Below are 43,444 nucleotides of genomic sequence, written 5' to 3'. Positions count from 1 at the left end.
GCTGCCAATTTGGTTTACTTTGATGAGGATGGAGTTGCCCACTCTTTTTTTGATACCCTGGGAGAGTCGCTCGGTGTTGGTGACAAAAAGGTCGTCCCCCACCAGTTGGATTTTTTTGCCTAGGGTTTCTGTTAGTTTGGCCCAGCCTTCCCAGTCGTCTTCGGAGAGGCCGTCTTCGATGGTGATGATGGGGTATTTGTCTACCAGTTTTTGATAGAATTGGATCATTTCTTCGGAGGTGTAGGTGACTCCTTCTCCGGTCAGTTCGTATTTGCCGTCTTTGTACATTTCGGTGGCCGCTACGTCCAGGCCCAGGAGGACGTCTTGGCCCGGCTGGTAGCCAGCTTTTTCGATGGCTTCGATAATGACTGCCAGGGCTTCTTCGTTGCTTTTAAGGTTAGGCGCAAAGCCTCCTTCATCGCCTACGGCGGTGTTCAGGCCTCTGGCTTTGAGGACTGTTTTGAGGTTGTGGAAGATTTCTGCTCCCATCCGTAGGCCTTCGGAGAAGCTGTCTGCCCCTACCGGCAGCACCATGAATTCTTGGATGTCCACGTTGTTGTCGGCATGGGCTCCGCCGTTGAGGATGTTCATCATCGGTACCGGCAGTTCTTTGGCGTTGACTCCGCCGATGTATTGGTAGAGGGGCAGTCCAAGGTAGTTGGCAGCCGCTTTGGCTACGGCCAGGGAGACTCCCAGGATGGCATTAGCGCCCAGTTTTCCTTTGTTCGGAGTGCCGTCTAGTTCTATCATGAGTTGGTCAATGCCAATTTGGTCGGTAGCGTCCATGCCAATGAGTTCCGGGCTGATGATTTCGTTAACGTTTTCCACGGCTTGGATAACGCCTTTACCCAGGTAGCGGCCTTTGTCGCCATCCCGCAGTTCTACGGCTTCGTAGGCACCGGTGGAGGCTCCGGAGGGTACAGCGGCTCTGCCGACGGTACCGTCTTCCAGCCAAACTTCGGCTTCCAGGGTAGGATTGCCACGTGAGTCCAGTATTTCCCGGGCAAAAATATCGCTAATGATGGTCACTTTCATTCCTCCTATAAGCCCTTTGCAACTAGCATCTGAGCCAGATCTACTACCCGGTTGGAATAACCCCATTCATTGTCGTACCAGGAAACCACTTTGACCATATTCCCCTCAATCACCATCGTGGACAAGCCGTCAACGATGGAGGAGTTAGGATTGCCATTGAAGTCTTTGGACACCAGGGGTAACATACTAAAGGCCATAACACCCTTGAGGGAGCCTTCTGCTGCTTCCTGTAAGGCAGTATTAACTTCTTCCGCCGTGGTAGGTTTGGCTACCTCAACAACCAAATCCACGACAGAAACGTTAGGGGTCGGAACCCGCATAGCAAAGCCATTCAGTTTACCCTTTAACTCCGGTAGCACCAGAGCTACCGCCTTAGCAGCACCGGTGGTGGTAGGAATAATGGATTGTCCGGCAGCCCGGGCCCGACGCAGATCCTTGTGGGGTAAATCTAAGATCCTTTGATCATTGGTATAGGAGTGAACGGTAGTCATCAGACCTTTGACAATACCGAATTTTTCATGTAACACCTTAGCAAAGGGAGCTAGGCAGTTGGTCGTGCAAGATGCATTGGAAATAACCTGATGACTAGTTGGATCGTAAGTATGATCGTTAACACCCATCACGATGGTGGCATCAACTTCTTTCGCCGGAGCAGAAATAATTACTTTTTTAGCACCGGCCTCGATATGCTTAGCAGCATCCGGTCCTTTGTTAAACCGCCCGGTGGATTCAATAACAATATCCACTCCCAGTTGACCCCAGGGCAGTTTAGCAGGATCTGTTTCTGCGAACACTTTGACTTCTACATCATTAACCAGAATGGTATTTTCGGTGCAAGCAATCTCCGCTGCTACCTCACCATGTACAGAATCGTATTTCAGCAAATGCGCCAGAGTCTGGGGATCTGTTAAGTCATTTACCGCAACAATTTCTATGGGAGAACCGACTGTAAGCAAACCCTTTTTAAGCATAGCCCGCAATACATTTCTACCAATACGCCCAAAACCATTGATCGCAATTCTTGTCATCCGATATTCCTCCTTAATTAATTGATTAAATACTCTATGTTATAAAGGGGTCTTTACTGACAACAGTATTATATAGAGGCGATTAGTACTTTGACCCCTAATTTCTCAAGCTCTCGGCGTTCCTCCTCCGGCAAACCAGCATCCGTAACCACGGTATGCACTTTATCCCAGTGAGCAAAGGTATGATAATACACTTGGTGAAACTTTTCACTGTGGGCCACCAGAATCACCTGCCGGGCAGCCAATAACATAGCCTGCTTTACTTCTGACTCCAGCATGTTGTTGGTAGACAAGCCTCGTTCAAGACTAGCCCCTGTGGCAGCCAGAAATACTTTGTCAGCGTTGAAGCCTGTAAAGCTGGCTCTGGCCAGAGGACCCACGAGGGCCTGGGTGGCCCCACGAACTTCTCCCCCGGTCACCAAAACGGTCATCCCTTCTTCTCCGGTGGCCAGCACCGATGCTATGGGTAGCGAGTTGGTGATGACCACACAGGGTTTGTTGATGGCCTGAGCTACCGCTAAGGCGGTGGTTCCAGCATCCAGGATAACGGTTTCACCTTCGCCGATAAGTTCAGCCGCTACGCGGCCAATGGCTGTTTTTTCACGTTCTGCCTCCCCCAAGCGGGATAAAAAGCGCGCCTCCGAAGAAGAGGTTTGGGGGTAAAGTGCCCGCCCGTGCTCACGCTGCACCAACCCCAAAGCAGCCAAGGACTTTAAATCACGGCGAATTGTCATTTCAGATACGTCAAAACGCTGGGCCAACTCGGCAACCGTGAGATGACCGTATTCCTGTAATAATGAATGTATTTTTTCTTGACGATCAGCGCTCATGGTTATCCTCCTAGTACCCGTAAAGATATCTTAAAAAATAGTCACAGTTCCCTCATAAACGATCCCAGCATAAGCATCTACCGTGATCGTCTGTCCCTGGGGAATATTTTTAATTGCTTCCTGGGCTCCCACAATGGCTGGAATGCCGTAATGCAAGGCGGCTATGGCGGCAGATGAGGTTAACCCACCCTCTTCCACAATCAATGCCCCGGCCTGTGCAACCAGTGGCATAAAATCCGCATCAATGGCACTGGCTACTAAAACATCTCCCTGGTTGAAAGCATCTCTATCCGGGGAAGTAATGACCCGGGCTGTTCCAGTATAAGATTTACGACCAATTCCACTCCCTTTAGTAATGATATTGCCCACAATTTGCACCTTGACCATGTTGGTGGTACCCACCTGACCCGCCGGAACGCCAGCGGTAATGACCACGGCATCACCGGTTTTAATCAGGTTATGCTGCAACGCGGCTGTAACAGCCACCGACATCACTTGATCCGTGCCCGTGCTTTCGGACACGAGCAAAGGCTGCACCCCCCATTGCAGAGCTAGCTTACGTGCCGCCCCAACATAGGGAGTTGCTGCCACAATGGGGCAATGGGGGCGGTATTTAGAAATCATCCGGGCCGTTAAACCGGAGTGGGTGGGCGTTAAAATAGCCGCTGCAAAAAGATCCTCCGCAATGGTACAACTGGCATGGCTGATAGCCTCTGCTGCATTAAGCTGTGGATGTCGTTCTTTCGTTTTGTCTGCTACTATAGTTTCTGTACGCCTGGCGATTTTATCCATCATTTTTACCGCCTCCACCGGATACTGACCGGCGGCGGTTTCACCGGAGAGCATAATGGCATCCGCTCCATCTATGATGGCATTGGCTACATCACTTGCCTCTGCCCGGGTGGGGCGAGGCTGACGAATCATGGAGTCTAGCATTTGCGTGGCAACAATCACCGGCTTGCCCAGAAGATTACATTTGTTAATCATCTCTTTTTGGGAAATCGGTACTTCTTCGGCAGGAATCTCTACCCCAAGATCTCCCCGGGCAACCATTAGGCCATCTGTCACCTGCAGGATGGCATCAAGGTTTTCCAGACCCTCCTGGTTCTCTATTTTAGCGATAATATGGATATCGGCACCGGCTTCTTCAACGATCTTGCGCACCGCCAAAACATCCGCGGCCTTACGGGTAAAGGAGGCAGCAATAAAATCCACCCCTTGGACGATGCCAAACTTGATATCAGCAATGTCTTTTTCAGTGACAGCGGGCAGCTGGATGGACACACCGGGAACATTGACCCCTTTTTGAGATTTTAAAAGACCACCGTTACAAACTACTGTCGTGATCTTTTCTTTTTCCACTGCCGTGATTTCCAGATCCATTTGACCATCATCGATTAAGATATGTCCCCCAGGGCTAACCTCTTGCCACAGATTGGGGTAGGTGATGCCCACCCGTTCTTGGGAGCCAAGCTCGGGATTGGTATCTAACACAAAGGTGTCCCCCTGGGCCAACGCAGCGCCTTGTTCAGGAACCTTCATGGTTCGAATTTCCGGTCCCTTAGTATCCAGGACAATGGCTAAATGTCTTCCTATTTTCGCAGCTTCATCCCTTAGCACCGCAATGCGCCGTCCGTGTTCTTCATGGCTACCGTGGGAAAAATTGAGTCTTGCTACATCCATCCCGGCTTCTAGGAGTCTTCTTACTTGTTCAGGATGCTCACTGGCCGGTCCAATGGTACAGACAATTTTTGTTTTTCTCATTGTTGTTAGCCCCACTCGTATTCAAATAATTTTGTTTATTGTTCATATGAACATTATATTCTGTTGCTTTAAACAAATTCCTGCTAACATTATGTTAAATTGAACATTTTTTATATTTCTTGCCAACTATCCAAACTAAGAAGGGGAAACCCCTCATCTACGAGAAGTTTCCCCTTTTTATACAATTACTACCCTTTCTCCCCCATGCCAATATCATCATCGTTTTTATTGGTCAGTGTATTGGGAGCAGTTTTCATAGGATTGTGTCTAATCTGGTGCCCCCGGGGAGCCATTTCTTTTTGACTGGTCTCGGCTTCTGTAGAACCGTTCACCAGTTCCCCTTGATTGGTCACTGCTTGTTGGTGCATTACGCCAGATTGTAATGTATGCCTTTTATTATGAAGAGTCATAGGTACACCTCCGAGAAAAGTATGTCTTTATTGTTTCCCGAAAGGTATCCTAAATATTATCCTTTTTAGCCGGTTAAAAGCTTTTCAGTAACATGTAAAATCCTGTAATAACAAGAATACCATTAGTTATAATCTGAAACATTTTTTGATCGATTTTATCAAATAAAATATGCCCCAAATAAACGCCTGCAATCGCTGCCGGAATAAGATAGCTGGAAGCAATCACCACTGGCCAACTAATCTTCACCGTTAGAGCTTGGATAACCATACTGAGAATGTAAACAAAAATAAAAAACGCCAGGGTTGTGCTTCTTACTGTACCTTTCGGGGTATTATTCATAGCAAAATACAACGCCAGGGGTACGCCGGGCATACCAACACTGGTGGTTAGAGTACCGGCGCATAAACCAACTAAAATCTCATTCCGTTGCTCTGGCTCCTGCAACCATTTTTTAAAAGACGAACTAAAGGGTGCCGGCTCCTCTCCTACCGCAAAAGAATCTCCCTTCGCTGTGTACCACCTAGAGATCAGAAAAAAGGTGAGGGCCAGAATAACAATACTGACAGTTAATTTTAAAACACTTAAACTTACATAGGCAAAAAAGAATAAGCCCACCGGAATCCCTAGTAGGCTACCAATAATCAGCCTTTTTAGCATATCATCGTTAATCTCGTCTTTAATCTTTGGTGTCAAAATGACGGCTATCAGAAAGGACAGCATGATACTCATCTGAATGACATCTCGGGAATTGAAAACTAACAGCAAAAAAGGTGTCGCCACCACAGCAAAACCAAAACCAATGGCTGCTTGGGACATAGAAGCAACAAACACGATTAGTCCGGCAAGAATCCATTCATACATTTTGTCATCACCATCTTTAGTTTCAATGAGCGCTTGCGCGAATTGTGCACCAAAATGCGGGCGCTTTAGCGCCTACATTGCGCATTTTGTGTGCATCGCGCCGCGAGCGTTTTATCAAACGCCCCCTCAATCGGGAATTGAACCCACCACCGAGGGGGCGTTTGATAAAAATTATCCGTTATAGGACATAGGGTATCCTATAACGGATAGAAGGACTGTATTTTATTCCTATAAGATCATGCTCTAAGGTTTAATATACAAAAACCCTGCGGCTTGTTTAGCGACAATTTCTGTGATCCCCCCGGGAACCACCTTTACAAAGCCGGGTATGGAATTTTCATCTAACTGGTGGGCATTCAGGGCATTTCTACAGGCAATAAATTTCACTCCTGTTTCTGAAAGCTGCTTCATTTGATCTAGCAGGTCAGCCTTTTCTTGATTATAATAGGTGACCACTGCCGCAGCATTGGCTACCACTTCAATTTCTGCCCCATCCTTCCCCACATCCTTGAGGAAATTTTGGACGTTTAGTACGGCTTTGGGCCAGGTTTCGTTATCAGATACGTGAAATAAAACTTTGAACATTAATTATTGAGCCTCCTTAGTGTTTGTCACCTAAATGCTCTTGAACCAGTTTCTTCAAAACTGCCAGACGATCTTCCGCCATTGGTTTAACCCCACTCAGAAGATAGTCCTTGCCAAGATAAATATATTTAGGTTCTCCCAAACGGTGATATCCTAATAATTCGTAACGAACCTGCGGTATCCCTTTAATAAAATTTAGGATGGCTACTATATCCTGTTCAGTATCATTAAAACCTGGAATAACTGGAGTCCTGACTGTAATTGGCGTATTGGGGAAGCGGTTGCAAAGTCTCTGGAAATTATCCAGAATCTTCTCGTTGGGAACACCGGTGAATTCCTTGTGCTTATTAGAATTCATGCTCTTAATATCAAATAAAATATTGTCTACATACTGACATACCTGCTCAACCTTCTCCCAGTCGGCGTAACCACAGGTTTCAATAGTGGTGTTAATTCTTCTGCGCTTTGCTTCCTTGAGAAGCTCAGTGGCAAAATCCGCCTGCAAAAGGGGTTCCCCACCACTTAAGGTCATGCCGCCGCCGGATCGAGAGTAAAAGATGCTGTCTTGCTCCACCGTGTCCAAAACTTCATTGACACTCATGCTTTTGCCATACATATTCAGTGCTTTCGAGGGGCAGCTATCTGCACACAAATCACAGTTGGTGCATAACTTCCTGTCAATTCGAATTTTGTCTTGGTTTTTCTGAATAGCCCCTGCTGGACATATTGTAAGACAGTACTGGCATTCTGACGTACCGATACATTTATAATCATTATAAGCCAATTCAGGCTGCCTATGTTGGGATTCGGGATTGGCACACCACTGGCAGGTTAAAGGACAGCCCTTCAAAAAAACAATGCTTCTTATGCCTGGTCCATCGTGCACCGAGTAGCGCTGAATATTAAAGATAATCCCATTTTTTTTATTGATACCATTCGTCGCTTCAATCATATAGTGCCTCCTGATTGAAATATGGCTGTAAGTCCTGCTTAAAAAACAGGACTTACAGTTAGAATCTTGTTATTTAACTAGATGGTGTCGTGCTCGGTTCTGGCAATGATATCATCCTGGAGATCCGGAGACAGATCGCAGAAGTAGGCACTGTAACCAGCAACCCTGACAATGAGGCCACGGTACTTATCGGGATCTTTCTTGGCCTTCAACAAGGTTTCTTTATTCACAATATTAAACTGCAAATGCCATAGTTTCAAGTCACACCAAGTTCTAATAAAGGAAGCAAGTTTCTGGGTACCTTCTTCACCGGCTACGCAGGAAGGAGTGAACTTAATGTTCAACAGTCTGGAAGCCCGTTCCCGATAGTTATAGTTTTTGGAATTGAAGTTAGATAACAGAACTGCAGTGGGTCCATTAACGTCTGCACCGTGGGAGGCGGAGGAACCGTCTGCCAGAGGTGTGTAGGCCTTTCTGCCGTTGGGAGTAGCACTAACTACTTTACCAAAGGGAACGTGGGAAGTAAAGGGCACCAATCTCAGGTCAAGGTGCACGCCCAATTCCTTAGAGTACTTCCGGGTAAATTCCAAGGCCTGCTGGTCAACATCTCTGGCAATGGCATCTACATAGCAATCATTGTTACCATACTTGGGAGCGTTGATCAGCATTTGTCTGATGGCTTCTTTGCCTTCGAAGTTACACTTTAGGGCTTCAATAATTTCAGCCATGGTTAATTTCTTCTCTTCAAAGACCAGCTTTTTAATCGCCACTAACGAGTCTACTACGGTACCATAACCCATTAGCTCAAAGTAACCCATATCAATACCACCAGCAATTACAGGGGTATGCAGGTCTAAGCAATGTTCCATACACAGGTCATGCATGGAGGAACCCAGCGGTGTAGCAAAATGCTTGGGACGCAGGTTGATAATCACGTGCATTTGGATGAAAGCATGCTTTAAGAAGTTGGTGGTTTGGGCGGTGTAAGCCTGCCAAAACTCTTCCCATGTTTGGAAATTTCTAGGGTCGCCGGTTTCCAGACCAATTACTTCGTCGCCGGTGAGCAAGGTTTTGCCATTGTGCAGCACCATTTCCACTGCGGAAGCAAAGTTGACATAGGCGCAACCGCTGGTAAAGGTATCTCTGTTAGGCATTCTGGCCTCAGAGCAACCAGATACTGCATAATCATAGGCTTCTTCGAAAGCAGCACCCTTGGAAAGCAGCAAGGGAATCACTTCTTCGTCGTTGATTAATTTGGGGAAACCAGAACCTTCTTTAATGGTTAGGGCAACTTCATGCATGTAACGCTCAGGGGAACGGGCATGAATCCGAGCAGCCAGGTCAGGATAATTCAAGGGGAACTCCTGCTTGGATTTTAAGAACAAGTAGCTTAATTCATTGGTGGCGTCACGTCCATCGGGAGTCTGTCCGCCGATGGTTACAGCTTCCCAGTGGGCATACCCTTCATTAAAGGCACCACCGGTGGGAGATACATAGAGGTCGATGAACTGGGCCATGGCTACCCACATGCACTCCAGCAACTCAACAGCCTTTTCCTCGGTGAGGCGGCCTTCTTCAATATCCTTCTTATAGAAGGGATAGAAATACTGATCCATACGACCGTTGGAAATAATGGTACCGGTCTTTTGTTCTATTCTGGAGAACATTTGAGTAAACCATTGGGATTGTACGGCTTCACGGAAGTTACGAGCAGGATTTTCCGGTACCCACTGGCAAATCTCGGAAATCTCTAGTAATTCTTGCTTTCTAACAGCATCTGCTTCTGTAGCAGCCAATTCGGCAGCTAGTTTGGCATGTCTGTTGGCCCAAAGCACAATGGCATCACATACAGTAATTACCGCTTGCAGGTAGGGTGCCTTCTCCATGTTAGCTACCGGGCTATTGGAGTCAAGGGCAGCCAGTTTAGCCTGGGCCTCTTCTTTAATACCTTTAAAACCTCTTTTGAGAACTCTTTCATAATCGTGTACCCATTGGATGGAGGAACGGAAAGAGGCCGTTTCGTTAACGATAAATCTGGATTTCAAGGGATCCTTGGGATCATAGGTCATCTTCAGGGTATCTGCCGGCAGAGCTTCTGCTAGTTTTTCATGAAAGGTTTTACCCTTCCAGTAAGGGGCAATTTCATTAATGACGATATCAGCATCCGCTTGGCTGATGTTAAAGGGAGATTCCACACGGCTGGGTAGTTGTTCGATGGCAACATCCAGAAAATCGCCGTCTAATTCAGGGAACAGCATACCATATCTACCGGGCTGACCACCTCTACCTACCAGCAAATTGTTATCATCAATGTAAACAGTCATGTTTTGGGCAATGTGCAGCAGAGCCTTGGACCATCTTAATACTAAGGGCTCGCCTTCCGTTTGTTTCATGGACTCGGTGAAGTACTTGGCTCTCTCTACATCAATGATGGGGCGTTGGGTATGGAAACTTTCCAGGATCTTATAGATTCTTTCTCTACCCTTTTTAAAATCGTCTTTACCCAGCATTTCTTCCTGAATTCTTTGTTCATGGGGGCTTAGTACACAACAAGTAGTCATAAAAAGATTCCTCCTTTTTCTGATTCCTTAGAATATAATAATTTTTTATGCTATCTTAGCATTTTGCTCCGAGGTCATCTGGGCTTGCTCTGCTTGACGACGACGCAGCCAGGCAGCGGAAAGTGCACTAATGACACCGGAGAAGGCTACATAGGCGCATACCCCGACATAGCTGCCATTGCCTACTTTGAGTAAGGCAGTTGCAATAATCGGTGTCAGACCACTGGCAAAAATTCCCGAGAATTGATACACAAAAGAAATTCCTGTGTAGCGAATCCGGGCATCGAACAAATCGGCAAACAATGCAGCCTCCGGACCATATACCGAAGCGTAGAAAATCCCAAAGGGAATGATGATCGAAATCCAGATCAAAAATGTGCTACCACCGCTGTTTGTCATTAACCAAAAGGCCGGGAAAGCCGAGAAACCAGTAATTAAACTACCGTATAGATACAGCTTTGCTCTACCAACACGATCCGACAGGCGACCAAAATAAGGTATGGTAAAACACATTACTAAAGCAGCCACCATAACCCCCATCAAGGCCTCAGTACGGTCAATGTCTAAGGTTGAGGTTAGGTAGTTAATGGAAAATACACCAAAGATATTAAAGACAACACCATCAACGTACCGGGCACCCATCCCGGCCAACACATTGCCGGTATAACCACGCCACAGTTCCATAAAGGGAATTTTGACCTCTTTTTTGCTATCTTTAACCTTTTGAAATTCTGGGCTCTCCATAACATTCAAACGAATGTACATGCCCACCGCTACCATGAAGATACTGAGAACAAATGCAACACGCCAGCCCCAGGCCATAAACTGGGCCTCAGATAGGAGAAAAGACAGTAGCCCTACCACACCGGAAGCAAGGGTTAAACCAATGGCCAAGCCTATCTGCGGTAAACTAGCATAAAAACCACGCTCTTCTTTCGGTGCAGATTCAAAGGTCATGAGTATTGCACCGCCCCACTCACCGCCTAAACCGATCCCTTGGAAAATACGTAACATCAGCAGACAGATGGGGGCCCACACACCAATTTGATTGTAAGTGGGGACGAAACCAATTAATACGGTGGAGATACCCATAATCATTAACGTGGTAACCAAGACACTTTTACGTCCGATCTTGTCCCCAAAGTGTCCAAAGATAATACCGCCCAGAGGACGAGTAATAAAACCAACTGCAAAGGTTGCATAAGCCAATAGAGTAGAGATTAGGGGATCATCGGATGGAAAATACAATTTATTGAAAACGATACCCGCCACAACACCATAGAGAAAGAAATCGTACCATTCAATGGTTGCCCCAATTAAACTGGCAACAGTAATACGTCGTAACATAGTTTTGTCTCGCATATTGCCCCTCCTACTTTACTTTGAAGTTGTACATGTGCCTAGTTAATACCTAATGACCCAGAAAAATACTACAGCATAAGACCGAATAAGACCAAAATTCTTTTTTCATTTTGTTTACCTTGATTCTTGGGGTTTCGATGATATACAAGCTGCTCTATTGCCACCCCCTTGTGTTAGTTAGCATTTTCCCAAACGATTTCTTGGTGTTTTATATAGCAAGTGTCATGCCAATTGCAAAAAAATAGGTATTTAACCGACATCATTGCCCTGCTTCTTTTTACTTGTTGCAATAATGCATTGTTTTTTGCAGCATAACGTGTCGAATGTTAGCTAAAAACCTTGATTTTTAGCTTATTAAACGCCTGTGCAATTTTGCACAGGTTTATTGCAGTTTTGCATCAAATTTGTGCCTTTTGGTAATATCCCTTAGCTAAAATTAATAAATTCATCGTAATTAGTCACATTTGTGACAAAGTTTCTGTTAAAATAAATACAACATGTTTATTTTTGAGAATGTATTTAATCTATCGAAGCTGGGATGAAAACATTTTTTCATAGCGAGGGGATTATCTTGGCACAGAACATCGAGTCTTTCTTTGATAAAATATTAGATGTCTTTTACGAAGGTATTTACATTTCTGATCATACCGGGAAGACCGTTAGAGTCAATGATAGGTACGAGCAGCTAACCGGCCTGAAAAAGAAAAATTTGTTAGGACGCAATGTGAAAGAATTAAAAACTGAGGGTGCCTTTAATTACGCCATTAACCCCAGTGTTGTAAAAACCGGCAAACCACAGACCTCACTACAAAGGACCGGCACCGGACGAGAGCTAATCTTAAACGGTCACCCGGTATTTAACCAGGAGGGCCAAGTTGCCTATGTGGTAACCTACGTGAGAGATGTTACGTTACTTTCTCAATTGAAGGAGCAAATTTCTTACCAGAGTGAGCTCATTGAAAAATACCATCGTGAAGCTCATTACTTGAGAACCCGCAATTTACAAAACGCTATTGTTGAGAGTCCCAAGATGATTACACTAATGAATCTGCTGAAAAGGGTTGCCGCAACCGATAGTACCGTACTGATTCTTGGTGAAACCGGTGTAGGCAAGGATGTCTTTGCTAACCAAATACACCAGCATAGCCTCCGCCGAGACGAGCCTTTTTATAAAATCAACTGCGCTACCATTCCCGAAAGTTTAATTGAATCTGAGCTCTTTGGATATGAACCCGGAGCCTTTTCCGGTGCCAGCACCAAAGGTAAGCCGGGATATTTCGAAATGGCCGACAAAGGAACCTTATTTTTAGATGAAATCGGTGAGCTTCCACTGTCTATGCAGGCTAAACTGTTACGGGTTTTGCAGGACCAGGAAGTCATGCGACTAGGTTCCACCAAAGTAAAGAAGGTGGATGTTCGCTTTATTGCTGCCACCAATCGAAGGTTAGAACAAGCAGTAAAGGAAGGAATCTTCCGAAGTGATCTCTATTACCGGCTGCGGGTGGCCGTCTTGGACCTCCCGCCGCTTAGGGAACGTCAGGAAGAGATTATTCCCCTCTTAAATTTCTTTTTAGAGAAGTTTAACACCAAATACAAAAAGAACCTTGATCTTACACCAGAAGCTAAAAACACCCTACAGCGATATAGCTGGCCCGGAAACATCCGGGAAATGGAAAATTTGATTCAGGGGTTGGTCGTCACCCAGGAAAATTCCTCCCTTGGTGTGAGGGATCTGCCAAACTATTTGCTGCATAAAGAAGAGCTACTAGAGGTGCTACCATTTCAACACCAGGCGGAAGATCAGTCCCTGGGGGACGTCATGAGTCAGTTTGAGAAGGAATTCTTGAAAAACGCCTTAGAAAAACACGGTAGCTTAGCCAAGGTCGCCAGTGCCTTAAAGGTTGATCGCTCTACTGTCTTTAGAAAACTAAAAAAATACGAATTAATCTAAAACGTTGCAATCCCGCACATAATAGTTGCGGGATTGCAACGTTTTTTGGCACTTTCAGAAAGTATAAAAATTCTATTAACGAAAACATAAGAAAAACTAAGGCTTCCGCTGCATCAAAGACGTAACCTTTTTTCTCATGTATCTATCAATCTCCATAAAAAAGTTAGCTATCCAAAGATGTCGTCCAAGAGACACTGTTGCAAAATAGCAACAGTGTCTCTTGGACGCTTGTGGAGAACCTTGCCCTTTCCAGCATTAGCAGGCTGGCACATTCCTTGCAATATACTGGGTTATTCCATGAAACACACACATAACAGGAGAGGACGCGACATTATGAAGGTAATTGATTTTAGATTTAGACCCAATACCCCGGACGTGATGGCCATCGGAGAAAGCAAAATGTTTAAGGCCCTATGCGATTCCATTAATTTTTCTGCCAAAAAAACCCAACCTCTGGAAGAAATCGTTGAAGAATTAAATCAACACCAAGTGGAGAAGGCTGTTATTCTGGGCCGGGACGCAGAAACAACCTATCAATGGAAAGGCAGTAACGATGGTGTGGCAGCTTTTGTCAATAAGTATCCCAATAAGTTTATCGGCTTTGCCGGGCTCGATCCCCACAAAGGGATGGCCGCTGTCAGGGAACTTAACCGCTCTGTAAATGAACTGGGTTTAAAGGGTGCCTCTATTGACCCCTACCTAGCGAAAATTTATGTCAACGATGCCAAGTATTACCCCATTTACGCCAAGTGCTGTGAATTAGACATCCCCATTGTCATTACCACCGGCCCTGCTTCCCTGGTGCCTGAGGCTGTTATCGATCACGTAGCACCCCGTTATATTGATTTTGTGGCCAGGGATTTTCCTGAACTAACCATCGTTGTTAGCCACGGTGCTTATCCTTGGGTTAATGAAATGATTACCGTAGCCCAAAGAAACGCTAATGTGTATTTCGATATGTCCGAATATGAATTCTTCCCCATGGCCGAAGCTTATGTACAGGGAGCTAACACCATCATTAGCGACAAGTTACTCTTTGCCAGCGCCCATCCCTTTGTAGATTTTAAGGATGCTCTGCAGAGCTACGAGAAGCTGCCCTTTACCGATGAGGTACGGGAAAAGGTTATGTACCAGAACGCCGCACGGATTTTGAAGCTCTAGAAAATAGCCCAAAGAAACGGGAATGTCGCAAAAGGTAGTTTTGCGACATTCCCGTTTTCAATTAATCCATAGAAAAGACGCTTTTATTGATGTTATCTTCTAAACTCCTCTGATTAAAATAGGAGATTAGGATTCCCCGCAGGGTTTCCGACATATCTTTATTCTGCCTGGCCGCCTCACTTTCTAACATTTCAATCAGTATTGGCGGCAGAGTAATGGTAATGTTTTGTTGAGACAATGATGTTCCCCCTATCCCTGTCATCAAGACAGAGTCCTATTTTATTTAAGGTTTTTTAGAATCTCCCGGCAAAAGGCCGGTAGGTCATCGGGTACACGGGAGGTAATAATATTCCCGTCAACCACCACTTCTTGATCGAGATATGCTGCCCCTGCATTAACCAAATCATCTTTAATCATAATACAAGCTGTCGCCTGTTTACCCTTTAATACTCCGGCAGAAACCAATACCCAGCCAGCATGGCAGATTGATGCCACTACCTTGCCGGCCCCATTCATTTCCCTGACAATCCGCAGCATATCCTGGTCTATCCGCATTTTATCCGGTGCATAACCGCCGGGGATAATGACTGCGTCAAACTCTGCTGTGTTCACTTGGCTGGAGGAAAGATTGATTTGAGCGACTAATCCCTGTTTACTGGTAAACTTTTCTCTATTACCGGTACCAATAATTGAAACTTGATAACCCTCTTCCTTCATCCGGTAATAGGGATACCAAAACTCCAGATCGTTATAATTATCCTCGACAAAAAGTGCAATCTTCTTAGGTGCCATGATAACACTCCTTTTTACTCATATTTTACCAAAACAGTTATCATTAGTACAATTATATTATACTAGGACTCTGCCCGGTTTTTATACGCTGACAGGGTTAGTTTACCCTTTAGGCAAATCAGAAATTTATATACTTTCTGCCCTGAAAATTAAGCTGTTTTTTTATCCGTGGTATCGCTAGGCGGCATGTTGGTCTGATTTACTTAAAACAGACCAACGGTGCGTCCGTATTCATCAATATCCACCTGATGAGCCGAAGGTTTGGAACCCAGTCCAGGCATGGTGCGCATGGCACCGGCTAGGGGATACAGGAACCCTGCCCCCACCGAGGCACGAATGTCGCGGATGGGGAAAATATAATTTTCCGGAAGATTCTTACGAGCCGGATCATGGCTAATGGATAGGTGGGTTTTGGCCATACAAATGGGTAGATGGCCCAGCCCTAAATCCTCAAACTGCTTAATTTTGCGTTCAGCCAAAGGCTCGAAGACAACTCCGTCAGCATTATAAACCTTGGTGGCCAGTACCTCAATTTTTTCTTTAATGCTCAGGTTATCTGGATAGAGTAGCTTAAAATCGGCGGGTTTCTCGCAGGCAGCCACCACGGCTTCAGCCAGTTCCACAGCTCCTGCTCCACCATCGGCCCACACCGTGATGGGATAAGCCCCCAACGCGCCAGCTTCCAGTGCTTTTTCCCGCACCAATGCCACCTCAGCATCAGTATCCGGGGTGAAGCGGTTGATGGACACCACCACCGGTACACCAAAATAACTGGCCACTTTAATATGATGGGCCAGGTTGGCACAACCTCTCTCCAGAGCAGGTAGATTTTCCCTGGTTAATTCTTCAGGCAGGGGTTTTCCTGCTACGACGTTTCCTAAACCACCATGCATTTTTAATGCCCGGATGGTGCAGGTGATAACCACACAGTTAGGCCGCAGGCCGGATTGGCGGCACTTAATATCCATAAATTTCTCCATCCCCAGGTCTGAACCAAAGCCACTTTCGGTAACCACATAATCCGCCAATTTTAAGGCAATCTTGTCAGCCAGTACGGAGTTATTGCCATGGGCAATGTTGGCAAAGGGTCCAGCGTGCATAATGCAGGCTTGTCCTTCCAAGGTCTGTACCAGGTTCGGCTTTAAGGCTTCCTTCATCATCACAGTCATAGCCCCGGCAGCTTTTAAATCCTCTGCTGTCACGGGTTTGCCATCATAGGTATAGGCCACAATGATTCGCCCCAGACGCAGACGCAAGTCCGGTAAGTTTTCGGCCAAAGCTAAAATTGCCATGACCTCGGAAGCTACAGCCATATCAAAGCTGGTTTGACGGGGATAGCCATTCTCCTTCCCTCCCAAACCAACGACGATATCCCGTAAGGCCCGATCATTGGTATCTAGCACACGGTTCCACATCACCGTCATAGGATCAATATTTAAAGGATTACCCAATAAAATAGAGGTATCAATCATAGCTGCCAGTAGGTTATTGGCAGCCTCTACAGCATGAATATCCCCGGTGAAGTGAATATTAATATCCTCCATGGGTACCACCTGGGAGTAGCCACCACCAGCAGCGCCGCCCTTAATGCCAAACACCGGTCCCATAGAAGGTTGTCTTAGGGCAGTAATGACCTTCTTACCAATCTTACCTAAACCCTGGCTTAAGCCAATGGTAGTAACCGTTTTCCCTTCACCAAGGGGTGTCGGAGTAATTGCTGTAATATCAATTAGCTTGCCCTGAGGCTTATCCGCGTGCTTTCGCAGTACATCTAGGCTAATCTTTGCCTTATACTTGCCATAGAGGTCAATATCATCTTCGTCCAAGCCAATACCCTTGGCAATTTCCATAATGGGGATCATTTGATGGGCTTGGGCAATCTCCAAATCACTCGGCACTGCTTTCATTTCGTTGCCTCCTCCTTTAGGGGGTCAGCTATCCATGCTACTATGCGAAAGGGGTCTGACCCTATTTGCTTTTAGAAAAACTTGTCTTGCGCCAAGTCTTTAGACGCCGGCGGAAGCCTTAGTTTTTCTTATACTTTCAACAATAGAAATTTTATACTTTCTGAAAGTGAAAAACAAAATTCTCCAGTATGGTAACTGGAGAATAAAGTCTTTCTGCCTACTCGTAAATCCAGGTATCAATGGCACGACCGTAGTCTACCAGTTCTTCCGGGCGGAAGAAGATGCCAATTTCACGGTTGGCACTCTCTAGGGAGTCAGAACCGTGGATGATGTTACGTCCTACATCTACACCAAAGGTGGCTCGAATAGTTCCCGGAGCAGCCTTTAAAGGGTTGGTGGCACCCATCATCTCACGAGCTGTTGCCACTACGTCTTTGCCCTCCACAACCATAGCCACAACCGGACTAGAGGTAATGAAATCTACCAAACCCGCAAAAAATGGTTTGCCCGCATGTTCCCCATAGTGCTTTTCAGCTGTTTCCCGGGGTATTTGCATCATTTTGAGCCCGACAATTTTATAGCCTCTTTGCTCGAAGCGGCTAATGATTTGTCCCACTAACCCCCGTTGGACTCCATCAGGCTTGACCATTAAGTAAGTACGTTCCATGTTATTTTTCCCTCTCTCTTTATGAAAATAAATCACATCAAAAACGCTTCTTTTCTGTCTAACCTGTGATGTCCACGTTTGATTGAGTGGTCTTTGATGGCCTATACCGGCTTTTCTAAACCAGCTTCTTGCATAAGCCCGGCAAATTCATTGGCCTCAATGGTTTCTTTCTCCATCAAAACCTGAGCAATTTTGTCTAGAGTTGAACGGTGCTCGGTCAGCAGGGCTTTGGCCTTGGTATAGGATTGATCAATCATCTTGCGGACTTCCTTGTCAATGGTAAAGGCCACTTCCTCGGAGTAGTTGCGATCCCTGTTGATATCCCGTCCCAAGAAGGGAGAATCCTGCTTATGTCCCAAAGTAAGGGGACCCAGTTCATCACTCATACCATATTCCATAATCATCCGCCGGATGGTGCCAGTGGCCCGCTCCAAGTCATTTTGGGCTCCGGTGCTAATTTCCTTAAGCACCACATCTTCTGCCACGCGCCCCCCTAACAACATGACCACCTGATCAAGTAACATAGACCGGGTCATATAATAGCGGTCTTCCTTGGGTAATAGCAGCGTGTATCCGCCGGCTCTTCCCCTCGGAATGATGGAAACCTTATGCACCGGATCCGTATTCGGCAACAGGTAACCTACCAAAGCGTGTCCGGCTTCGTGATAAGAAACCAACCGTTTTTCCTTCTCGGAGATAACCTTGGATTTCTTTTCAGGACCGGCAATAACCCTCTCGATAGAGTCCTCCAGTTCCCGCATACTGATAGATTTTTTGCCAAAACGAGCGGCCAAGAGCGCTGCCTCATTCATTAAGTTAGCTAAGTCCGCTCCGGTAAAGCCGGGGGTACGGCGAGCTAACACCTCTAAATCAACATCTAGATCAAGGGGTTTCCCCTTGGCATGTACCTTTAGGATTTCTTCCCGACCCTTGACATCCGGCGAATCTACCACAATTTGCCGATCGAAACGACCTGGACGCAGTAAGGCCGGATCTAAAATATCCGGGCGGTTGGTGGCTGCCACAATGATGATCCCTTCGTTGGGATTAAAGCCATCCATCTCTACCAGCAATTGGTTCAGGGTTTGCTCACGTTCGTCGTGCCCCCCACCTAAACCGGCACCACGCTGACGTCCTACAGCATCAATCTCGTCAATAAAGACAATACAGGGAGCATTTTTCTTGGCTTGTTCAAATAAATCACGAACCCGGGAGGCACCTACCCCCACAAACATTTCCACAAAATCGGAGCCCGAAATGGAGAAAAACGGAACTCCCGCTTCACCGGCCACAGCCCGTGCTAACAAGGTTTTACCGGTACCCGGTGATCCAAAGAGGAGTACCCCCTTGGGAATTTTGGCACCGATTTCATTAAATTTTTTGGGGTTCTTGAGGAAGTCTACAATTTCTGTAAGCTCTTCTTTAACTTCATCAGCTCCGGCCACATCTTCAAAGGTTACCTTTTTCTTTTCGTCCGTATGTAGCTTGGCCTTACTCTTCCCAAAGGACATGACACGATTGCCGCCCCCCTGGCTCTGCTGCATCATAAAGAAGAACAACAGGACAAAAATCAGTATAGGCAGCATGGTCGTCAACAAGCCCGCCCACCAAGATGGCTCTGGAGGTGGTATCTGTTGGTAATTTACACTCTTTTCCTTCAATAAGGGAATCAGAGTTTCATCCATAATAGGACCGTTGGTTTGGAACTCCTTACCGTCCTTAAGCTTCCCCTTGATAATATTCGTGGCTTTATCAGTGGTCATTTCCACACTTTGAATCTTGTTTTGTTCCAACTGTGTAACAAATTCATCATAACGCAGTGGGACAATGGTTGTCTTTTTGTCTCCGGTAAACTGGATTAGAAATATAATAACCAGTACAATTAACAAGTAAATGCTAAGGTTTTTGAGAACCTTATTCAAGTATGTCACTCCTCCCTGCAAACCCCAAGATAATGAATATTTTACCACAACCGTTATTTGTTATCAATTTGTGTATTACTACTATTCCCATTTTCCAGTGTAAGTAGAATAAGTTTTTGGGTTTCCGAAGTAATTCCTACTTGATCTGCCATTCTTACGCCCGCCACCCATAAGATTCGCCCGGTTTGCTGCTCTACCACCAGAGGAATGTTGTCTCTCTGGTGCCGGGGTATCTTTCGGTCAATCAGTAATTTTTTAAGCTTTACCTCTCTGCCCAAACCAAAGGGAGTTATGGCATCCCCCTCTTGCCGAAATCTCACCACCAAAGGAAACTTCACTTTGCTAAAATCCAGGGCAGCTACCTGCAAAGGTAATTTTTCGGGGTCTTGAACCAATTCTACTCTAGGCAGGACTTCTGCCGTCAGTCTTTGACCCGCTGTCGTTATCACACTCCCGGGTACGGACAAGGGGTGGATTTGATCAGATTCCCGCTGCAAGGTATCCCCAGCCATAAAGGTAACTGCTCCTGAAGATAACCTCACCCGAATACCTTCCGGCAATTCCCAGACCCTCTCCGGTCCGCCTCCTGCCATATTGCGTACCAAATTTTCAATATGGCCAAAGGTAAGCTCCCGCCGCGTGCCTTGCATTTTTTGCCAAGACAAGCGCAGCACCCGGCGCACTAATGCGACAGCTTGTTGGGAGAGTATTTGGCGATCCAGAATAATTTCATTTGTTTTCTCTGTTTGCAGTACCTTTTCATAGGCTTCCTGGGTAAGTTGCTCCAATAGTTCGTCCTCACTGCGCGCTTGCTCCGCCAGCCGTCCTAAAATATCAATAATTCCTGGTGAGTATTCCTTTTGGAGCAAAGGGATTAATTGATGTCGCAGTTTATTACGCCGATAAATAAGTTTTAGGTTGGAACTGTCGATCCGGTAGGGAATACCCATATCCTGACAATAACTTTCTATTTCTAACCTATGGATGCCGAGTAATGGTCGAATAACACAATCGTCGCGAACAGGAGCTATCCCTCCTAACCCCCGCAGCCCAGAGCCTCGTAACAGATTCATCAAAACTGACTCGGCCTGATCATTGGCATGATGCGCCAGGGCTAGTTTCTGTCCACCCGTTTCCTGTAAAACCTCATAAAAAAACTGGTAGCGTATTTCTCTGGCAGCTACCTGGGCGGAAAGTCGCCTTTCCCGGGCATAGGCGGGAACATCACGATTAACTACACGGCAGGGAATTCCAGAGCGAAAACAAAACGCTTGAACAAGGTCTGCATCCGCTTGTGCCTCCTCACCCCGGAACATGTGATTGAGGTGAGCAACATACAGGGATATCTTCATTTCCTGTGCCAAACTCTGCAGTATGTGTAACAGCGCCATGGAGTCAGGTCCTCCTGAAACCCCCACAATTACCAACTGTCCCGGCTCTACCATTGGATACCGGGCCAATTCTTTACGAACCTTCTCCAACACCCCCATAAAACTGTATCTCCTTTAATTTGTCTTAGGAAATCATTTTCCACATAGCATAGTAAAATCCTGCAAATTAATTTAGCTTTTGGGTTTTCTATCCCTCAGCCAATGGCTGACGGCAAAAAGGAAGTGCCGCAAAAGTAGTTTGCGGCACCCCTGCATCCCCTGACTATTGCTGCGTTGTTAATAACCGGGCAGTTATGATCGTCATATCATCGGGTATCCGTCCACCGGCGGCATTTTGAGCTAATTCTAAGATTACATCGGCAGCTTCTTGGGCTCCCATTTTCCCTAGATTCTGTAACATACTGTTCATCCACTCATCTTGATCGGCATCGCTACCCCGGTGTGCATCAAACACTCCGTCACTAATCATCACCAAGAGGTCGCCCTCCTCTAACATGCGGGTTACCGAGACAAACTGCAAGTTCTCCACCACCCCCACCGGCAAAGCAGAGGTTTTAATGGTCCCCACCCGACGTCCCCGCACCAGGTAGCTGGGTACTGCACCAATTTTAAGAAAGGTTCCACTCCCCGTATACAAATCCACTACTGCCAGATCAACCGTAGAAAAACTTTCTTCAGTCGATCGTAACATCATGATAGAATTCACGGTTTTCACTGCCAATTCTTGCCCAAAACCAGATTCTAATAAGTGCTCCAGCAAAGATATAATGGTACCGCTTTCCCTGGCGGCCTTGGGTCCGGAACCCATACCATCGGAGAGCAGCAGGGCTACTCGGCCCTCTTTTAGCTGCAAAATCGCATGACTGTCACCACATACACTGTTACCATCTTTGCCGATCTTGGCTACCCCCACATCCACAGAATACCGTAAGGCCGGATATAGCTTAAAGGAGCAAATATCTTCCCCAGACTTCAGTTGACAATTGGTACTGGCTACATGGAAACTTCGGCCCACCACCTTGGAAACCACGGGTGCTATGGTAAAACGGCAGGCCATTTCACCCCGGCAGGCCTGTTTCACCACACCTACTTCCATTAAACCATCCTCTTTGTGCAGGGTATAGACGTCCTGTACCGGGATCCCTAATCGGTCAAACTGATGGCGTAAAGCCTCATCGATTTCCCCGTCCAACTCCACATCAAATTCCAATTCGCTGGACATATTGTCCATAATCTGAGAGACTCCTTTTAATTGCTCGGAAACCAACTCACGACTCTCCAGCAATCTCTGGTGCCAATAGTTATTTACTTTATAGGTTTCATAAAGGCAGGTGATGGTAATAGACATTTCCTTTAACCTGGCACAACGTTTTTTTAGATCATCGGATAAATCATCGATGGTAACCCTCCCCTGCAGTTCTACCGTTGATAGCATATCCAACATATTTTGATAGGTGCGGTGAAAATCTCTTTCCCAACAGGTGCGGTAGAGAGCACAGCCATCACAGACCTTTTTACTTACCTCGGTGAATAATTGCTGCAATCCATGTTCTTCCTGACTTTGCTGAACGGTAGAAGAAACCTGTTCAAAGCTCTTGGACAGCTCGGAAAAAATAGAGGCCCAGTTACGAATCCGATCCACGGTTAATTCTCTCAGGCGATTATCCTGCAAAGCTGTAACCATTGGGGCTTCAGCATGGGCTCTAGGCAGGTGTTCCTTAATCCGCTCCTGCCAAGTAGCCGGGAATAGTAAGAATAGAACTGTAGCAAGAGCCGTTTCTGCCAACACACTTTTTAAATCTCCGTAGTTAGATATATAAACAGCTAAAACAATGTTCCCCAGCAAAAAACCTACGGCCACTGCCAGTTTGCCAAAATTTTTAACCGATCCAGCCAGTACTCCGGCAAAGGAATAGGCCCCGATAATCACGGGTGCCACTACGAAGGACAAACCCGGTATCACACCCACCACCGCACCAGTGGCAGCAGCAATCCCTGCCCCTCCCAGCAAAGCCCCCAGTAAAATGATAAAACGACTAATAACCCCTCTTAGGGTAATAAATTGGTATTCCAGACCACCAGTACCTGCAATAACCCCTGCCAACAATATCAATAAACAAAAAATTGCTTCGCCAGATAAAGTTCGGTGGGCAGCTCCTCGAGCAAAGGGTGCCATACACTGGAGAAACAGGAATGTCAGTACGCCCGCAAAAACCGCCTCGAAACCAGCCGTGATATAGGCATAGAGATGGGGCTGCTGCACGCTGATAAAAATGGCTTTAATCGTTAAAGTGGTTACTACCGCTACCCCCGGCACCACCAGCCAAGGTCTGTTTATTTGAGGCTTAATGGACAACATGGTTAAAAAGCCCGCAGCTAGCACCGTGCCAGAGCTCCAGCAAGCAGACCCACTGGTTACTGTCAGCAGTCCTACCAGCGTAGACAGTACCACCAGGGGTAAGGCACCGAACAGCCACGTAACAGCACAAACAAAGCTCACCCCAAAGGGAGATAGTTCCCCTAACAAAATGGCTCTGCCCAAAAACAAACCCACCAGGCAGAGAATTAAGCTTTCTTTAGCCAGCGCTTGTCCCACCCAGGCCATGGAAAAACTTTTAGGCCTAACAAATTCTTTTTTCGTGGTGGGTGTGCTCTGGCGAAAACGAGATTGCTTTTTACTTTGGCAACCCTGCTTGTCCCTGTGGTAGGTATAAATATCAGCACGATCAAACAACCGCTCCACCCCTTACTATGTCGCTTTGCTCCATTATAGTATAGGGATTGGAAATTTCCTGTCATTATTGGTAGGTAATTCCAGTTTTTATTTCGACAACTTTTGATACATTGTAACTACTAAACCCTGTAGAATATCACTCTCGGAAATCGTTAAACCCTTTAATTGCAAGACCTCCAAGGCAATCTTAACCAGGGTTGCACCCGCTATAATAATATCTGCCCGTTCAGGCTGCAAGCCGACAATATTTTTTCTACCCTCATATCCTGCCGCTTCCAACACGTCTAACAAACGCACTACTTCAACATAGGGCAAATAGTGTCCGTGTACTAATTCCGGGCGGTATTTGGCTAACCCCAATGACATAGCTGCCAAGGTGGTGGCCGTTCCCCCTACGGCAACCAGAGATCGTTTTTGGCCTTGCGAACTCCTAACCCGTTGCAGTGTGGGGAGCAGCAGTTGTTTTATCTGTTCTTCCGAGTGTCCCCCCTCGGTCATGCGTACTGCGCCTGCCGGTAGACTCACAAACTCGATCCCTTGACCTACTGGCCAAATCATTTCTGTACTGCCCCCACCCACATCCAGCACCATCGTAGTGCTTGCTTCCACCGCCAGTCCGGCCAGTACCCCACGGTAACTAGCTGCTGCCTCTGCCTCCCCGGACAATACTTGCACAGTAATCCCGGTTCTTTGTTGGACGCGTTGTAAAAATTCCTCCTGGTTCACAGCATCTCTCACCGCACTGGTGGCCACAGCCAGCAGTTCCCGAGGCTGCAGGGGCTTTATTTCGGTAAGGAACTGTTCAATGGCAATAATTGTACGTTCCATGGCCTCGGGCAGTAATTCTCCACCATTAATCCCCTGCCCTAAGCGAGTCGTGATTAGGCCCGATTTAATCGTCTCTACTGTGCAATCAGTAACTTCCGCCAATAGATATCTGGTGGAATTCGTACCAATGTCGATGCTGGCGAGTAGCATATAGCTTACCTCCCTTAACTTATCTCAACCTTCATTTAATCTTTTTACTAAGCTTGTTACTTATTCTGGCCACCGGCCTAGTTAGTATAATTTCTATAAACTCACCTAAATAGCTATTTAATTCATAAAATGTGAAACTAATGGATAAAAGATTAACCCCAAAGGAATGCCCTTGAGATACAAATAAGCATTCTCTTAAACAGAGAATGCTTACTCAATTGCAACGTCTTAGAATTTCGGGCCGCCTCGGCCACCTCTTTTAGAGTCGGTATGTTTTTTAAGATCGGCCAACCGTTCATCACTTTCTTTAATAAATTTGGCTAATTTATCTTCGAAGGAAGGCTCAAATCTCGGTTTGCGAGGAGCCCTAGCCGCCGAAGCAGTGGGATTAGCTTGCTTTAGTGACAGACCAATTTTACCCTTGGGGTCTACAGAAATAATTTTTACTTTTACTTTGTCGTTTACCTTTAAAAATTCATTAATATCCTTTACATAAACTGCAGCAACTTCTGATATGTGCACCAAGCCAGTCTGACCACCTGGCAGCTCTACGAATGCACCAAAATTTGTAATTCCGGTAACGACACCCTCTACAATACTACCCTGTTCCAACGACATGTACCTGCAACTGCCTCCCTTAATTGGCCAACCATACTTAATAAGAGTATATGGTAAATTAAGCTGAAGTGTCAACAAAAATGATTAGTCATAAATATTCTTATATTTAACTTCAAACCCTTCAGCGGTTCCTTGTTGCTGTTTGCTCGCATCTGCTCCTTGCTGAGATTGAGTTGGTACTACCAAGGTTTCTCCCGGCTTTACTAAACCCAGTTGCTCCCTGGCGGCCTGTTCAATATAAGCATCGGACTTAATTTGTTTAATTTGTTCCCGTAACGCAGTATTGCGAGTTTCTATTTCTTTTACTTGCTTTTGTAAAGATTCTACATTTGTTTGCATGGAATGTAAGCGGTTAAATTGGCTGGTTAATGAAAAGACAATATACCCTACCACCGCTAAAACCATAAACATCATCATTTTACTATTGCCGCGACCCGAGCGCAATCGTGTAGCCTTTTCTTTATGCTCTCGGTGTAGTTTTAGTTCAGTTACTTTATTTTTACCGGTGGAAATCATTCAAAGGCTTCCTCCTCATCCTCGGGACCGAATAAACCCAAGCTTTCTCCCGGAATCACAATAACAACCTGATACCCTTTAGACCGGGCACGATTAAACAAAGTAGCCACGGAGCTGGGGCTAAGCTTTAGTTTTGCTGCAATCTTTTCTGTAGAAAAACCCATCTCTTTTAGAGTAACCACCTGTCGCTCTCGGAAACTGAGTTTCTCTGCCCCGCGAATCTCCATCTGCACCTTGTCCAACCCCCGAGCGAAATCCACAACTTATCCACATATTATCCACAGGGTGTGTACAAACTTATTACATATCATTTACAATTTTACTACAAAAACAAAAAATTTCCAGGTGTTTAGCAGAAGTTAGTGCAAAAGTTTTCCCTAAAAACCGAGAAAACAGGACTTTAGTCCTGTTAATCATGGTCCTTATATTCAAAAAGGGGAAATATCGACGATAAGCGACTCCTCAGACTGCGCTTGGCAGAGCGCAATGGCTTACCAAAAAGCCTTTGGGTAATTTTGCCTAAGAGTCCTGCCACAAAACCTAGGGGAACTGCCACTGCTAGATAGATAAATCGAAAGGGTAGACAAATTAACCACCAAATACTGCCCAATAATTTTATAAAAAGCTTCCAGAGCCTGTGTACGGTTTTAAAAGTAAGCTGTAACAATGAAGTTGTACTACGACTGAGTACGTTTAAATAGATTACAGCACCTAGGGCCAACCCTAAAAATACGTAGAGACGCACTTCACCCCAGTTGCTCATTAAGAGTAAAGTAAAAACTACCCCTGTGAGCACAATCCAGAATAAGATATCTCCCAGAGCAGTGCCAATCTTACGCAGCCTTAATGTCCCTCTGGTAACCCTATATAGGTCATAGCAAAAGCCAGACACAACACCAATTAAAACTGTAAAAGCAAAGTAATAAAACTGATCTATCAGGGGAACCACTGGCTGCACCATCCTTATTTCAGTATTCGATTAATAAACCCTTTGCCCCGGGCCTTGCCTCCCTTAGCCGAGCGTCCCTCTACATATTCTAAAGCATTAATAAAACCTTCTACCACCAAGCTTCCTTCGTCTAAATTGAGATGGGTAATATGCATCCCTTCTCCCTTTAATTTCAAGAATCCCATATTGGTATCTAGGGTAATTTCCTGCTCATCAAAACTACCTACGTGCTGAACACCTTCGAGTTTTAATATTTTTCTCCCATCAATACTCAAAACGTGTTTTCCGTACTCTTCCACAGATACCCCTCCGTTCCACAGCAGACTGGTAATATATATGCTCTACAGGCCAGCAATATGCACGCGAGGGCTTGTTATTTGGTAAGCCAACAGTCGATGTGCCCACAAAACCAAAAGGACGGCTCTGCAGCCGTCCTTGGTACTATTTATACAATCTACCTATTTCAACATCTTTAAAGTAAAACTTTATAATATCCTCTGGGGAGGTTCCTTTTTCTGCCATATTTTTGGCACCCCATTGAGACATGCCTACACCATGACCATACCCTTGCCCGGTTAGCACCAAGTTGCCATTAGAGACCGTTACATCGGTTAAATACATGGAGCGTATTTCGGTGCTACCTGCAGCCAAACGGAAAGCCGGTCCTCCCACTGTAACATTATTGATTTTCAATTGAACGGTTCGTCCAGATGGCCCTTTTTCCGCAATGGCCGCACTGGTTAAAGGACCGGGATCTTTACCGGAAACACTTCTCACTGCCTCTTGTACCTTTGACCCAGGGATTTCTGCTGTCCATTTTTGAATTTCCGGGAGAGTGTTTTGCACAGACATGGGATCATTAATGTTGTCCTTGATATAGGGTGTGGGTGTTTTCGTATAGGACAAACCCTCAGCGGCACTGGCAGTCTTGCCGCCATTACTGGCAGAGAACCAGGCCTTGATATACGCACCGTTATGGGTAATCACTTCTCCTCTGGTCTTTTGTACTGCTTGTCTTACGTGGTCGTTAATACGAGAAGGATCGTAGGCCTGGGATTCTTCCACACTGGTAGATACATCCGTACCGTGTAGTTCTTTTACGCGACCGGATTCAATATTCTCCATGGTAAAGGTACGGGCTAAAATAGCTTGTGCCGCTAAAGCATTGACCGGCCAACTGGGTTCCATTTCCGCGGCCACTACGCCGGTAATGTATTCCTCCAACTTAACTTGCTTCTTCTCACCGGTTTTATTGTCGTATAAAGAGATGGTAGGTTCACTCTTCAATTGTTTGGGCCCGGTGGTTTCTGGTTTTTTAGTTGATTTCTGGGCGCAGCCAGCCAGGACCAGTAAGACTATTAAAAGTACGGTAAAGATAGATAAACAACGGTTTCTCAAGGCTAGATCCCTCCATTTTCATTGTTTATCTTATTGTCTTCACCATCTGCAAAAAATATGTGCTATGAAAAAAGGTACTCCCCTGGGGGAATACCTTAATTTGACAAAAATTATTGCTCAATCATTTTATAAAGACTAGCTGCCTCTTTGGCAGGCATCGTTTCTTTAAGTTCCAGAATTTCAAATAGCAACTTCCTGGAACCAAAGTTGATTTCCACTCTGTCTCCTACCTTAACCTCAAGACCTGCCTTGGCCACCCGGTTATTCACCAGCACATGGCCGTTGTCACAAACTTCTTTTGCCAGGGTCCGACGCTTAATTACCCTGGATACCTTCAAAAATTTATCCAGTCGCAAGATACTATACCCTCCAGAGAATAGATACTATTCTACAGGCAGGTTGGCCACAGCATCCTTTAAGATCTTACCAGCTTTAAAAACAGGTACTCTGGTAGCAGGAATCTGAATGGTTTGGCCAGTTTGGGGATTACGACCTTCACGAGCCTTACGGGGTTTGGACTCAAAGGTACCAAAACCTACCAGCTGAATTTTGTCCCCTTGGGCTAAAGCCTCCTCAATGCTGCTGAGAACTGCGGAGACTGCTTTTTCAGCATCTTTCTTACTCAATTCGGTTTTTTCTGCTACTGCAGAGATCAGTTCGGCCTTGTTCAACTAAGGACCCTCCTCGATAATCAGAATAAACTAAGTTTGGTATTTCGCTATTTTATTTGGTTTTCCTCCCCAGAAGCAAATTTTTCCTGTATTTTTTATTTTTAAGGGGTTAAAGTCGCTTGGCTTCTTCCCACCAGTGGTCCATTTGCTCCAGGGTTAACTCTGAAAGTTGTCTTCCATTCTGCCTAGCTTGACCTTCTATATATTGAAACCTATGAATGAATTTGTCAATAGTCTTGGTTAAGACATCTTCCGGTTGAATCTTTAGTAATCTGGCCAAGTTGACCACGGCAAATAACAAATCTCCCACTTCCTCTTTTACTGCCGCAGCCTTCCCCATTTGCAGTGCCTCTAGCACCTCTTTAAGTTCTTCTTGAACCTTCTCCAAAGCACCGGTATAATCCGGCCAATCAAAACCTACTCGGGCGACCTTTGCCTGTACCTTCTCGGCCCGTAATAAGGCTGGTAATGCCCTGGGGATATTGGCTAAATAAGATTTAGATTTGTTTTCTTCCCCCTGTTCCTGGGATTTAATTTTATCCCAGTTAATCAACACTTCCTGACTGCTTTCTACCTGGGTAGTGCCAAAAACGTGGGGATGTCTTCTTACCATTTTTTCGGTAATAGAATCTACTACATCATTCATGTCAAAGTGGCCATTCTCATTGGCAATTTGGGCATGAAATACGATTTGTAGTAATAAGTCTCCCAATTCTTCACATATTTTATACATTTCGCCCTGATCTAAGGCATCAATAACCTCATAAGTTTCCTCTATTAGATACGGTTTTAAACTCTCGTGGCTCTGTTCCCTATCCCAGGGACAGCCCTTTTCCCCCCGCAGGGTGTCCATCACTTCCACCAGTGAATCCAGTGGATAGGAGCTCTGGTACGTGGTATCCACACCTGCCCCGGCAGGGTCAGCAACGGCTTCCTCTCCCAAAAGAGGCTCTTCAGCCAGAGGTGGAATATAAAGACTGGTTAGATGGTCAATCCAGGTCAAACGGTCTAACTCAAAAAGAGGTACCTGTTCTATCCGTTCTTGCCCAGGGATACCAGCTCCCCGGACCACCGTAACCCTATGTTCATCGGGGTAGTACTCCATCAAGTTAAGCTTGGTTTCCCCCGCCGTAATTCGGTCATATACCTGGGTCACCACGGTGCCCACCTCAGGGTAAGGTCGGTACTCATCTAGCCTTAAAGCATCCACAATATGTAACCCCTTACAGGGATCTAACCTTAGACTGGCTGTTAATGCGTCTAGAAAGCTCATAGCTGGCAAAACTTTCGTTGTCAGGCCTGCTTGCTCGGCTAGATCTAGCACTAGCCTTACGGAATCCTCTGCCACCATGGGGTGCCCAGGTACTGCATAAATTACTGTTCCACGCCCTGCAGCAGCAACCAAATCATTAGCTATTGTCCTATAAACTTCTTCAAAGGTCTCTGCATTCTGATAATGCTGATCAAAGGAACTAAACGTAATACCTTTTTCCCTTAGCCAGTCCACCGTAGGGTGAACCGCTGTCCGTAGGTACACTGGGCTGCCTGAAGAAAGCACTTCCCACACCTTTAGAGGAATCATGCCGGGATCTCCCGGACCGAGGCCTGCTATAATGATAGACTTGTCCAACGCTATCTCCTCCCTTTCTACGATTGTGGCCATTGGCCTTTAGCCATTAGCCTTTTAAACACCCATAAAGCCAATGGCTAAAAGCAAGACCCCAAAGAAAATATCTTTAGCACAAAAAAAGGGGCCTTTCGGCCCATTTTCTTCGTTTGTTATTGTTCCATTTGTTTGGCGAGAAAACCAGCGGCTGTTTCGGCCAACTTAAGTTCCATTTCCCCCATTTTCGTATCGGGGTCCTTGGAGGCCAGGATAACTGCGCCAATTGGATCGCCTTCGGAAATGATCGGAGCAATGACCTCTGAAGAATATTTGCATTCGCCGTCCTCTGTAATGCCGCACTCCTTACAGTGAGGATCGTTACCAGGATTATTGATAACAACAGCTTTGCGATCTTCCATTACTTTTTCCACATTAGGGCCAATGGGTTTGTTGATAAATTCTTTTTTCGGAGCCCCGGCCACGGCAATGATGGTATCCCGATCTGCAATGCAAGCTATGTGTCCAAGGGCTTCATATAGCGAATCGGCATATTCTTTGGCAAAATCACCCAGCTCGCCGATAGGTGAGTACTTTTTGAGAATGACCTCACCTTCCCTGTCAACAAAGATCTCCAGGGGGTCACCTTCACGAATCCTCAAAGTTCTTCTTATTTCTTTTGGTATAACAACTCGACCTAAATCGTCAATACGACGAACAATACCCGTTGCTTTCATATAGGTTTCCTTCCCTCCTTTTCTGCATAATCTACGCGGATTAACTTTCATTGATAGTATATAACGGGAGGGAAGGTGTTATTCATAATTTTCCATCGTTTGAACTTTATTTTCGGGTTTTGGGTTAACAGCTATTTTTTTGACGAATCCCCTGATTTTGGGGCTAATTTGTTGTCTATCTTAGCATTTTTCTGCAAATCACTAATGAATTGGGAGAATTTGGCTTGCTTTGCTTCCCCCTCTAATTGAGAGGCAATTAAATCTTTTACCTCCTCTAAAGGCTTTTGGGTAGCCGGAGTAACCTTCTCTAATTTAATTAAATGATACCCGTAAGAACTCTTTACAGGCTCCTTGGTAACTTGACCAGGCTGTAAAGCCACAGCAGCCTTTTCAAAGGCTGGGTCGGTGGTACCAGCACCTTTATCAATGGTGTAGCTGCCACCATTCTCCCGGGTACCCAGGTCATCGGACACTTCCCTGGCCACGGATGCAAATTCACGGCCCTTTTGGGTAACTTCAGCCAGGGCTAACTTGGCCGCTGCCAAAGCTTCTTGATCAGTGCGCTTGGGTACACCCTGCTGTGTGCTGTCGATGGCAAACAACATATGTTTTACTTCCAAGCGCTCGGGGGTACCAATGGGTTCTGCCCCTTTGTGTTGGTTATAAAATTTACTAATTTCCTCTTCCGTGGGCTTTTTCACATCGGCAGTAACCTTGTCATACAGGTTTTTCTTGGCTGCTTCTGCAACAACCAATTCCCGGAAGTCCTGTTCAGTTAACTTAAACTGTTCCAAAGCCTTTTTAAATTCTTCTTCCTTGCCGTAGCTCTCTTTAACTTGTTTGATATTATTATCAATTTCTTCCTTAGAAGGGGTGACTTTTTGTTTTTCTGCTTCCTGCAACAACAGGGTATCTTGAATTAGTTTTTCCAACTCACCTTGCTCCAACTGCTGACGCATGGCACTGTTCTCTTTCGTGGTTAAATCAAGTCCTTGCATCTTGTAGCTTTCTATGGTGAAATTAACACGCTTGTCCAGTTCTGTGCGGGAGATTTCCTTACCATTAACGGTAGCCACAACATTGGCCTTATTATTGGCACAGCCGCTCAATAATGCAAATACGAGCAGCATGGTCAATCCAAGGGAAATTATTTTTTTCACTTAACCGAGACCTCCTTTTGCATAATAGTGCAATTATACACCGTAACCAGAAGGACCGGCAAGTTATTTCAGCCGGCCCAAAAAGCTCCTTAACTGCTCCAGTTTTCTTAACCCCACCTCTCCCTTGTCCTTGCTTAGGAGTTTCATCTCAAAACCATCGACCGAAGTATGATACTTAACGTTATTTTTATATTTTTCACTTACTGCTACCAACTTTTCTCCATCCAGGGGGGCTTCTGGGGCAAACAATAACCGATAGGCTCCCTGATTACGGCTGATACTCTTAATTTTAAGCTGCCGACCCAGAATTTTTAGCTGGGCTACTTGCAACAAAGCCTGAACACTTTCCGGCAAATCGCCGTATCGATCCACCAATTCTTCCGCCAAATCGTCTACTTCTATTGGTTCTTTCATAGCGGCCAAACGACGATATAATTCTACCTTCTGGTTGGCGTCTGGTACATAGGAATCAGCGATGTAGGCTTCCACCGGCAGCTCTACCGAGGTATCCACCACCTGTTCCACTTTCTCTCCCCGAGCTTCCTGCACTGCTTCCTCCAACAGACGACAGTAGAGATCAAAACCTACCTCAGCGATATGTCCATGCTGTTGGGCTCCCAATATATTACCCGCCCCTCGGATTTCCAAATCTCTCATAGCAATCTTAAAACCAGAGCCAAACTCCGTAAACTCGCGGATGGCGGATAAACGCCGCTCGCTGACCTCTGTTAACACTTTATCCCGACGGAAGAGAAAATAAGCATAGGCTAAACGATTCGTTCTCCCGACCCTGCCTCTTAATTGATAAAGCTGGGACAAACCAAAATGATCGGCTTCTTTAACAATTAATGTATTGACATTAGTAATATCCAGGCCGGTCTCCACGATGGTGGTACAAACCAACACGTCATATTCCCCATCCATAAATTCCAGCATAATCTGCTCCAGTTCATCTTCCTTCATTTGACCATGGGCCACAGCAATTCGGGCCTCCGGTACCAAACTCTGGAGCCAACCAGCCAGCCGGTCCAAATCCACCACTCGATTGTGAACAAAATAAACCTGGCCGCCACGATTCATTTCCCGTCGGAGTGCTTCACGGATTAACACTGGATCCTCCTCCAGTACATAGGTCTGTACCGGGAAACGCTCCTCCGGAGGAGTTTCCAACACACTGGTATCCCGCACCCCCACCAATGACATATGCAGGGTACGAGGAATAGGAGTGGCTGTCAGAGTCAGGACATCCACATTCTTGCGCATTTGTTTCAATCTTTCCTTATGACTGACACCAAAACGCTGCTCTTCATCCACCACTAGCAAGCCCAAATCTTTAAAGAGAATATCATCCTGTACCAAGCGATGGGTCCCAATGACAATATCCACTTCACCAATGGCTAGGCCGGCCAGTACCTGGCGCTGCTCCTTAGGCGTACGAAAACGGGACAACATCTCAATCCGTATCGGATAATTAGCAAAACGCTCCCGGAAGGTATTGTAATGCTGCTGGGCCAGAATGGTAGTGGGCACCAGCACAGCTGCCTGTTTGTTATCCATAACCGCTTTAAAGGCAGCCCGCAGGGCCACCTCGGTTTTGCCATAACCCACATCACCGCAAAGCAGCCGGTCCATAGGCTGCAATTTCTCCATATCTCTTTTTACTTCGGTTATAGCTCGCAGTTGATCCGGCGTTTCTTCGTAGGGGAAGAGTGCCTCAAATTCACCTTGCCACGGCGTATCCGGCGAAAAGGTATAACCCTGCACGGTCTGGCGGGAGGCGTACAGCTCCAGCAATTCCTGGGCCATGTCCTTAACGGCTTCCCGCACTTTGGCTTTGGCCTTAGACCATTCTGTACCTCCCAAACGCGATAGCTTAGGATGGTCTGCCTCGGCACCTAAGTATTTCTGCAGCAGACCCACCTGGTCGGTGGGAACGTAGAGCTTATCTTCCCCGGCATACTGTAGCTGCAGGTAGTCCTTTTGTAACCCCCCAATATCCAGGGTGATGATGCCCAGGTAGCGCCCAATGCCATGGTTGACATGGACCACATAATCGCCGGCCTTTAAATCAGCCAAGGGCTCCATTTTAGCATCGGAACGGCTGCGATGTTTCCGGGCCTTTTTTCGTTGACCAAAAATTTCCGCATCGGTAATAACCACCAAGCGGGCGGAGATGAGTTCAAAACCGTTGGCTAAATTGCCTACGGTAATAACCACATTCCCTTCCCGCACCTCATTGTCCAGACCTTTGACCCGAAAGGCATCAATTTTAGCATCCTTGAGCAGCCTTAATAGATTGGCTGCCCGCTCATCTGCAGACACCAATAGGACCACCGCGTAGCCCCGGCGACGCCAGTGCCGAATTTCATCCGCCAACACCTCGGCATGACCCAAAAAGCTGTGCATGGCCTTGGCCGGAAAGTTAACAACGCTCTGTGGTGTTAAATATTGAGGATGTCGGGGCAAAAAGGAACAATAAATACCCTGGGTTCGTTCCAGCGGGGCCAGAAGTTGTCGCCAGTCTAGGTAACTATTAAAATACCCGGGCAGTATTTTGCCCTTGGCCAGTAAATCTGTGTAAGTTTCATTTCGTTCTTTGAGAATGTTCTCCGCCACTTCTTTAAAGCGAATAGGATCATCCACCAGCAGTAAGGGTTTTTCGTAAAAATAATCCACTAAACTTACTGGCTCTGCATAAAAGTAGGCTTGCAGCTGCTCCTGGCTCCCAAAGGGAGCTTTATTTTTAATTTGCTCCAGGGTCATGGCACCCTGTACAGATAACTGGTGTACAGCATCCACAGAACTGGTTCGTTGCAATTTCTTGAGGTGATTCTTATACTCTGTCTGGTAGGTTTCCTCACACCGCTGCCAAGCCTCCTGGGTTATTACCAGTTCCCGACAGGGAGTAATTGAAATATGTTTCAATTTATCCAGCGATCGTTGAGTAGCCACATCAAAATGACGGATGGAATCCACTTCATCATCAAAGAATTCGATTCTCACCGGGGCGGCGGCGGTCATAGAATAGACATCTATGATGCCACCCCGGCTGGAAAATTGGCCGGGGCTTTCTACCAAATCTACCCGTTCATAACCGAGATCCACAAAATCCCGGCGTAATTTTTCCAAATCTACCCGCTCACCCAGAGACAAGCCGATCTTGGCTCGGCGAAACACCTCCGGAGGAGATAAGCGACGCAGCAAAGCCTCCACCGAAGTAACCACCACCACCGATTCCCCGGCAGTCAAAAGTTCCAATACCCGCAAACGTTGGGCCAGTACTTCGTTGCTGTGAGCTAACACCTGGTAGGGCAGCATTTGCCATACCGGAAAGGGTTGGATAGAAGCACCGGGTAACAGGGACGTGAGATCATCCACCAAGTTGGCAGCCTCAGCTTCACCGGGGGTTACCACCAACACCGAAGGCCGGGTATGGCTCAACCCGGCAAATAGATAGCTACGCTGGGAACCGGTCAGTCCAAACACCAGTTGTTGGTCAAACCCTTTCTCTAGTCCCTGCAGCAGTTTTTGATATTCAATTGTAGACTCAAGGGGTCTTAGTAAACCTTTCATTGTCACTCCTATTGTTAAACTAACATAATTGATCATTACTAACCAGTCTTTGGACATTAGCCTTTGGCTTTTAAAATACTAACCTTTCAATTGCTAGCTAACTATGTCAACTCTATCAATCTGCAGACTTTGTTTTTTATAGCCAAGGGCTGACGGCCGGTTTTTCTTTTCCCGAGTAAACAGTATTGGCCTGGTAGGATCTTAGGGAGGGTTGTAATTCCTCCGGTTCTCCACCAGGCGATTTTCTGGTATATAGTATATGTCTCTACGTTGGCAAATTATATCCTAGTTATTGTTTCTTCGTCAAGCAGTCCCTTTGCGGCCACTGTAGTAAACCACTACCATATTCCAGGCCGCATGAGACAAATAAGCTACTGCCAAGGCAGGGAACAGCCCCCAACTTCGAGTAACGCTGTAGGTAATGATACCAAACAAACTATGGGCGGCTAACGCAACCCAGCCAGCGGCTATACCCCGGCTTCCCCGACGCTTGATCTCCAGTACTCCTTCCAAAAGACCAAAGCCCAGGTGTGTCCAAACCAAAGATGCCCCCAGGGTCACCGCCCACAGGCTCTTCGCTGCTTCCTCTACCAGAGGGGTAAGAAAAACAAGTCCCTTCCCCTGATTCCCTGACGCAGTCCGGATCTTTCCGTTCAATAACCAGCTTGTTCCCCCCGCCAGCAGTGTAGCAAGCAGCACGAGGGTTAGATTGGGCATGGCGAGTGTGTCTACCAGTGTAAGTACCTCCATTGGCCGTCAGCAGTCGACCAGCGGCTTTATTTTGTGCTAACGTTTGCGTGCTTTTTATTGGTGATATTTTTAAACCAAAAAGCCTACTCTTCCTCCGGCTGGCCCGCCACCGTCCCTGTCTTTTCAACAGCCTTTCGCCTATCCTGCTTCTCCTTTTTGGTATTAAACCTATTCATGGCAGCAGCAGTTCCTTCCAAGGCCCATACTTTCACAGCCTCGATGGCGTTGGCCAGGGCGGGGGCCATTTGTTCAGCTTCCGCATTGGTTATTTTACCTAATACGTGGTCCACAGTCCCATGCTCGGGCCTGCCGATGCCTACCCGCATACGGCTGAATTCCTGAGTGCCCAGCAGTTCAATAATATTCTTGAGCCCTTTCTGTCCCCCGGCACTACCGTTTTTACGGATTCTTACGTGCCCAATAGGCAAATCCATATCATCAGAAATTACCAACAAATCCTCCGGGGACAATTTGTACCAATTCATTAAGGCCACCACTGCCTGTCCACTAAGGTTCATATAGGTCTGGGGCTTAACCAAAATCACCTTTTCCCTACCCACATGAGCTTGCCCTACCCGGGCTTTGTGCTGATTTTTATCCAAGGACACGCCTAACTCTTTGGCCAGGCCGTCCACGATCATAAATCCTATATTATGCCTGGTTTGGGCATACTCCGCACCGGGGTTACCCAGGCCGACAATTATTTTCATGCCATATACCTCCCTTAACGAAGGTATTGTACTTCAATTGTCCCTTGAGACGCAATAGTGAATCCTGCTAATAAAAATTATCAGCATTTAGCTACGGTTATTCCATAAAGGCGTTGTTTTAGCCATAGGTCCTCATCTAATTTGTTTTTTAACCTGCTTCTCTTGGCTGACACGGACATACCAACAGGCTGTGGGTTGCCCTTTGAGGACAACCCACAGCTGCAGCAACGTTCTCTTATTCTTTCTCGATAGTCTTCGCTTTTGCTTCTTCTATGGGCTCTGGTGGTACTTCAGGCTGACCGGCAGGCTCTGGGGCTTTCATCGTGGCAACCCCTACCACGGTGGTGTGGGGATGATCCAGAAGTTTAACCCCTGACGGAACCTGCAAATCATTTACCTGTATAGCATCACCAATCTCCATCTCACAAATATCCACTTCAATGGCATCGGGAATCTGACTCGGCAGACATTCAATTTCTGCACTGCGCAAATCATGTTGAATGACACCGCCCAAGGCTACGCCTTTCGGTGTTCCCACCAAATGAATGGGTATTACGGTGCGGATTTTGCTATCCTCGGATATCTGTTGAAAATCAACATGCCGTATATGATGGTGCAATGGGTCCATTTGCAGACTCTTGACCATAACCGTCTGTTTGCTACCAGCAACATTCATCTTAATTAAGGTATTACGACCACTTACCGAGCTAAGAATCTGTTTTAATTCCTTAGCGTCCACAGATATGGCCATGGAGCCTTTGCCCATCTGCTTCCCGTACATCACACCGGGAACAGCACCACTGTCACGAAGCTGCTTACGACTAGATTTAGTGCGCCCTTCCCTTAGCTTGGCATTCAAACCTGCATCCGCCATGATGGTTAACCTCCTGATAAAAGATAAGAAAATTTTTTCACTGCCTCTATTATTCCCTATTTTTGGTCATATCAAACAAGCCCAAGGCATAAAGATGTTATAAAAAGCTTGGGCTAAAGGGGGCCTTAAAGGTGCGCAAGAGCAAAAAGTTTATCGGTATGCCAGTAATCAGCCTTGCCGAAGGCCAGCAGTTGGGAACTGTCAAAGGATTAGTGGTAGACCCTGTGGGACAAAAGGTTGCCGCCCTGATCATAGAACAAAAAGGTTGGTTCAGCGAGCAAAAATTTGCTCCCTACGGCAAGGTGCGTAGTGTAGGCGCAGACGCCATTACCCTCGATCAGAGTGCTCTGGTGGAAAAGGGGGCCAGTCTGCCAGATATTCTTAAGCTATTTAAAGATAAAATGGGGGTAATTGGTTGTAAGGTATTGGCAGAAACCGGGGCCCAATTGGGTGTGGTGGATGAATACTATGTGGATGAAACAAACGGTAACATCGTAGGGCTGGAGGTTACAGGTACTTTACTAAACAGTTTGATGAAAGGAAAAACCTTCTTAGATATTAATTTTGTTAAAACCATTGGCAAAGAACTCATTGTCACCTCGGACAATGCTGCTGAAAACTTAGTAAAAAGTGATGGAGGACTGCAAGAAACCGTTAAGCAGCTTAAGGACAGTACCAGTCAACTGTGGGAAAATACCGTTCAAATAACCAAAGAACTAAGCAGCAAAACCAAGGAAATTAGCCACAAAACTGTCGAGGAGTTAGAGAGCAGGACTAAGGATTTAGGCAATTTCACCATGGATTTAGGAGAAAATCTACTGGAAAAAATGAAAGGAAAGAATAGAGGTGAAACCGTGGAACCAGAAAATCTAAACCGCCAAGACGAAGACTTAAACCGTCAGCCCATTGAGGATAATGTGAAAGTGGTGGAGTTACCTCCCGAAGCATTAAAACGTCAGGAGGAGGAAGTTCCCGTAGAGGACAGCCCTAGTGAGGCTGCTGAAGAAACTCTTTCTACCAATCCTCCAGCAGAATCATCAGAACAGGATAGTAAAAAAGAGTAGCTTGGTTAGTTTAAATAAGACTTTTGCCAAAACAATGGGACAGGGATTATGTTTTCTGAAACAATATCCCTGTCCCATTGTTTTTTCAGGTAGCCTGCTAGTTTTATTTCACGGCGCTGAGGTCTACGATAATCTGTTTCATCGTCCACTCCCCGGCGGTGACCCCCTCCGGCAACCCTTCGCTCTTCAGCTGGGTTTCCTTGCCGGTTTCATCAATTGTCACACCACCACCCTGGGTAGGAGCCAGTTTCAAGGTCGGTGTGATCAACAGGGTTTTCGCTTTAGGATCAAGGGGTTTAAAGGTGATGCTATATTCCATTTCCGTTGTTTCATCTCCAACTTGACCCTGCCCGCCATTCCCTTCATACTCATAGACATTGCCTAAATCGTCCTTGATCTGCCAATTCAACTGCACCGCTCTGGACAGATTGTTAGGGCTGATCTCCGAGTAGTACAGAATGGTATTAATTGGGGTTAGGGAGAGACGACTTACGCTAACAGCCACATTCTGAACCCTAGCTTGATTTTTCTCAATAGTTACCACTTTATAGGCCAACGTTTTTAAAGCTACGCTGTAATTCAGATTACAGGCTTTGGTCTTAATTTCTTGCCCTGCTCTTTCATCCTTTGTTATACCAGCAACATGCCAGCGGAAAGAGAGCGCCTCCCGGGTTTCTTCTTCGCTGACAAAGCTATAATTGCTTTGCCCCACATAGACACCCGGGTTGATCCTTTTTAACTGCATACTGCCGGACATTCCACTGACTCCCCTAACATGGAGGTCACTATCCAACCGCGGACTTTCGCCCAAATCCTCCTCGGTTTTTATGGTATAGGTCAGGGCTAAGGTTCTACCGTCATAGACCCCTTGGTTCAATGTCAATTCAATGCCATTATCTGCTTTTACCATATCAATATCCAAGGCACTTTCTTGATATAAATCATAAACTCCCGTCCGTCCGCCATCTAAAAACCGGAAGATATCACCTACCACAGGAACTTCCTTGGCATAAGCAGGAAAAGCCACACCAAAACCGGAGATACTCCCAACCAGCAGCAGGATAGCAACTGCAGCCACCATGGCCTTGCTTTTTCTCCCTTTCTTCAATTCAGCCGACTGACTGGTTTTAGCAATCTTTTCTCTTACCATTTTTTTGACTCTCTCCTTTTCCAGCTCATCCACCTCTGCCAACTCACTTGGGTCAATATTTATTTCATTAAAATATTCATAAATATCTTTCACTAGCTAATTCCCCCTTCTCTAAAAGCTCGGGACACCTTTTAGCAGTTCTTTTTTGCTCCTGTAAATACGATTATCTACCGCGGATTTTGTCAGTCCCAATTTCCTGGATATCTCTTCTGCAGACATACCCCAAAGAAATTTCATAATAAATATGCTGCGATCTGTATCAGAAAAGGAGTTCAGCAGTTCTTTCATCTCCTTTGTGTTCTCTTTAAAAAGCATCTGCTCCTCAGCCGATGCTTGCGGCGGCAACATGTCCATGCTTTCCTGATCGGAAGCAGGAATTTCAACACATTTTCTTTCCCGACGATAAAAATCAATGGCCTTGTATTTAGCGATGGCGCAGAGCCATTTACGAAAATCTTCTTCGCCTTCCCCTTTGAATTTTTCCGCATTATACCAAACAGCCAGGAAAACATCACTGATGCATTCCTCTACCAGTTCCCGTCTTCCCAGGGGAAGCAAGACCTGCCTGACAATACCCTTCACCAAAGGAAAAAATTCATCCATGATAAACTCCAGGGCAGCTTCTTCTCTATTTTTCAAGCGCCTTATATAATTTTCACTGTTCCTCATGGTTCCCCCCCTTTCGTTGTAAAAGCTCCTACACTCTATACAACGAAGTTAAAAGCAATTTTTCTCAAAGTAAATTTTAAAAAATCAAAAATAAAAGACATAGCAAAACAGGCCGGCAGTAAAAATGTCGGCCTGTTTTAATGAAAACAGTTACGGAATAGATCGCACTAACTCTGGCGTAATAAATGCGTCGGAATTTATTGAGAGCAGCAATTTAAGCACTGGCAGGTGGTATGCTCCAATAGACTCCATGACAATGCGCACCTCTCCCTTAAGGGAACCAGCCATTTTGCCAGATTAGAAAGTGCTGTTTCGTATGAGCAAGTTCATAAGGGGGGATGGTCGACTGTCTTTTTTGCGGATGCGAAATCCACGTCGAACCATTTGTTCCTCTTATTATAAAAAATAAGTGCAGATATACAACCGTTAATTGCGGTTGATCCTTGCACTTTTATCGTACCCGGGGAGTGTCGCAAAAAAATAGTTTTGTGACACTCCTTTCCTTATAAAGACAACAGCAATCAAGCAGACTTATTGTCACCTAGGTTTATTTTTTCAGGATCCCAAAGGGTTTGCCTACGGGTAAGAAAACTCTGCCTAAATGGCCGTTCAACACAGCCGCCCCACATCCATAAAAAGACGTTAAAGCAATGAAAAATTCAGCCCAGGCTGCCAGTTGGTGGGAGACGTGTTCAAAGATCCCAAAGGTGCTTAAGGTAAGCCCTAAGAACAACAAATCAATTAGCAAGAAAATAATAAATAATACCTTATGAGTTTCCAAGGCACCAATGGTCATAAAAACAGTAAAAATAAGATACCCTAAAAAGGCAAAACCAAGTTGTTGACCATCTGCAGTTTTGGCAGCCACCTCACCAAACATACCAAGTTTGATCATCCAGGACATAGCCACTGCAAACCAAAAAAACGCATATCCCCCAAAGGCGGTGGCTCCAAACACATTATCTTTTTTAAAATCAAGAATAGAAGCAAAAAGCTGTGCAAAGGCTCCTAAAAAAATAGCCCAGGGTAACACAAAAGCCACCCCCTCAGTCCATCCCAACTTCTGAGAAGACGCCACCAGGGTAACCATGGCTAGACCAAGTAATCCAAGGGCAGAGGGGTCCGCAGTAACATTCTTTACGGTACTCACGTTTGTTGCTGCCATTTACCGTTCCTCCAATTAAAATAATATAAATGCCTCCCCTATTATAGCTTACTGATCCGGACTGAGGATTCTGACTTTGGTTTTTACATAATTTACTGCCAAATATTCTGTAGTATAATTGAAGAAAATAAATATGAGAAATCATTAGGAGCTGATCATCATCAGAATTGTAGACCTGCGTAGCGACACCATTACACTGCCTACGGATGAAATGAGACAAGCCATGGCTTCAGCAGAGGTTGGTGACGACGTTTACGGGGAAGACCCTACGGTCAAACGCCTGGAAGAAACCGCTGCCTCTTTGTTGGGAAAGCAGGCCGCTCTATTTACTCCCTCAGGTACCATGGCTAACCAAATTGCTGTCCTCACCCATACAGCTCGGGGAGACGAAATCATTTTAGATTCGGAAGCTCACATTTACTTCTATGAGGTAGGGGGGCCTGCACTGTTGGCAGGAGTCCAGACCCGCCAGGTAACGGGCCTACTTAGCGAAAATGGACCCGCAGCACTAAAACAGTCTTTGCGATTGCAGGATATCCATTTCCCGCATACTTCCTTACTTTGCTTGGAAAACACCTTTAACCGTGGTGGTGGTACTATTCTCTCTCCAGAGATCATGAGAGAAATGTATAGTATTGCCCGGGACAGGGGACTTAAGGTCCATGTAGACGGTGCCCGTATTTTTAATGCCGCAGTGGGCTTGGGGGTAGATGTCAAAGTATTTGCAGAACACTGTGACTCTTTGATGTTCTGCCTCTCCAAAGGTCTGGCTGCACCAGTTGGTTCCCTGCTGGTAGGAACCCAGGAGTTTATTGAACGGGCAAGGAAGTATCGCAAAGCTTTAGGTGGCGGTATGCGGCAGGCAGGAATTTTAGCCGCTGCTGGTTTAGTGGCCTTAGATTCTATAGATCGATTGGCTGAGGATCATGCCAATGCCCGTAGATT

Annotated in this window: 40 protein-coding genes (1 of these 40 running past the window's edge); 4 read left to right on the top strand and 36 right to left on the bottom strand. The window is 45.9% G+C overall.

Translation table 11 applies throughout. The features are described from left to right. The 10 genes from eno to BUA78_RS07755 form a co-directional block, all read right to left on the bottom strand. Positions 1 to 1,029 (bottom strand): phosphopyruvate hydratase (gene eno, locus BUA78_RS07800; protein WP_072912842.1); only part of this gene is annotated, 1,029 nt, incomplete at its 3' end. 11 nt (positions 1,030 to 1,040) lie between these two features. Continuing rightward, positions 1,041 to 2,063 (bottom strand): type I glyceraldehyde-3-phosphate dehydrogenase, encoded by a 1,023-nt coding sequence (gene gap, locus BUA78_RS07795; protein WP_072912840.1) that lies wholly within the window; start codon positions 2,061 to 2,063, stop codon positions 1,041 to 1,043. A gap of 68 nt (positions 2,064 to 2,131) precedes the next feature. Then, positions 2,132 to 2,893 carry a DeoR/GlpR family DNA-binding transcription regulator gene (locus BUA78_RS07790; RefSeq protein WP_072912837.1) on the bottom strand — a complete coding sequence of 254 codons (762 nt, stop codon included), beginning with the start codon at positions 2,891 to 2,893 and terminating at the stop codon, positions 2,132 to 2,134. A gap of 30 nt (positions 2,894 to 2,923) precedes the next feature. Continuing rightward, positions 2,924 to 4,657 carry a pyruvate kinase gene (pyk, locus tag BUA78_RS07785; RefSeq protein ID WP_072912835.1) on the bottom strand — a complete coding sequence of 578 codons (1,734 nt, stop codon included), beginning with the start codon at positions 4,655 to 4,657 and terminating at the stop codon, positions 2,924 to 2,926. 188 nt (positions 4,658 to 4,845) lie between these two features. Beyond that, on the bottom strand, positions 4,846 to 5,067 hold the full coding sequence (locus BUA78_RS07780) for a hypothetical protein (protein WP_072912833.1): 222 nt from the start codon (positions 5,065 to 5,067) through the stop codon (positions 4,846 to 4,848). Positions 5,068 to 5,140: 73 nt separating this feature from the next. After that, on the bottom strand, positions 5,141 to 5,929 hold the full coding sequence (locus BUA78_RS07775) for a sulfite exporter TauE/SafE family protein (RefSeq protein ID WP_072912831.1): 789 nt from the start codon (positions 5,927 to 5,929) through the stop codon (positions 5,141 to 5,143). A 243-nt stretch (positions 5,930 to 6,172) separates the two neighbouring features. Next, a complete protein-coding gene (locus BUA78_RS07770; RefSeq protein WP_072912829.1) occupies positions 6,173 to 6,514 on the bottom strand; it encodes a DsrE family protein in 342 nt (113 codons plus the stop codon). Positions 6,515 to 6,530: 16 nt separating this feature from the next. Then, positions 6,531 to 7,466 carry a (2S)-3-sulfopropanediol dehydratase activating enzyme gene (gene hpsH, locus BUA78_RS07765; RefSeq protein WP_072912827.1) on the bottom strand — a complete coding sequence of 312 codons (936 nt, stop codon included), beginning with the start codon at positions 7,464 to 7,466 and terminating at the stop codon, positions 6,531 to 6,533. A 77-nt stretch (positions 7,467 to 7,543) separates the two neighbouring features. After that, positions 7,544 to 10,027: a (2S)-3-sulfopropanediol dehydratase gene (gene hpsG, locus BUA78_RS07760; protein ID WP_072912824.1), complete on the bottom strand. Its 2,484-nt coding sequence runs from the start codon at positions 10,025 to 10,027 to the stop codon at positions 7,544 to 7,546. 45 nt (positions 10,028 to 10,072) lie between these two features. Next, positions 10,073 to 11,389 carry an MFS transporter gene (locus BUA78_RS07755; RefSeq protein ID WP_072912823.1) on the bottom strand — a complete coding sequence of 439 codons (1,317 nt, stop codon included), beginning with the start codon at positions 11,387 to 11,389 and terminating at the stop codon, positions 10,073 to 10,075. A 571-nt stretch (positions 11,390 to 11,960) separates the two neighbouring features. Between BUA78_RS07755 and BUA78_RS07750 the strand changes: the two genes are divergently transcribed. Together BUA78_RS07750 and BUA78_RS07745 are read left to right on the top strand one after the other, a co-directional pair. Beyond that, entirely contained in the window at positions 11,961 to 13,340 is a 1,380-nt protein-coding gene (locus tag BUA78_RS07750; protein WP_238456760.1) for a sigma-54 interaction domain-containing protein, read from the top strand. Positions 13,341 to 13,673: 333 nt separating this feature from the next. Next, positions 13,674 to 14,501 carry an amidohydrolase family protein gene (locus BUA78_RS07745; protein WP_072912818.1) on the top strand — a complete coding sequence of 276 codons (828 nt, stop codon included), beginning with the start codon at positions 13,674 to 13,676 and terminating at the stop codon, positions 14,499 to 14,501. A 61-nt stretch (positions 14,502 to 14,562) separates the two neighbouring features. Here BUA78_RS07745 and BUA78_RS20185 read toward each other — a convergent pair whose 3' ends face one another. From BUA78_RS20185 to BUA78_RS07635, 23 genes are all read right to left on the bottom strand, one after another. Next, complete coding sequence (locus BUA78_RS20185) at positions 14,563 to 14,739, bottom strand: hypothetical protein (RefSeq protein ID WP_175548988.1); 177 nt, start codon at positions 14,737 to 14,739, stop codon at positions 14,563 to 14,565. A gap of 41 nt (positions 14,740 to 14,780) precedes the next feature. After that, on the bottom strand, positions 14,781 to 15,293 hold the full coding sequence (locus tag BUA78_RS07740) for a type 1 glutamine amidotransferase domain-containing protein (RefSeq protein WP_072912816.1): 513 nt from the start codon (positions 15,291 to 15,293) through the stop codon (positions 14,781 to 14,783). A 203-nt stretch (positions 15,294 to 15,496) separates the two neighbouring features. Beyond that, positions 15,497 to 17,200 (bottom strand): formate--tetrahydrofolate ligase, encoded by a 1,704-nt coding sequence (locus tag BUA78_RS07735; RefSeq protein WP_072912814.1) that lies wholly within the window; start codon positions 17,198 to 17,200, stop codon positions 15,497 to 15,499. A gap of 217 nt (positions 17,201 to 17,417) precedes the next feature. Then, entirely contained in the window at positions 17,418 to 17,867 is a 450-nt protein-coding gene (gene ndk, locus BUA78_RS07730) for a nucleoside-diphosphate kinase (RefSeq protein WP_072912811.1), read from the bottom strand. A 101-nt stretch (positions 17,868 to 17,968) separates the two neighbouring features. Next, positions 17,969 to 19,789, bottom strand: coding sequence for an ATP-dependent zinc metalloprotease FtsH (gene ftsH / locus BUA78_RS07725; RefSeq protein ID WP_072912809.1), 1,821 nt, complete (start codon positions 19,787 to 19,789; stop codon positions 17,969 to 17,971). 53 nt (positions 19,790 to 19,842) lie between these two features. Further along, complete coding sequence (gene tilS / locus BUA78_RS07720) at positions 19,843 to 21,279, bottom strand: tRNA lysidine(34) synthetase TilS (RefSeq protein ID WP_072912808.1); 1,437 nt, start codon at positions 21,277 to 21,279, stop codon at positions 19,843 to 19,845. 163 nt (positions 21,280 to 21,442) lie between these two features. Continuing rightward, entirely contained in the window at positions 21,443 to 23,914 is a 2,472-nt protein-coding gene (gene spoIIE, locus BUA78_RS07715) for a stage II sporulation protein E (RefSeq protein ID WP_072912805.1), read from the bottom strand. Positions 23,915 to 24,001: 87 nt separating this feature from the next. Continuing rightward, positions 24,002 to 24,892, bottom strand: a complete 891-nt coding sequence (locus BUA78_RS07710; RefSeq protein WP_072912802.1) for a Ppx/GppA phosphatase family protein — start codon at positions 24,890 to 24,892, stop codon at positions 24,002 to 24,004. A gap of 228 nt (positions 24,893 to 25,120) precedes the next feature. Then, on the bottom strand, positions 25,121 to 25,510 hold the full coding sequence (locus BUA78_RS07705) for a S1 RNA-binding domain-containing protein (RefSeq protein ID WP_072912799.1): 390 nt from the start codon (positions 25,508 to 25,510) through the stop codon (positions 25,121 to 25,123). An 84-nt stretch (positions 25,511 to 25,594) separates the two neighbouring features. Then, positions 25,595 to 26,026 (bottom strand): FtsB family cell division protein, encoded by a 432-nt coding sequence (locus tag BUA78_RS07700; RefSeq protein ID WP_072912795.1) that lies wholly within the window; start codon positions 26,024 to 26,026, stop codon positions 25,595 to 25,597. Next, positions 26,023 to 26,259: a helix-turn-helix transcriptional regulator gene (locus BUA78_RS07695; protein WP_072912792.1), complete on the bottom strand. Its 237-nt coding sequence runs from the start codon at positions 26,257 to 26,259 to the stop codon at positions 26,023 to 26,025. The genes BUA78_RS07700 and BUA78_RS07695 overlap by 4 nt, the downstream gene beginning before the upstream one ends. A gap of 176 nt (positions 26,260 to 26,435) precedes the next feature. Continuing rightward, positions 26,436 to 26,975: a spore cortex biosynthesis protein YabQ gene (yabQ, locus tag BUA78_RS07690; protein WP_072912877.1), complete on the bottom strand. Its 540-nt coding sequence runs from the start codon at positions 26,973 to 26,975 to the stop codon at positions 26,436 to 26,438. 14 nt (positions 26,976 to 26,989) lie between these two features. Next, positions 26,990 to 27,274, bottom strand: a complete 285-nt coding sequence (yabP, locus tag BUA78_RS07685; protein WP_072912789.1) for a sporulation protein YabP — start codon at positions 27,272 to 27,274, stop codon at positions 26,990 to 26,992. A 142-nt stretch (positions 27,275 to 27,416) separates the two neighbouring features. After that, complete coding sequence (locus tag BUA78_RS07680) at positions 27,417 to 28,373, bottom strand: SpoIID/LytB domain-containing protein (RefSeq protein ID WP_072912786.1); 957 nt, start codon at positions 28,371 to 28,373, stop codon at positions 27,417 to 27,419. 110 nt (positions 28,374 to 28,483) lie between these two features. Further along, entirely contained in the window at positions 28,484 to 28,729 is a 246-nt protein-coding gene (locus tag BUA78_RS07675) for an RNA-binding S4 domain-containing protein (RefSeq protein WP_072912783.1), read from the bottom strand. Positions 28,730 to 28,756: 27 nt separating this feature from the next. After that, the gene (locus tag BUA78_RS07670; protein ID WP_072912779.1) at positions 28,757 to 29,044 is read right to left on the bottom strand and encodes an HU family DNA-binding protein; all 288 of its coding nucleotides are present in this window, start codon (positions 29,042 to 29,044) and stop codon (positions 28,757 to 28,759) included. A gap of 109 nt (positions 29,045 to 29,153) precedes the next feature. Further along, positions 29,154 to 30,674 carry a bifunctional methyltransferase/pyrophosphohydrolase YabN gene (yabN, locus tag BUA78_RS07665; RefSeq protein WP_072912776.1) on the bottom strand — a complete coding sequence of 507 codons (1,521 nt, stop codon included), beginning with the start codon at positions 30,672 to 30,674 and terminating at the stop codon, positions 29,154 to 29,156. A gap of 149 nt (positions 30,675 to 30,823) precedes the next feature. Continuing rightward, positions 30,824 to 31,384: a stage V sporulation protein T gene (spoVT, locus tag BUA78_RS07660; RefSeq protein WP_003540675.1), complete on the bottom strand. Its 561-nt coding sequence runs from the start codon at positions 31,382 to 31,384 to the stop codon at positions 30,824 to 30,826. Between the two features lie 131 nt (positions 31,385 to 31,515). Further along, entirely contained in the window at positions 31,516 to 32,544 is a 1,029-nt protein-coding gene (locus BUA78_RS07655) for a peptidylprolyl isomerase (protein WP_238456758.1), read from the bottom strand. A gap of 63 nt (positions 32,545 to 32,607) precedes the next feature. Beyond that, positions 32,608 to 36,117 (bottom strand): transcription-repair coupling factor, encoded by a 3,510-nt coding sequence (gene mfd, locus BUA78_RS07650; protein ID WP_072912774.1) that lies wholly within the window; start codon positions 36,115 to 36,117, stop codon positions 32,608 to 32,610. Between the two features lie 303 nt (positions 36,118 to 36,420). Next, the gene (locus BUA78_RS07645) at positions 36,421 to 36,774 is read right to left on the bottom strand and encodes a hypothetical protein (RefSeq protein ID WP_238456757.1); all 354 of its coding nucleotides are present in this window, start codon (positions 36,772 to 36,774) and stop codon (positions 36,421 to 36,423) included. A 176-nt stretch (positions 36,775 to 36,950) separates the two neighbouring features. Continuing rightward, complete coding sequence (pth, locus tag BUA78_RS07640; RefSeq protein ID WP_072912768.1) at positions 36,951 to 37,577, bottom strand: aminoacyl-tRNA hydrolase; 627 nt, start codon at positions 37,575 to 37,577, stop codon at positions 36,951 to 36,953. Positions 37,578 to 37,812: 235 nt separating this feature from the next. After that, positions 37,813 to 38,451, bottom strand: coding sequence for a 50S ribosomal protein L25 (locus tag BUA78_RS07635; protein WP_072912765.1), 639 nt, complete (start codon positions 38,449 to 38,451; stop codon positions 37,813 to 37,815). Positions 38,452 to 38,582: 131 nt separating this feature from the next. On the opposite strand from BUA78_RS07635, the gene BUA78_RS07630 reads away from it, so the two are divergent. Then, positions 38,583 to 39,515: a PRC-barrel domain-containing protein gene (locus tag BUA78_RS07630; protein ID WP_072912763.1), complete on the top strand. Its 933-nt coding sequence runs from the start codon at positions 38,583 to 38,585 to the stop codon at positions 39,513 to 39,515. 103 nt (positions 39,516 to 39,618) lie between these two features. On the opposite strand, the gene BUA78_RS07625 is transcribed toward BUA78_RS07630, so the two are convergent. From BUA78_RS07625 to BUA78_RS07615, 3 genes are all read right to left on the bottom strand, one after another. Then, entirely contained in the window at positions 39,619 to 40,758 is a 1,140-nt protein-coding gene (locus BUA78_RS07625) for a DUF4179 domain-containing protein (RefSeq protein WP_072912760.1), read from the bottom strand. An 18-nt stretch (positions 40,759 to 40,776) separates the two neighbouring features. Then, complete coding sequence (locus BUA78_RS07620; protein ID WP_072912758.1) at positions 40,777 to 41,334, bottom strand: sigma-70 family RNA polymerase sigma factor; 558 nt, start codon at positions 41,332 to 41,334, stop codon at positions 40,777 to 40,779. A 547-nt stretch (positions 41,335 to 41,881) separates the two neighbouring features. Further along, on the bottom strand, positions 41,882 to 42,499 hold the full coding sequence (locus tag BUA78_RS07615; RefSeq protein WP_072912755.1) for an acetate uptake transporter: 618 nt from the start codon (positions 42,497 to 42,499) through the stop codon (positions 41,882 to 41,884). Positions 42,500 to 42,653: 154 nt separating this feature from the next. On the opposite strand from BUA78_RS07615, the gene ltaE reads away from it, so the two are divergent. After that, positions 42,654 to 43,444: the 5' portion of a low-specificity L-threonine aldolase gene (ltaE, locus tag BUA78_RS07610; RefSeq protein ID WP_139257290.1), read on the top strand. Its footprint extends 241 nt past the window's final position; the window shows 791 of its 1,032 coding nt (coding positions 1–791); the start codon lies at positions 42,654 to 42,656; its stop codon lies off the right edge, out of view.

Source organism: Desulforamulus aeronauticus DSM 10349 (genome assembly GCF_900142375.1).
Lineage (GTDB): Bacteria > Bacillota > Desulfotomaculia > Desulfotomaculales > Desulfotomaculaceae > Desulfotomaculum > Desulfotomaculum aeronauticum.
This window is presented reverse-complemented; position numbering and strand designations above follow the sequence as displayed.

Coding starts and splice junctions, on each gene's coding strand:
- hpsH (WP_072912827.1), bottom strand. CDS start 7,466: ATGATTGAAGCGACGAATGGTATCAATAAAAAAAATGGGATTATCTTT.
- pyk (WP_072912835.1), bottom strand. CDS start 4,657: ATGAGAAAAACAAAAATTGTCTGTACCATTGGACCGGCCAGTGAGCAT.
- BUA78_RS07740 (WP_072912816.1), bottom strand. CDS start 15,293: ATGGCACCTAAGAAGATTGCACTTTTTGTCGAGGATAATTATAACGAT.
- hpsG (WP_072912824.1), bottom strand. CDS start 10,027: ATGACTACTTGTTGTGTACTAAGCCCCCATGAACAAAGAATTCAGGAA.
- tilS (WP_072912808.1), bottom strand. CDS start 21,279: ATGGGGGTGTTGGAGAAGGTTCGTAAAGAATTGGCCCGGTATCCAATG.
- BUA78_RS07635 (WP_072912765.1), bottom strand. CDS start 38,451: ATGGCGGATGCAGGTTTGAATGCCAAGCTAAGGGAAGGGCGCACTAAA.
- BUA78_RS07775 (WP_072912831.1), bottom strand. CDS start 5,929: ATGTATGAATGGATTCTTGCCGGACTAATCGTGTTTGTTGCTTCTATG.
- BUA78_RS07770 (WP_072912829.1), bottom strand. CDS start 6,514: ATGTTCAAAGTTTTATTTCACGTATCTGATAACGAAACCTGGCCCAAA.
- BUA78_RS07735 (WP_072912814.1), bottom strand. CDS start 17,200: ATGAAAGCAGTGCCGAGTGATTTGGAGATTGCCCAAGCCCATCAAATG.
- BUA78_RS07790 (WP_072912837.1), bottom strand. CDS start 2,893: ATGAGCGCTGATCGTCAAGAAAAAATACATTCATTATTACAGGAATAC.
- BUA78_RS07710 (WP_072912802.1), bottom strand. CDS start 24,892: ATGCTACTCGCCAGCATCGACATTGGTACGAATTCCACCAGATATCTA.
- BUA78_RS07755 (WP_072912823.1), bottom strand. CDS start 11,389: ATGCGAGACAAAACTATGTTACGACGTATTACTGTTGCCAGTTTAATT.
- BUA78_RS07705 (WP_072912799.1), bottom strand. CDS start 25,510: ATGTCGTTGGAACAGGGTAGTATTGTAGAGGGTGTCGTTACCGGAATT.
- gap (WP_072912840.1), bottom strand. CDS start 2,063: ATGACAAGAATTGCGATCAATGGTTTTGGGCGTATTGGTAGAAATGTA.
- spoVT (WP_003540675.1), bottom strand. CDS start 31,384: ATGAAAGCAACGGGTATTGTTCGTCGTATTGACGATTTAGGTCGAGTT.
- BUA78_RS07780 (WP_072912833.1), bottom strand. CDS start 5,067: ATGACTCTTCATAATAAAAGGCATACATTACAATCTGGCGTAATGCAC.
- BUA78_RS07620 (WP_072912758.1), bottom strand. CDS start 41,334: ATGAGGAACAGTGAAAATTATATAAGGCGCTTGAAAAATAGAGAAGAA.
- ndk (WP_072912811.1), bottom strand. CDS start 17,867: ATGGAACGTACTTACTTAATGGTCAAGCCTGATGGAGTCCAACGGGGG.
- BUA78_RS07745 (WP_072912818.1), top strand. CDS start 13,674: ATGAAGGTAATTGATTTTAGATTTAGACCCAATACCCCGGACGTGATG.
- mfd (WP_072912774.1), bottom strand. CDS start 36,117: ATGAAAGGTTTACTAAGACCCCTTGAGTCTACAATTGAATATCAAAAA.
- BUA78_RS07615 (WP_072912755.1), bottom strand. CDS start 42,499: ATGGCAGCAACAAACGTGAGTACCGTAAAGAATGTTACTGCGGACCCC.
- BUA78_RS07700 (WP_072912795.1), bottom strand. CDS start 26,026: ATGATTTCCACCGGTAAAAATAAAGTAACTGAACTAAAACTACACCGA.
- pth (WP_072912768.1), bottom strand. CDS start 37,577: ATGAAAATAATTGTCGGCCTGGGTAACCCCGGTGCGGAGTATGCCCAA.